The sequence below is a fragment of the Lactobacillus sp. PSON genome, assembly GCF_052615405.1.
The window spans coordinates 57,672-115,342 of record NZ_JBQXFW010000008.1 but is presented as its reverse complement, the minus strand read 5'-3'; the positions used below and the strand labels follow the sequence as shown (position 1 = coordinate 115,342).

Here is a 57,671-nt window from a genome sequence, read left to right as displayed (position 1 = left end):
AGATCAAAATGTAATTCTTGTAACAATGAATTAAGTTTATTAGAAGAAATTCCTCTATTTTCATACCTATTTCTTCGTGGACATTGTTCTAATTGTAAAACTCAAATTCCTGCAGAGCTATTTTTTATAGAATTAATTGGTGGATTTTCATTTTTAAGTTGTAATTTTTCAACAAGTAAGGGGCTATCTACTGCAATTTTAATTTTCTCAATTTTATTGTGCACTATATTCGATTATTATAAACAAGAATTTCCTACAGTTTGCATTATCCCAGCAATTATAGTCACAATATTTAATTTTTCTTTCCTTACAAAAATAGATTTCTTACAATCAATTCCTATACTTTCATTACTGTGCTATTACGTTTATAAAAACAAACTTGGCAATGGTGACTTAATTTTATACTTAATATTTTTATTTTATTTCAATGCTGAATTTGCTAATCAGATATTTTTACTTGCATGTGCACTTTGCATTCTCTATTACTTTTTGAATAAAAAAAGAACAGATAAAAATAAGTCTTTTGCACTTTTTCCTTATCTATTCATAAGTTTAATTATACTTTTATTGTAAACAAAAAATGCTCCCAAATAGGAGCATTTTTTTAATTAAGCATTAGGTTCTTTAGCTGCGTCTTCTTCCTTCATCTTCTTTTCAATATCAGCAATTGAGTAGACAGACTTAGGTTTTTTAGAATCAGCTTGTGGTTCCATGCTACGGTAAACAGGCATACCTGTACCAGCTGGAATAATCTTACCAATAATAACGTTTTCCTTAAGACCAAGGAGTGGATCGTTTTTACCTCTAATAGAAGCATCAGTAAGAACACGAGTAGTTTCTTGGAATGAAGCAGCAGACAAGAAACTATTAGTTTCAAGGGCAGCCTTAGTAATACCCAAAATAATACTTTGAGCAGTTGCTGGGATACCACCTGAAATGATAACTTCCTTGTTGCGGTCTCTAAATTGACCAATATCCATAACTTCACCTGGCAAGATATCAGTTTCACCTGGATCAAGTACACGTACTTTTTGAAGCATTTGACGAGTCAAAACTTCCACGTGTTTATCAGCGATATCTACACCCTGCATTCTATATGCTTTTTGTACTTCAGCCAAGATATACTTTTCAGTAGTTAAAGTATCAGTTACTTGAATCAATTCCTTAGGATCAACAGAACCAAGAGTCAACTTGTCACCACGATGAACTTCATCGCCTTCGCTAACTGCTACAGAAGCAGTATAAGGAACGCTATAGCTTCTAGTATCAATCTTACCCTTAACAGTAATTTCACGAGTATGTTCTGCTGGGTTTTCTTGAATTGAATCAATAATACCATCAACTTCAGAGATAGTTGAACGACCCTTAGGGTTACGTGCTTCAAACAATTCTTGAACACGAGGCAAACCTTGAGTAATATCTTCTGCACCGGCAACCCCACCGTTGTGGAAAGTTCTCAAAGTAAGCTGAGTACCGGGTTCACCAATTGATTGAGCAGCAACAGTACCTACTGCTTCACCGACTTCAACTTCTTCACCAGTAGCCAAGTTCATACCGTAACACTTACGGCAGACACCGTGTGGAGTATCACAAGTCAAAATTGAACGAATCTTAACATGAGTTACACCAGCATCAACAATCTTGTGAGCCATGTTTTCATCCATCATAACATCAGGACCAACGATAGCTTCACCAGTCTTAGGATCCTTAACAGTTTCAGCAGTAAAACGACCAACCAAACGATCAAAGAGTGGTTCAATCATTTCATCGCCTTCCATGATAGAGTGAACAGTAATACCACGATCAGTACCACAGTCATCTTCACGGATAATAACATCCTGAGCTACATCAACTAAACGACGAGTAAGGTAACCCGACTGAGCAGTCTTCAAGGCAGTATCGGTCATACCTTTACGAGCACCGTGAGTAGACATGAAAAGTTCTTGAACTGACAAACCTTCTTTAAAGTTTGAGGTAACAGGAATTTCGAACAAACCACCGTTAGGAGTAGCCATCAAACCACGCATACCAGCAAGCTGAGTAAAGTTTGAAATGTTACCACGAGCACCAGAGTCAGCCATGACGGTGATTGGGTTACGTGGATCGTAAATTTGAGCAATTTCATTTTGAACTTCATCTTTACATGCATTCCAAATACTAATTACTCGATCGTGACGTTCTTGTTCAGTGATAAGACCACGTCTAAATTGTTTAGAAACAACGTCGACTTGCTTGTGGGCCTTTTCTACCTTTTCATCCTTATCAGTGATTTCTGGAACATCGTTCATACCAATTGTAATACCTGAAATAGTAGAACTAGTGTAACCTAACTCTTTCAAGTCATCCAAGTATTCTGATGTTCTTTGAACCTTGTAATACTTATAGATTGTTGCAATAGAATCTGATAAGAAGTCTTTCTTAAATGGTGTTGCAATTAAATCAGGCGCAATATCATCAATCTTCTTATCAATGTTTTCGCCTTCTTCTAAGAAGTACTTAGCAGCAAGTGGATTATTTAAGTTTTCCTCAGTTGGTTCATTAATGTAGAAGTAATCATCTGGGAAAATTTGATTGAATACAACCTTACCATAAGTAGTAATGAAGATTCCATGTTCCTTACCTTCTGGCCAAGGTTTGTTTGGCATTGAATCAGCTGACATACCAATAATAGTATGGTAGTGAATGTCACCGTTAGCATAAGCTACAGCAGCTTCTGCAGGTGAACTGAAGATCATACCTTGACCTTCACGATCCTTTTCAGCTTGAGTCAACCAGTAGTTACCCAATACCACATCCTGTGAAGGAGTTACGATTGGCTTACCATCCTTAGGTGCCAAAATATGGTGAGCTGCAAGCATAAGTAAACGTGATTCTGCAACAGCCTCATCAGATAATGGAACGTGAATGGCCATCTGGTCACCATCAAAGTCGGCATTATAGGCTTCACATGCAAGTGGGTGAAGTCTGATTGATTTACCTGGTACTAAAACAGGTTCAAATGCTTGGATACTCAAACGGTGAAGAGTAGGTGCACGGTTCAAAAGAACTGGACGTTCTTTAATAACATCTTCAAGTACATCCCAAATATCATCATCTTCACGATCAATCTTACGTTTAGCATTCTTAATGTTAGATGCAATCTTACGCTTAACTAATTCATGCATAACAAATGGCTTGAATAATTCAAGTGCCATTGGACGTGGAACACCACATTGATAAAATTTCAATTTTGGTGAAACGTCAATAACTGAACGTCCTGAGTAGTCAACACGTTTACCAAGCAAGTTTTGACGGAAACGTCCTTGCTTACCCTTAAGCATATGAGAGAGTGACTTAAGTGGACGATTACCTGGTCCAACAACTGGACGACCACGACGACCATTGTCAATTAAAGCGTCAACTGCTTCTTGAAGCATACGCTTTTCATTTTGAACAATAATATTTGGTGCGTTCAAATCAAGCAATCTCTTCAAACGATTGTTACGGTTAATTACACGTCTATATAAATCGTTCAAATCAGAAGTAGCAAAACGTCCACCTTCAAGTTGAACCATTGGACGAAGGTCTGGTGGAATTACAGGAACTGCATCCATCACCATCCATTCTGGTTTATTACCAGAATTCTTAAATGCATCTAAAATATCTAATCTTCTAATTGCACGTGTACGTTTTTGACCAGTAGCAGTTTGAAGTTCTTTCTTCAAATCAGCTACTTCTTTAGCCAAATCTACTTTTCTAAGTAATTCGCGAATAGCTTCAGCACCCATTTTAGCTTCAAAACGGTCACCATATTTAGCTTTTTGTTCGCGATATTCTGCTTCGGTAAGTAATTGCTTAGGTTCTAAATCTGTATCACCTGGATCAATTACAATGTATGCAGCAAAGTAAATAACTTCTTCAAGAAGTCTTGGAGAAATATCCAAAACTAACCCCATACGTGATGGAATACCTTTAAAGTACCAAATATGAGTTACAGGAGCTGCAAGTTCAATATGACCCATACGTTCTCTTCTTACCTTAGCAGAAGTAACTTCAACCCCACAACGGTCACAAACGATACCACGGTATCTAACACCCTTGTACTTACCACAAGCACATGACCAATCTTTAGTTGGTCCAAAAATTCTTTCATCAAACAAGCCATCTTTTTCTGGCTTCAAAGTACGATAGTTGATGGTCTCAGGCTTTTTAACTTCACCATATGACCAGCTTCTGATCTTGTTAGGTGATGCAAGACCAATTTGCATACTTTCAAACTTATTTACGTCGATCAAAAGTTTAACCTCCTACTATTTAGAAACCTTTTTATCGGACTTATCTGCAGGTGCTTCTTCTGGCGTATCTGCAGACTTTTTATCATCGGACTTTGTAGTTTCTTCGGCTAACTTCTTCTTTTGTTGTTCTTCTGCCATACGTGACAAAGTATCAATGTTCAAATGTTCATTTGAATCGTTATCCATATCACGTAATTCAATTTCTTTATGATCCATATCAAGAACTCGAATGTCTAATCCAAGAGATTGAAGTTCCTTAACAAGAACACGGAAGGATTCTGGAACACCTGGCTTAGGAATCTTTTCGCCCTTAACAATAGCTTCATATGCCTTAACACGACCAACAACATCATCTGACTTGTAAGTCAAAATTTCTTGAAGAGTGTAAGCTGCACCATAAGCTTCAAGAGCCCAAACTTCCATTTCACCAAAACGCTGTCCACCAAACTGTGCTTTACCACCAAGTGGTTGTTGAGTAACAAGTGAGTAAGGTCCAATTGAACGTGCGTGAATCTTATCATCAACCATGTGAGTAAGCTTCAAGTAGTGCATGATACCTACAGATACACGGTTATGGAATGGTTCACCAGTACGTCCATCATAAATAACTGTCTTACCATCTTTATCAACACCAGCTTGACGTACAGTATCCCATACATCTTCTTCAGAAGCACCATCAAATACAGGAGTGGCAACATGAATACCTAAGTCATTAGCTGCACGACCTAAGTGAAGTTCAAGAAGCTGTCCAATGTTCATACGTGAAGGCACACCCATTGGGTTCAAACAAATATCTACTGGAGTACCATCCGGTAAGTATGGCATATCTTCTTCAGGAGCAACCATCGCAACAGTACCTTTGTTACCGTGACGACCAGACATCTTATCCCCAACTTGAATCTTTCTCTTTTGTGCAATGTAAACACGAACCATAGTATTTACACCTGGAGATAATTCATCACCAGCTTCACGAGTATACTTCTTAACATCTTGAACGATACCGCCACCACCGTGAGGTACGCGAAGTGAAGTATCACGAACTTCACGAGCTTTTTCACCGAAGATTGCATGAAGTAATCTTTCTTCTGCTGAAAGTTCAGTAACACCCTTTGGAGTTACTTTACCTACTAAAATATCACCATCGTGAACTTCAGCACCAATACGTACAATACCTTCTGCATCAAGATCCTTTAATGCATCTTCACCTACATTTGGAAGTTCACGAGTAATTTCTTCAGGTCCAAGTTTAGTATCACGAGCTTCTGATTCAAAGTCTTCAATACTAATTGAAGTATATACATCATCCTTAACAAGACGTTCTGAAAGCATGATGGCATCTTCGTAGTTGTACATGTTCCAAGTCATAAATGCAATAACTGGATTTTGACCAAGAGCCAATTCACCATGATCCATAGTAGGACCATTAGCAATAACATCACTTTCATCAACGTGATCACCTAATTTAACATTTGGTGTTTGGTTGTATGACTTAGAGTTGTTTGAACGACGGTATTTTTCAAGAACATACTTATCTAAAGTACCATCTTCACGTCTAATACGGATTTCATTTGCATCAACGTATTCAACTACACCAGCAGACTTAGCAATAATAGCTGCACCTGAATCGTGAGCAGCACGATATTCCATACCAGTACCAACAAGTGATGAGTGTGGATTAATTAAAGGAGCAGCCTGACGTTGCTGGTTAGCTCCCATCAAAGCACGGTTAGAGTCATCGTTTTCAAGGAATGGAATACATGCAGAAGCTACAGAAACAACTTGCTTAGGAATAACATCCATGTAGTCAATCTTATCTGGACTAACTTCGATGTTATCATCCTTATAACGAGCTAAAACTACATCATCCTTAAATGAACCATCGTCATTCAAACGTGCGTCGGCTCCGGCAACAACATAATTATCTTCAACATCTGCTGTCAAGTAATCGATCTTATCAGTTACTTTATGATCTTTCCAAGATACACGACGGTATGGAGTTTCAATAAAACCATACTTATTAATAATTGCGTATGAAGCCAAGGAGTTGATCAAACCGATGTTAGGACCTTCTGGAGTTTCGATAGGACATAGGCGTCCATAGTGAGTATAGTGAACGTCACGAACTTCATATCCTGCACGGTCACGAGTCAAACCACCAGGCCCTAAAGCTGACATACGACGCTTGTGAGTCAATTCACCAAGTGGGTTGTGTTGGTCCATAAATTGTGAAAGTTGTGAAGAACCAAAGAATTCCTTGATACTTGCAACAATTGGACGAATATTGATCAATTGTTGTGGAGTAACAGTTGATGGATCTTGAATGGACATTCTTTCACGAACAACACGTTCCATTCTTGCTAAACCAATTCTAAATTGGTTTTGAAGTAATTCACCAACACGACGAATTCTACGATTACCTAAGTGATCGATATCATCAGTTGAACCAATACCGTCTTGAAGAACAAAGAAGTAGTTAATTGATGCCAAAACATCAGCTGGTGTTAAATGCTTAACATCATCAGCGATGTGACCATTTGACATTAACTTAACAATACGTTCTGGATCTTTCTTTGAAAAGACCTTAATTTCTTGTACAGTAATTGGATCTGGTAATACACCTTCTTTAGAAGGTTCATAAGTTACCATCTTAAAATCATCGCGGTCTAAGTACTTTTCAAGAGTATCCATTACTTCATGAGTTACAATGGTACCCTTTTTAGCGATGATTTCACCAGTATCAGGATCCGCTAAAGTTTCAGCTAAAGTTTGTCCATATAGACGATTCTTAAGAGAAAGCTTCTTATTAATCTTGTAACGACCAACTGGAGCTAAATCGTAGCGACGTGGGTCAAAGAATCTTGCATACAAAAGTGAACGTGAAGAATCTGTAGTCTTTGGTTCACCTGGACGAAGTCTTTCATAGATATCTTTCAATGATTCAGCAACACGTGAATCTGCAGGATTCTTATGAACATCCTTATCCAAAGTAAATTGCAAACTATCACTTTGGCCAAACATTTCTAAAATGTCACTGTCTGAACCGATACCCATAGCTCTAATAAGAACGCTCAATGGAAGCTTACGAGTACGGTCTACACGAACGTAAGCAATATCCTTAGCATCAGTTTCATATTCAAGCCATGCACCACGGTTAGGAATAACAGTGGTACCAAAAATTTGACGGCCATTTTTATCATAATCGCCTGAGTAATATACACCAGGAGATCTTACTAATTGAGAAACAATAACTCTTTCAGCACCATTAATAATGAAAGAACCAGATTCAGTCATCAAAGGAAGATCGCCAAAAAAGACGTCTTGAGTTTTGATTTCACCAGTTTCTTGGTTAGTTAACTTTAAAGTTACATGCATTGGTGCTGCATAAGTTGCATCATGATCGCGGGCTTCATCGACAGTATACTTAGGTTCTTGAAGCTTATAACCAACATATTCTAATGATAACTTACCTGAGAAGTCACCAATTGGCATAATATCATCAAAAACTTCTTTGATACCTTCATCGAGAAACCACTTATATGATTCGGTTTGTACATCTGTCAAGTTAGGCAATTTAAGAACTTCTTTAATTCTTGAAAAGCTACGTCTTGTACGATGCTTACCGTAATTCACTACGTGTCCATTTAACAAGGAAAAACATCCTTTCTGTTAGAGAAAGCAAAATATTACATTTCTGTTACAAAATCAAAAAGCTGCAAATTTGGGCATAAAAAAGACAAAAACAACGATTGTCGTTTTTGTCATTATCATTTTGCTGGACAATATATCAGCAAAATCCTGAACTTCAGCCTTTTAAATCAGCAACTAATATACCGCATTTTGAGCTTTTTGTCAATATTAAAAACTTTCAATTACTTACTAGTAACTAATTCTTTCTTAGTTTTATTTACGATTTCAAATTTTAATTTTCCGTGGCTGGCTCCAACCTTTAAAGTTGTACCTGCATGAAGCTCACCACTTATCAAAAGAGAAGCGATTTTATCTTCAATATCACTTTGAATTGCACGTCTCAATGGACGAGCACCCATTTCTGGATCATAACCATCTTCGGCAATTTTATCAAGAGCTGCACGTGACAATTTCAGAGTAATCCCACGCTTAGCCAAACGCTCAACAAGCTTATGAGTAAGAAGAGTTACAATTTGACGAAGTTCTTCTTTATTAAGTTCATCAAAAATAATAGTCTCATCTATTCTATTTAAAAATTCTGGACGGAAGAATTGCTTAAGAGCTTGACGAACTTTGTCTTGACGCATCTTGACTTGACTTTCATTATCAGCAGCAAAACCAACCTGATTAGTATCAAAAATACTGCGTGAACCTAAGTTAGAAGTCATAATAATAATCGTATTTCTAAAATCAACTTTGCGTCCTTTTGAATCTGTCAAAAATCCATCATCAAGCACTTGCAAAAGTAAATTAAAGACATCTGGGTGTGCTTTTTCAACTTCATCAAGCAAAACGACTGAATAAGGATGACGACGAACTTGTTCAGAAAGCTGTCCGCCTTCTTCATAACCTACATAACCTGGAGCTGAACCAATTAATTTACTTGAAGCAATTTGGTCCATGTATTCTGACATATCTACTCTAATAAGGTTATCTTCTGAACCAAACATTGCACTAGCTACAGCTTTAGCAAGTTCAGTTTTACCCACGCCAGTTGGTCCTAAGAATAAGAATGAACCAATAGGACGATTTTCATCTTTGATTCCACTACGACTTCTTCTAATTGCACGAGAAACCGCTGAAACTGCCTTTGATTGACCAATCACACGATTATGTAAAGTCTTTTCAAGGTTTGCCAATTGCTTAGTTTCATTACGCTTCATCTGAGTTACAGGTACACCAGTCCAACTTGAAACAACCTTAGCAATATCTTCTGGCCCAACAATTGCGGTACGACTAACTTCTTCTTGAATTTTATCAGTCATATTTTCACGTTGAGCTTGTAAACTATTTTGTCTATCCTGCAATTTAGCGGCTTCAACAAAATTTTGAGTTGCGGCTGCTTCATTTTTTTGATCAATAATTTTTTTGATTTGTTCATTAATTTGATTCAAACCATCATTAGAGCCCAAATTATTATCAATCTTAACTGCTGCACTAGCCTCATCAACTAAGTCAATTGCCTTATCTGGTAAATAACGATTAGCAATGTAACGAGTTGATAAATCAATCGCATCTTTTAAAGCTGCTTCTGAAATTGTTACATGGTGGAATTTTTCATATTTTGGCTTTAACCCTTCCAAAATATGCATTGTATCTTCTTTAGTTGGTTCATCTAAGCGAACTTGTTGGAAACGACGAGCTAAAGCTTGATCTTTTTCAACATATTTTTGATATTCATCATATGTAGTTGCACCAATCATTTGAATATCACCACGTGCTAGAGACGGCTTTAAAATATTAGCAGCATCAATTGATCCTTCTGCACCACCTGCACCAATTAAAGTATGCATTTCATCGACAAAGAGAATAACTTTACCATCTTTAGTGATTTCTTTGACGATTTTTTTAACACGATCTTCAAACTCACCACGATACTTAGTTCCTGCAACTAAACTTCCCAAGTCAAGTGACATTACTCTTTTATTAAGTAAATCATCAGGAACATTTTTATTTACAATTTCGGTAGCAATTGCTTGAGCTACTGCTGTTTTACCAACACCAGGTTCACCAATTAAAACCGGATTATTTTTAGTTCTACGAGATAAAATTTGAATCACACGGTCAATTTCTTTATCTCGACCAATTACTGGATCAATTGCACCTTGCTTTGCACGTTCATTCAAGTTAACTGCAACATTATCAAGATTTGGCGTAGTGCTTTGCTTTTGCTTAGGTTGACTAGAATTAGATTGACTTGAAGATTGCCAGTTAGACATATCAGCAAAGTTTCTAGACTGATTCAAATTATCTTCAATATCTTGGCGCAATCTATCTTTATCAACATTTAAATTCTTCAAAATCATAGATGATAAAACTTGCTCACTAGCAATAAGTCCAAGCAAAATATGGCTTGTTTGAATCTCTGTATAACCACCATCACTAGCTGCTCTTTTAGCAAAGTCCAATGCTAAATTCAATCTTGGAGAAAATTCCATAAAACTATCATTAGCTGCAGAACCATAACCGGTATAACGTTCAATTTCTTCACGAACTGCAGTTGGAGTTAAGTTCCAAGAACGAAGGAGTTTACCTGCATCTCCATCAGACTCAATCACTAATGCCAACAACACATGCTCTGTACCTACTAAACGGTGATGGAAACTTTGAGCTTGTTCACGCGCAATTTCCATTACTTGATTAGCACTTTTACTGTAAGAATTTTCCATCTAAACACCACCCTTAAATAATCGTCAATAATTTTAATTGCTCCATAGATTAATGTAAAACATTTTGCACTAATGGTTAAAAATTATCTCTGCAATTTTTTCTAAATATTTTTGATCAGTTTTATCAAAATTTTCAAATTCAGTTGAATCAAAGTCATATACGCCCCATAGGACTTTATCTTTAAAAATTGGGACCACAATTTCAGAATTAGTTCTACTGTCACAAGCAATATGTCCTGAAAAATCATGGACATTTTTTACAATTTGCGTTTTTTGCACTTGAGCAGTAGTTCCGCAAACTCCTTTTCCAAGTGGAATATGAACACAAGCAGGCTGACCTTGAAATGGTCCCAGAAGCAACTCACCATTTTTTATGCGATAAACTCCCGCAAAATTTACATTTTTAAGCGAATTAAACAAAAGTGCCGAAACATTAGCAGTATTTGCAACCCAATCATCTTCCCCGGTTACTAATGCTTTAGCTTGTTGAGTCAACAACTCATAATTTTCTTTAGTTTCTGCTGCCATAATTACCTCCTTATGTTTTTGCCATCATAACATAAAGCTGTTCTTTATCCAACTTACTAATTTTTTGTAAGTTATATTTTAAAATAAAAATCACTACTATGCAATTTAAAAAAACAAAAAGAGGACAACTCGTCCTCCTTTCATTATCGGGACAACAAGATTTGAACTTGCGACCTCTACGTCCCGAACGTAGCGCTCTACCAAACTGAGCTATATCCCGAATACAAAAAAACTCGCCGGGTGGCGAGCTTTATCTTAGAGCGGAAGACGGGATTCGAACCCGCGACCCCCACCATGGCAAGGTGATGTTCTACCACTGAACTACTTCCGCGTTTCATCAACAAATATTATTATACATGAGTCGAAGTATTATGCAAGTGTTTTTTTAAATTATTTTTTCTCATTACATAATTTACAAGCTCAATTTTATTTCTAACTACAGTTTGCTTCTTAATAACCTTGTATCCCCTTTTTTTAAAAAATGGCTTTGCAGTAATTGAAGCGTGAGTTGTAATTTGTTTTGAAGGTATGCTCTCTAACTTATTACAGAGATTTGAAGCAATTCCTAGACCTTGAAAATCTTTATGAACAAATAAATGATCTAAATATCCACCAGTGCTAATATCACCAAAACCTACAATTTGATTATCCATTTCCGCAACTAAGCAACAATTGTTCATTAAAGATTGATTCCACTTATTTAAGTTTGCTTCTTTGGGTGCCCATGCAAACAATTGCTCTTTATTATAATCTAGAGCATTAATTGTGTGGACTGTATCATAAAACAATTCTATAACTTTTTGGCAATCACTTGATTGGTATTTTCTAATAAGCATTTTCATCCTTAAGCAACAAAAAAGCTCGTCCTACTGACGAGCTCTATCTTAGAGCGGAAGACGGGATTCGAACCCGCGACCCCGACCATGGCAAGGTCGTGTTCTACCACTGAACTACTTCCGCATTTCTCAACAGATATTATTATACATGAATCATGTAGAAATGCAAGAACTTTTTTAAAAAATATTTTTTATTTTTTATGAAAAAGCAGTTCATGAATTTCAAAGAATTCAGAACTGCACCAAACGTCGACGACGGGCTAAGTGACCAACTTTGCCTGATTTTATCTTAAATATTAAAAAGGAACATTCCTCTAATACAAACTACTTGTATTATATCATGAACGCCAATACAAAGATTAAGGTTAATTTCATCCCTAATGCATTGACAATATTTTCCCTAAAAAATTAATCAATAAAACAGTTACAGAAATAAAAAACTAATAATGGTCATCATTCTGTAATAATTTATTTTTTATACCTCTTAATTTTATCTTGATATTTAATTATTAAATCAGAATCATACTTTTTTTCTTCATTGTTTTGTTTTATTTCGTTCCATAGAATCGAAGCCACTTTCATTTTTGAACGAAACTGCTTAGAGTGTATATCACTTAAAAAGTCTCTAACAAAATGATTCCATTCATATGTTTTTTCTTCTGAGTTTTTGATTTGAGTTAAATCTAAATAAGCATCTATTAAATCTTGAATTGTAGCATTAGAGTCATTAAAAGTTTCAACTTCTCTTAATTTTACTGCCATATTTTTTCTAAAATAAAATTTCTCTACATTAAAGTAATGTTGAAAAAATTTTCTAGCTTCATTATTTAGAGCAAAACCTGTATTTAATAATTTTGTGTTTACACTCATTTGATACCATTTTAAAGTACCTTTCTTTTTCTGAGTCCTGAGTGGAGTTATTTTTTTAAGAGGAACTTTATTGAAATACTTTTCAATATATAAAAGCAATTCTGCTTTTGTACCATAAGTTGGCAGACTTTTTTCTCTACAAAATTTTTGCAAATCTTCTTTATACCAATAATTACTTTGCAAATTTTCTTTTGTTATATTAATCATCTTAATTACTACCAGTTCAATCTTAATTTAAAATATTTCTATAGGACAATCACAAATAAAAACAGCAATTAAATCTATATTATTCTCCCAGAATAACTACTTAATAATTTTACCACCAAAAAAGCTCCACACCCATATCTCTCAATATGAATGTAGAGCTCTATTTAATTTAGCCAAAAGCCAAATTACTTATTTTTCTTTTCTAAATCAGCTTGTACTTCTGCATCAATGTCTTCAACCTTTTCAGGACGCATTGTTGGGAAGAGAAGTACATCACGAATGGCTGGAGCGTCAGTTAAGAGCATTACCAAACGGTCAATACCGATTCCAAGTCCACCTGTTGGTGGCATACCGAATTCCATTGCACGAAGATAATCTTCATCAATCATATCAGCTTCATCGTTACCAGCTTCTCTTTCTGCCATTTGTGCTTCAAAACGACCACGTTGGTCATCTGGATCGTTCAATTCACTAAAGGCATTACCATATTCAGTACCCATAATGAAGATTTCGAAACGATCAGTAAATCTTGGATCATCTGCATTCTTCTTAGCAAGTGGAGAAACTTCAACTGGGTGACCATATACAAATGTTGGGTCAACAATTGACTTTTCACCAAATTCTTCAAAGAAGGCATTAATAATGTGACCAACCTTCCAGAATGGTTCAACATGGATTCCATGTTCTTCAGCAACCTTCTTAGCTTCTTCGAGTGTCATTGGCTTCCAGAAGTCTACACCAGTTTGTTCCTTGATAATATCAACCATGTGAACACGGCGGAATGGCTTACCAAGATCAATTTCAGTACCTTGGTAGTTAACCTTACCATCATCAGTTACAACCTTTGCAGCAGCCTTAATGATACCTTCTGCTTCATCCATTACATCATGGAAGTCCCAGTAAGCTGCATAAGTTTCAAGTTCAGTAAATTCAGGGTTGTGACGAGTGTCAACACCTTCATTACGGAATACACGACCAATTTCATAAACTCTTTCCATACCACCAACAATAAGACGCTTTAATGGAAGTTCCAAAGCAATTCTCATGTAAAGGTTAATATCCAAAGCATTGTGGTGAGTAATAAATGGACGAGCTTCAGCACCACCTGGAATATTGTGAAGTACTGGAGTTTCAACTTCTAAGAAGTCACGGTCATTCAAGTACTTACGGATTGCTTGAATAATTTGAGTACGGTGAACAAAACGCATGTAGCTTTCACGATTAGTGATAAGGTCCAAGTAACGTTGACGATAAATTTGTTCAACATCCTTTAAACCGTGGTACTTATCAGGAAGTGGACGAAGTGCCTTTGATAAGAAAGTTACGTGAGTTGCACGAATGGTTAACTCACCAGTATCAGTCTTCATAACTTCACCATCAATTCCTAAGAAGTCACCAATATCTGACTTCTTAAAAATCTTGTAGTTATCTTCGCCAACAATATCCTTACGTACGTAGATTTGAATCTTACCAGTACGGTCATAAAGATCAGCAAAACCAACCTTACCCTTACCACGCTTTGCAAGCATACGACCTGCAATCTTGGTCATAGGCATATCAGCATTTAATTCATCTTTATCTTCGTTACTGTACTTTTCATCTAAAGTGCGAGCTAAGTCTTGACGATCAAACTTTCTTACGCCAAAAGGTTCAATTCCATTTTCACGCATTTCGTCCATCTTAGTACGACGAGCGATTAATTGGTCATTCATTTCTTTTTTTGCCAATTGATTATTCCTCCATCTTTTACTTGTCCATTGCTTCACGTCTTGAAAGTTTTTCAGCTTGACGTTTTTCATATTCATCTACAAAATTATCAAGCAAATCATACACTTCTTGACGTGTCCAGACTTCATTTATTTTAGCACGAGTACGAGCTGAACGGGGAATTCCCTTTAAATAATATGCAGCTTGCTGGCGAAATTCCGGAACAGCAATCTTTTCACCCTTTAATTTTACCAGACCATCAAGCTGATGTTCAGCAGTTTCTACACGTTCACGTACAGTTTGAGGTCTTAATTTTTCTCCGGTTTCAAGATAATGAGTCATATCTTTCAAAATCCAAGGATTACCAAGTGCTGCTCTACCTACCATTACAGCAGTAGAACCAATTTCGTCTAGTGCCTTTTTGGCAAGTTCTGGAGTAGTTATGTCACCATTTGCTACAAATGGGACATCAAGCACTTGAGCAACATCATGTAGTGTCTCCCAATCAGCTTCACCTTGATACATTTGCTTACGAGTTCTACCATGCATTGCAATCATTGAAGCACCAGCTTCTTGAGCAGCTAAGGCATTTTCTACTGCAAAAATATGCTTTCTATCCCAGCCAATTCTCATCTTAACAGTAACTGGCTTTTCTACATTTTGGACAACTGCATGTACCATTTGATAAATTTTATTTGAATCAAGCAGCCACTTGCTTCCAGCATCGGTTTTCGTAACTTTTGGAACTGGACATCCCATATTAATGTCAATAATATCGGCATCAGTATTTTGATCAACATAACGAGCTGCCTCTAACAACGTTTCTTCAGTTCCACCAAAAATCTGAATACTTACCGGGTGCTCACGCGGATCCACTTCCATCATTCTAAGTGTTTTTTTATTTCTATAAATGATTCCATGATCAGAAATCATCTCACATACTACCAATCCTGCACCGAATTCCTTGCAGACCAATCTAAACGCAGAGTTAGAAACTCCAGCCATTGGTGCAACAACAACTCGATTAGGAATGGTGATATCGCGAATTTTCCAGCTATTATCCACCAAATCATCCTTTCAAATATCTCTATAATAACAAAAAAGCCCGTCATGGCAAACCATAAGGGACTTTTAAGAGAAAAATTAATCTTTTTGATTATCTTTCTTTGTCAAAATTTCTTTTAATTCATCTTCACTGTAATGGTATTTATCCCCACAGAAATTGCAAGTTAATTCTGCACCATGATCTTTATTAATCATGTCATTAAGTTGGGAAGTTTTCAAAGTAGCCAAAATTTCAGCATATTTTTCCTTTGAACAATCACAAGCATAATGAACATCCTGTTTTTCAAGAATCTTACAATCAGTTCCTAAAATTTTACGTGCTAAATCTTCTGGTGTCATCCCATCTAAAAACGCACTAGAAAGTTGTGGAAGAGCATTAATTCTTTTAACAGTTCTATCAATCAACTCATCACTAGCTCCAGGAAGAGCTTGAAGCATGAAGCCACCAGCTGCACCAATTGTATTATTAGGATTGACAAAAACAGAAAGCCCCACTGCCGATGGAATTTGTTCAGATTTAGTTAGATAGTAAGTAAAGTCTTCAGCGATTTCACCAGAGACAATTGGAACTTGACCCGTGTATGGTTCCTTTAGTCCTAAATCTTTAGTAACTTCAAACCAACCTTGTCCAACTGCTTTTTTAACATTAATATGACCATCACTTTTTGCAGGAAGAGCAATGTGAGGATTTTGAACATAGCCTTTTGCTGTATAGTCTGCTTTAGCAGTTACAATAGTTGCACCAACTGGTCCATTACCTAAAAGACGAACTGTTAATTCTTCTTCCCCAGTTAAACCAGCAGCAGCTAATAAAAGTCCTCCAATTAAGGTTCTGCCCAAAACAGCAGAAGAAGCAGACCATGTATCATGACGCTTTTGAGTTTCTGCTACCATGTCTTTAGCATTCACCGTTAATAGTCTTAAGTTTTTTGTTTTATCAATTGCTTTTACTAAATAATCGTTCATAAATTTCTCCTATAACTAAAAAATAGAGCCTACTTGGCCCTATTTGTTTAGTTGTTATCATCAGACTTAGAATCATCCTGTACGGGCTTATCTACTTTATTTTCTGAATCTTCAGACTTAGCTATTTCTTTTTCTGATGGAGTATTTAACTCTTTTTTAGATTCTTCATCAGTACTTTCTGAATCGTCTTTTTGCTCAGCCTTCAAAACTTCTCTTTTTTCAGCAGCAGCCTTTGCTTCTTCATATGTTGAAGCTTTGCTTTCACTAGGATATTCATCTTCATCTTTTTCTGGCATTTTACCAGTCTTAAATAAAGACATAATCTGCTTTTCGTTTAAAGTTTCATACTTAAGAAGTGCTTCCGCAATAATACGGTGCTTATCACGATTGCTTTCAACTATTTCAAGAGCTTTAGCATGAGCTTTATCTAAAATTTGCTTTACAGCTTCATCAATTTTAGCAGCAGTTGCTTCACTATAAGGCTTCATACCATAAGGATTAGATTCGCCTTCTTTTTCCAGCTCAACCATACCTAATGACTCAGTCATACCATAGTTTACAACCATGCTATGAGCAATTTGAGTTGCTTGTTCAAAGTCATTGGAAGCTCCCGTTGATTTGTCACCAATAGTTGCTTCTTCACCAGCACGACCACCCATTAAACCAACAATTTGTTCAAACAATTGGTTCTTAGTAAGGATGAATTGGTCATCTTTTGGAAGCATAATATTGTATCCACCAGCACGACCACGTGGAACGATAGTAACTTTACGTACAGTACGTGAATCACTTAATACTAAACCACAAATAGAGTGACCCGCTTCGTGGAAAGCAACACGACGACGTTCCTTTTCAGAAATCAAACGGTCTTTCTTAGCAGGACCAGCAATTACACGATCTTCAGCTTCATCAATATCAGATGCAGTAATTTCTGTACCATTTCTACGAGCAGCTACTAATGCCGCTTCATTCAAAACATTGGCAAGATCTGCACCTACAAAGCCTGGAGTTTGACGAGCAACTTCCTTTAAATCAACATCAGGAGCTAAAGGCTTATTACGTGCGTGAACTTTTAAGATAGCTTCACGACCGCGAACATCAGGACGACCTACTAAGACTTTACGGTCAAAACGACCTGGACGCATCAAAGCAGGGTCTAAAACATCAGAACGGTTAGTTGCGGCAATGACGATAACACCTTCATCACCTTCAAAACCATCCATTTCAACCAACAATTGGTTTAAAGTTTGTTCACGTTCATCATTTCCGCCGCCCATACCATTACCACGTCTACGACCAATGGCATCAATTTCATCAATAAAGATGATACTTGGAGCATTCTTCTTAGCATTGGAGAACAAGTCACGTACACGACTTGCACCAACACCGACGAACATTTCAACAAAGTCTGAACCTGAAATTGAATAAAATGGCACATTTGCTTCACCAGCTACGGCTCTTGCTAAAAGTGTCTTACCAGTACCAGGAGGACCCTCAAGCAATACCCCAGATGGAATTCTAGCACCTAACTTAGTATATTTTGCAGGATTTTTCAAAAATTCTACAACTTCAACTAATTCTTGTTTTTCTTCTTCTTCACCGGCTACGTCAGAGAAACGAACCTTATTCTTAGAAGGATCTTCTGGCTTAACGTGTGAACGACCAAAGTTCATAATTCCGCCGTTTCCACGTCCAGCACCACTTTGATTCATCATCATCCATAACATGACAATAAATAAAATAGTTGGCACAATCATAACAATTGTTGAAATCCAATTACCAGATTGTGATTCTCCTTGTGTAGTCATCCGAGCATTATTTTGTTGTGCCAAAGTTTGCACAGTACTTACACTAGAGTCATTTTGAAGCATCGTTGTTGAAAAACGCGTAACATCTTTGCTAGAACTTCCATTAAAGAAATCAAAGCTGTTACTTTGTTGACTCTTAGTCTTCTGTGCTTTCTTATAGCTACCTGAAACAGTATAAACTCCATTTGCAGGTTGAACACTAAAGTTTTTAACTTTGCCTTGGCGTAAATCTTTCACAAATTCAGAGTAGCTGATGTTTTCGCTACCTCCACTATTGTTATTTCCGCCGAGTGCCCAGTTGATTCCCCATAGGAGCAGAAGGAACACAACTATGTAGAACAGGCCATTTGATAATAGCCGATTCCGGTTATTCTTCATAAAAAACCTCCGCAAAGTTTCTAAATATATACGATTAAAAGTTTAACACAAAAAGTGCTTTTGCTCTAATTTTTTAGAGGAACTTATGCTTTTTTTAATTGATACAGATAATAATGGGACAGTTTAGCAGATTTTTCCTGACTTTGATAAGTTTTCTCTACAAAAATTGGTTCTTCATCTTGATAAATAGTTAAACAAAGTGACCTTAACGAATTAGGAATTGCTGCTTGAGCAAACTTCTTTTTACTTTTTACATGTTGACCATTTTGAAGGCGCAATTTTGCTCCTTTAGTCAAACTTCCTGCAGTAAAATTAGCTCGTCGTGCCCAAAAATCATCAACTAAAGTATAAGCGTTTTTCTTAGTTGTTGTTAACAAAAACAGCTCGTTGCGAAAAATAAATTTTTTATCTATTTCTACTTTTTGACTTGGAAATACTAAATTTTTAATTTTATTAGAAAAAAGATAATAATAACCTTGATACAGTTCTATTTCATAATTACCTAAATTTTCATTAACACGACGGTGATATTTTTTCCATATTACTTCTTGCCAAAACTTTGTTTTTTCTGCAACTGATAATTCTTCAATATCTGAAACTTTTACTCGATAAGCAACATCCAGAAAAGAATGAACTGAAATCCCAGCAAATCTTTCTGCAGCCAAGTTTGATAAAGATCTCATTTGATGACTAAACCGAACTGCATTTTCCACCAAATTATTATTTTCTTGTTTAAGCAAAGGAACTACATGATGTCGAAGCCTATTACGCAAGACCGCATCTTCATTATTGGTAGAGTCAACTATATAATCTATTTTCAATTTTTGATCATATGCAATCAATTCCTGCTTTTCAAAATTAAATAAAGGCCTTAATAAAGTTACTCCATTCATTTTTCCAATTTCTTGAAGACTGTTCATCTCACTGGGGTTTCCAGAACGAATAAATTTAAGCAAAATATTCTCAATTAAATCATCCCCATGATGAGCCGTAAGTAAATATGACGCTCGATTATTCTTTGCTACTTCTGTTAAAAATTTATATCGGGCATTTCTTGCAGCCGCTTCTGAACCAGCACCCATTACAGGAGTTTCCCATTTTTTTATTACCAGTTCAATATTTTCTCTTTGGCAAAACTCTTCTAATAAAATACTTTCATTTTCTGAATCACTTCGCAATTGATGATCAAAATGAGCCGCAATTAGTCGTATCTGATATTTAAGACGCAATTCGGCAAGCATTTTTAAAAGTGCCATTGAATCTGGCCCCGCACTTGCAGCTACTACTAAAGTTTGTTTATTGAGTTTAATGTGATTATTTTTAAAAAATTGTTCTATCTTCATTTCTCTAAGAAAAAAGATGACCAAATAGTCATCTCTTAATATTTTTCAAGTTCTGATTTTAAATGTTTAATTTCTTTACTGGCATCTTCGGCAGTCTTATTCATTACTTTTTCAAAATCTTGAATTTTAGTTTTTGAAAATTGATTACTAGGATCTATCAAATTTAAATCATTGACGCGACTTAGTGATAAACTTAATTTTCCTTTGTAAGTATGAATCACTACTACTCGAATTTCATCACCAATTTTATGCTGCATTTTTTCACGTGGCCAATTATTTTCAAAATCACTATGGTGAATTAATCCGCTACGTCTTCCAGGTAAAGTTAAGAATATCCCAAGATCAGTAATATTATTAATAATGCCAGTCACACGTTGTCCTACTTGATATTTCATTTACTATTTTGTCCTTCAGGTACATTGTAAATTTTTTCATTTGGTTTTGAATACATAAACTTATAACGAACCATCTTTGCAACATAATCCGGATCCTGCAAATCATCCCTCTTAGTTTTAAGCTGCTTATGTTCTAACTTAATTTTATCAAGAGACTTTCTAGAAATTCGTACTTCACTATCAATTCTTTGCTTTTGAGCAATTTTAATTGAAATTTGTACACCCAAAAATACAAAAATAATTGCAAAGATTGCAATTAATCTATTTCTTCTTAAACGATGGACTTCTTTTTGCCGTTTTTCTTGTTTTCGTCTTAATCGGGCATCTCGCTCTTCAGGACTTATTGAATTATAAATTCGTGGACCGTTATTCATTTTCTATATCCCCTATTTTTTGCTGTAATAACAACCCTCATTATACCAGCATCAAATAGCATAGTCATTAATCAATTAATTCATATAAATCACTAGCTTCAGCCTTTTTAGTTGTTTCCCGAATATTAAGAACCTTTGCTTTAACTATTCTTTGACCATATGTTATTTCAATTACGTCACCTAACTTGACATCATAACTTGATTTGACAATACGGTCATTAACCTTAATACGACCTTTTTCAGTCATTTCCTTAGCTACTGTTCTTCTCTTAACCAAACGTGATACTTTTAAAAACTTATCAATTCTCATCTTTTTTCTCCTATCTGTTGATAATATCGCTAGCTGCTTTTAAGAAAGTTGTCAATTCATTAACCAACATTCGATTATTCATTTTATCTGACTCTTCCAATAAAACAACTAAATTCTTTTTAGGTGTCAAACTAATTCTTGCCTTCATATTCACATGCTCAAGGGATTTAAAGATATTTGGTCCCTCTAATTCACGTGATGCTTCTTGATCAAACTCCACTTTAATCTTCTTATCAAGCTTTACCACCGTTAAAGCTTGTGCCATATCTGCTTCAACTTTCAAATTAGCTACTGCAAGTAGATTTTCTACTGGAAGTGGATAATCTCCAAAACGGTCAATTAACTCATCTTGAATATTATCAAGTTCACTCTCACTTGTAGCCTCTTTGATTTTTTTATAAAACTCAATTTTCTCTTCTTGATCCTGAATATATGTATCGGGAATATAAGATTCAAAACCAAGGTCAATTTCTGCATTAGTCTTCTTAACTATCGCTTTGCCTTTGCGTGTTTTAATTGCATCGCTAAGCATTTGTGAATATAAATCATATCCAACACTATCAATGAAGCCGTGTTGCTGAGCTCCAAGCATATTGCCAGCTCCACGAATTGATAAATCTCGCATTGCAATTTTAAAGCCTGACCCAAGTTCCGTAAAGTCGCGAATAGCGTCAAGACGCTTTTCTCCAACTTCAGTTAAAACCTTATTTGGTTGATATAAGAAGTAGGCATATGCCAAACGGGCACTTCGTCCAATTCGACCTCGTAATTGATAAAGCTGACTTAATCCATACTTATCAGCATCTTCAATAATCATCGTGTTAACATTCGGCATATCAATTCCTGTTTCAATAATTGTTGTTGTTACCAAAATATCAAACTCACGATTTAAAAAACGATACAGAATATCTTCAAGCTGATTTTGACTCATGCGTCCGTGAGCACTTGCGATTCTAGCATTTGGTAAAAGTGCTTGCAAGTTATGCACGACTTCATCAATATCACCAATTCTATTATGTAAATAAAAAACTTGGCCATCTCTTTGCATTTCACGCAAACATGCATCCCTTACTACACTAGGAATTTGCTCCATTACATAAGTCTGAATTGGATAACGATTCTGTGGAGGTGTTTCCATAACTGATAAGTCACGTACACCAACCATTGACATATGAAGTGTCCGCGGAATCGGAGTAGCGGTTAAAGTTAAAACATCAATATTTGCTTTTAATTGCTTTAGTCTTTCCTTATGCTTAACACCAAAGCGCTGTTCTTCATCAACTATCAAAAGACCTAAATCTTTAAACTCCACATCTTTTGACAAAATTCGGTGAGTTCCAACGACAATATCAATTTTGCCTTCTTTTAATTCTTCAATTATCCGTTTAGACTCAGCAGGCGTTTGAAAACGAGACAACATTGCAATATTTACTGGAAAATCTTTGAAACGGTCTTGCATATTTTCAAAATGCTGCTGGGCAAGAATTGTTGTTGGCACTAAAAAAGCTACTTGCTTATTATCTTGAACGGCTTTAAAAGCAGCCCTCATTGCCACTTCAGTCTTACCAAAACCAACATCTCCTACAACCAAGCGATCCATTGGCTTAGATTTTTCCATATCTTCTTTGATTTCCTTACTTGAGCGAAGTTGGTCAGGAGTTTCAACATATGGAAAAGCTTCTTCAAACTTCTGTTGCAAATCGTCATCAGGTGAAAATGCAAAGCCTTTTTCTGATTCACGTTTTGCATATAAATCAATCAAGTCATCAGCAATATCTTCTACCTTAGATTGAACTTTACGCTTAGTCTTAGCCCATTCACTACCACCAAGTTTATTAATATGCGGAGTTTTACCTTCAGAAGCCACATATTTTTGCACTAAGCTTAATTGATCAGCTGGTACAAATAATTGGTCACCTTTTTGATAAGTAATAGTGATATAGTCACGCTTTACACCATTATTTTCTAAAGTTTGAATCCCTTCAAAACGACCAATCCCATGATTAATATGAACTACATAGTCGCCCGGTTTTAATTCTGTATAATTACGTAATCTCTGAGCATTTTCAAGAGTTTTTATTCGACGTTTAGGCTTATTTTGCTTGTTAAATAATTCTCTTTCAGTTAAATAAATAAAGTTGGATTTTGGCAAATTAAAACCTTGACTAAAACCATCGACAGTAATTTGGGTTCTTTTTTCAAGTAAATCTTTTTTATCTACGACAGGAATCGTTAAGCCAAAATCTTCAAAATTTTCCTGCATTTGCTTAGCTCTTTTTTCATTATCAGCTTGCAAAACAACAGTTAAGCCTGATTTTTGATAAGATTCAATTTCTGTTTTAATCATTGGCATTTGGCTAAAGAATTGTTCAGGTTCTCTAGTTGCCCAATTAAATATTTGTCCTAAACGAATTCGTCCTAAACTTCTTTGAAATAATGAAAAATAAATCCGATGATGTTGGTCTTTTTTTAGGACATTTTTAAAGTTTGCTCGCAATTCCTGTCCCGGTAAAAAAGCTCCAGTTTTTAATTCATCATCAATAAAACTAGCGTTTTGCTCATCAACTGTTTTTACATTTTGTTCAATTAATGGCCAATCATTGAGCAGAATTTCACCATTTTTAGGTAAATATTCTAATAAGTTACTTGGTTTTTCAATTAAAAAGTCAACCAAAAAAGAATAATTACTTGGCAAGCCTCCTGCATTTAACTCATCTAAACTTTGGGTAAAATGATCTTTAACGCTTTTTTCTGAAGCTGGTGCATTAGCCATTTGCTCTTGAATTTTTGCAGAGGCTTTTTTTATTGCTTCTGTTGAAAAAACACGGTCTTGAGCAGCAGCTACTGTTACTTCATCAATCTCTTTTTTACTACGTTGAGTTGCTAAATCAAATTCTTTGATGGTATCAATTTCATCACCAAAGAATTCAATTCTAATTGGATTTTCTTGATCTAATGGATAAATATCCAAAATATCTCCACGAATTGCAAATTCTCCCGGTCTAGCAATCATGGCTTCTTTTTTATAGCCTGATTCTACTAGCCAAGAATTCAATTCTTTTAAGTTGTACTCCATTTCAGGAGCAAACTTCTTCTTAGCATTTTGAAATTCAACTGGATTTGATAACTTATATTGAAGTCCTTGAGGAGTCGTTACTACAATTCCCTTACCCGCTAAAAGCAAGTTAAGCGCAGAAATTCGGCTCGCCATTTCATCTGGAGACTGCACTGCCGACTGTGTAGCAATTGTTGCATCAACTGGAAAAATTTCAACCATTCCACTTGGCATAATTGCACTCAATTTAGCAAAAGTACTTTGAGCCTTATTTTCATTTTCTTCAATTACTAATAAAGACCCCTTAATACCATCTTGTATTTCTTTTAAAAGTAGACTAAAAGCACCGGCGCTTGCGCCAGTGACCATTGAGTTCTTTACTTTTTTAGTTTTTTGAATAAAATCTGTTAATTCTTGATCTTGTTTTAAAAAATCTGTTACCTGCATTTTAATTGTACTTGTTCATTAAATATTGACTATCATGACCATTAATAAAGTCATCAATAATTCCTTCACTGGTACTAAATGCGTCATCCATCAATTTTTGTTGGTCTTTGTCAAATGGAGTAAGCACCCATGATACAACACTAGTTTTTTCTGGATGACGAATACCAATTTTTAATCTATTAAACTTTTCTGTTCCTAAGTCACGAATAATACTCTTGATACCATTGTGACCACCAGATTTACCATTTGCACGAATACGGATTTTTCCAATTGGCATATCCATATCATCTTGAATAATTAAAACATCTTCTGGCTTAACTTTGAAAAAGTTTGCAACTTGCGCAACTGACTTACCAGAATCATTCATGAAGGTTTGTGGCTCAAGTAATATCACATCTTCACCGTTGATTTTTTGCTTAGTCCATTTTCCATCGAACTTATCTTTATCCAAAGTTAAATTATTCTTTTTTAAATAATTATCAAGTGCCATAAAACCAGTATTGTGCTTGGTTCTATCGTATTTTTTACCTGGATTTCCTAAACCTGCAATAATTTTCATTATATTATATACTCCTCTATTTTTTCTTTTTCTACTATAACACAAACTGGAAAAATCATTTATTTTTGCGCCTATTAAATGGCAATTGCTGACAAAAATGCGTTTTCCATGATATAATGCTTTTGTTAACATAATCACTAATTAAAAGGAGACTTTAAATATGTCAAGAGACGAAAGACCTCATAAGATTATTCTTGTTGGTGACGGTGCCGTAGGTTCTACTTACGCATTCTCACTTGTACAACAAGGTATTGCTCAAGAATTGGGTATTGTTGATATCGTTAAGGAAAGAACTGAAGGTGACGCTATCGACTTAGCTGACGCTACTCCTTGGATCGCACCTAAGAAGATCTACTCAGCAGAATACGCAGACGCAAAGGATGCTGACTTAGTTGTTATCTCAGCTGGTGCTCCACAAAAGCCAGGCGAAACTCGTCTTGACCTTGTAAACAAGAACTTGAAGATCTTATCTTCAATTGTTGAACCAATCGTTGAATCAGGCTTTGACGGTATCTTCTTGGTAGCTGCAAACCCTGTTGACATTTTGACTCACGCAACTTGGAGAATGTCAGGTTTCCCTAAGGACCGCGTAATCGGTTCAGGTACTTCACTTGACACTGGTCGTCTTCAAAAGGTTATCGCTCAAATGGAAAACGTTGACCCAGCTTCAGTTAATGCTTACATGCTTGGTGAACACGGTGATACTGAATTCCCAGTATGGAGCTACAACAATGTTGGTGGCGTTAAGGTTACTGACTGGATGAAGAAGAACGGCGTTAGCGAAGACAAGCTTGAAGAAATGCACAAGGAAGTTGCTAACATGGCTTACGACATCATTAACAAGAAGGGTGCTACATTCTACGGAATCGGTACTGCTTTGGCAATGATCACTAAGGCTATCTTGAACAACGAACACCGTGTTCTTCCACTTTCAGTTCCAATGGATGGTCAATACGGCTTGAACGACTTGCACATTGGTACTCCAGCTGTTGTTGGTCGTCAAGGTCTTGAACAAATCATCGAAATGCCATTGAGCGACGATGAAATGGAAAAGATGCACGCTTCAGCTGACCAATTGAAGAAGGTTATGGACAAGGCCTTCGAAGAAACTGGCGTTAAGGTTCGTCAATAATTTCCATATTTATATTAAAAAGCATCTTCAAATAAGAAGATGCTTTTTTCTTTTGTTTAAAATGCTAAGCTCCGACCCAATTATAACGTTGCAAAAATATTGGAGATTTAGAATCATTTTTCGTAACTTCATTATTATCCTTAGCTAATTTTAATTTGTAATTTGAATCCAAAGATAATAATAATTCACTAGAAATTCCCATCACCTTTTCAATTCTTAATGCAAGAACCTCTGTTAAATAGCGCTTTTTATTAAGAATATCAGAAATATTTTTTTGGCTTACTCCAATTCTATCTGCTAAATCTTGCTGAGTAATATCATAATATTCCATTACTTCTTTTAATAAATCTGAAGCAGAACTAGTGTGATATTCTTGAATTTTGTTTTCACGATGTAACATATAATCACCTCTTTGTATTAATTATAATACTCAATTGATGCTTTTTTCTTTTGTTTAAAATGCTAAAATAGAGTTGAGTTTTTAGTTAAGGTGTTTTAATTTATATTTAATTTTAAATATGCCTGTGCTATAATTATGTGCAAACTTTTATACATGAACATCCATTGGAGGACAAAATATGCTTATTAAATCATTGGTTCTTAAAAAGGACTACTTGACTACAGTCAATGAAAAAGCAACTTTAGAAGAAGCATTAAAGATTCTTGAAGATTCCGGCTTTAGATGTGTTCCTATTCTAGATGATACTGGTACAATCTTCCGCGGAAATATTTACAAGATGCACATCTACCGTCATAAATCCCAAGGTGGTGATATGACTTTACCTGTAACTTATTTACTTAAGAATGCAACCAAAACTATTAAAGTTAACTCACCATTCTTCAAAGTTTTCTTCAATATCAAAGACTTACCTTATATTTCTGTACTTGATGAAGATAACAGATTTTACGGTATTTTAACTCACGCAGCTCTTTTAAGAATGTTATCTGATGCTTGGAACATTAAGCATGGTTCATATGTCTTAACAGTTTTATCTGATAATACTCGCGGAAACTTAGTTAAAATGTCAAAAATCATCTCTAAATATTCCAACATGGCTAGTGTAATGACACTTGATGCTTCTGCTGGTGAACTGGGTGGTAATTTTGTTCGTCGAACCCTCTTTACGTTGCCAAGTGGTGTTTCTGAAACAACTATGAAAACAGTTGTCGAAAAATTACAAAAAAAGGGTTATGTAGTCTCTGAAATTGAAGACTTGCAAGCCGGAATGACAATTATGAGTGATGAAAACCCCGGCGTATTCATTAACGAACCAATTGAATAATTGTATTAAAATAGGACCTTCCAAATTTGGAAAGTCCTGTTTTTTCTTTATACTCAATTATTTCCAAACACTTTAGATTTATAATAATTAAAGAAAGTAGTTTTTCCAGTTATAATTGAAACACTGCCATCCATTCCATATTTTAATTGATTTTTTTGACTGTTTGTTACTTTAGCTAATGCAGTTACGCAATAATAATTTCCTTTATTTGAATTCATAGATGATACACTAATATCATTTATTATTCCAGACAGAATGACATCTTTTGGAACATTTCTCGTTACTTTAAATCTCATCTCTTGACCTACTTTAACAGAAGATATATCAGCTGCTGATATATATGTAATCAATTTAACGGAGTTTTGATTACTCAAATTAGGATAAATTTCTGCAACATTGACTCCAGGATTTATATACTTATTTTCTGCATATTGATTATTAATATGCAATACACCATCTCTAGAAGCTTTTACAATATATTCCTTATCTTGTATATGAATATTGGCAATATTACTTTTAAGTTCTTTTAATTGTTCCTGAGCCTTAATTATATCTTGGGAATTTTGTTGTAATTCCTTTGATTGTAAAATATCTATTTTTTGATTATTTTCCTCTATAGTATATTTATTTACTTTACTTAATTTTCCTTTACGCTTTTTAGATTCATTACGTAATTGCTCATTTTCAATTAAATATGTTTTTCGTTGAGCCAAATAATCATTTAAAGCATTTTTATATCCAAATTTATCCTTATATAAAAATACATTGGTATTTGATTGTATTCCCTTTCTTAAAAGTTTTAAATCAGATATTTGTTCAGTAAGTGATGCTTTTTCACTTTGATATAAGCCAAGTTTAGTTTTATTTTCTTTGCTACTATATCGTAATAAAATTTGATTTTTCTTTACCATTTTCCCTTCTTTTAAAGCACTATAAATTATTTTGCCATTTACACTAGCTTGAACATTTGCAATTCCTTCAGCAGGTTCAATTGTCCCTATTCCATCAATATCTATTTCTCGTTTTCCAATAAATGAAAATAAAACTATTGTAACTAACAAAATAAAAACTGGAATTATTATCATGGTAGAAAAATTATTAAATCGTGCGGAATAAAATTCACTACTTTCAAGATATTTTTTATTCATTTAAATACCTAACCTTCTACCAAATCATAATAAAAACCATGTCTCTTCATAAGTTCCTGATGTGTTCCTTGCTCAACAATTTTACCATCATTTAATACAACAATATTATTTGTTCTTCGAGCAATTGACAATCTATGAGCAATAAAAATAATGGTCATATCTTTTAAATTCATCAAATTATCAACTAATTTTCTTTCAGTTATAGCATCTAAACCACTAGTTGCTTCATCTAGAATCAAAACTTTTGCTGGAGACAATAAAGCTCTTGCAATTGTAATTCTTTGTCTTTGTCCTCCTGACAATATACTACCGGTCTCATCTAATTTAGTATCAAATTGCAGTGGCATTTTCTCAATATCTTTATCAATCACTGCAATATGGCAGGCCTTTATAATATCTTCTTTAGATATTCCATCACGATTTCCTAATTTTAAATTTTCTAAAATTGTACCTGAAAATACATATGGTTCTTGCGGAGTATAATTTACATATGTCCTTAAAGTATGTCGATTAATTTCTTTTAAAGAATTTGAATTTAATACTATTTCTCCTTTAGTTGGCTCAAAAAAACCTACTAGTAATTTCATCAATGTAGATTTTCCTGATCCGCTCATACCAACTATAGTTAATTTATTACCAAATTTAATATTTAAATTAATACCCTTTAATACTAATTGACCATATCCATATTGATACTCAATATTTTTAAAACTAATATTTCCAACCAATTGCTTAACATTATTTATAGGACGCTTTTTTTCAAATTCACTTTTTACTAAATAGACCTCATTTAATCGATTATTAGCTACGCGTGCACTTTGCAATTTAGTTTGTAAATTAATTACATTTTGCAAAGGATTAACAAAATACCCAAGCAGTGCATTATATGTCATAAGTTGACCTACTGACATTCTATTATGCATCACCAATATTGCACCAACTGTTAAAACTACTAATGTTAATGACAATTGAGTTATTAGTTTTAGCGCTTGTTGCAAAATATCGGCTTTTGAATACTTTAATCCTTTTCGTAAATAGTCAACAAATTCACTGTCAACTTTAAAATAACGTTCATCTTCACTATTTAAAGACTTGATAGTTTCAATTCCTCTAATATCTTCAATAATCGAAGAACTTAAAACTGCCCCACTTTCCATCTCTTTTTGATTCAATTTTTCAAATGAATTTACAAAAGACATAATTATTACCACATAGATTGGTAATGATACCATTGTTATCCAAAATAATGTAGCATTTTGAATTGCTAATATAATTCCCATAATTATGACAATTGCCAAATCTAAAAGCATAGAAACTACAACACTAGCTAATGCATCAATAATTTTACTAGCATCATTAAATCGGGAGGTAATTTCTCCTGTTCTTCTAGTAGCAAAAAAATCCATAGGAAGAGTAAAAATATGTCGAATATATCCTAATATAATTTCAATTGAAAATCTTTGCCCAAAAATTGTAAGTAAAAAGTTTTGAGCATAGGTAAATAAAGCTTGAAAAACATAAAATACAAATAGTCCTAATGCAATAATTATTAATGTATTATGCATATCATTAGGAATGTAGGTATCAATTACAGTTTGTAAGAAATATGATCCAACAATACTTATAATTGTAATCATAAGAGCTGCCAAAATAATATTAATAATCAACTTTCGTTGTTTAAATAATCTTGGTAAAAACGATAATAGCGTATGTTTAGATTGTTTAATAGGACTATAGTTAGGTCTAGGAACCATAAAAATAGCAATCCCACTCCACTGTTTAGCGAACTCACTTTTATTCATTTTAGTTACCTTAACTCGTGGATCAGGATCTGCTATTACTAGATAATTATTTTTCACTTTTAAGACTACATAATAGTGTAAAACACCATTTTTAACTACGTGTACAATACAAGGAAGTGGAATATTTTCACCATTAAACAAGCTCATATCTGCTTTGATTGCTTTAGTTTCAAAGTTTAATTTTTCTGCTGTTTTTACTAGTCCTAATGCAGTAGTTCCCTCTGTATTTGTATGAGCTAAATTACGAATATATGCAATTGAAACATCTGAATTATAGTGTTTCAAAATCATCGCAAGACAAGCAGCTCCACAATCACTTTCATCTATTTGAGGGATGTAGTCTTTATTTAACATAGTCTTCTCCTAAATTATAAAAATATTGATATACACATAATTATAGTTGTAGTCAAATTGTTTATACAATGCGATATAATGGGATACTTAATATCATTAGTCTTTTGATAAATATATCCAAAAAGTAATCCTGAAATAAAATTGCTTAAAAAGTATAAATTTAATGTAATATTATGGAAAGCTGCAAAAATAATAGAAGTTAAAACAATAGCCAACCACGGATTTAATTGCTTAAAAAAACCCTTTTGAATCACGCCTTGAAACAATAATTCTTCTAATGTTGGTCCAATAAAATTTACAGTTATAATTAACAAAAATGACATTTTAGATTTTAGTGTTTCAGAGTATATATTATTTGTAGAATTATCTGGTCTTAAGATTAATATCCCTGCTAAAAAAGATATAATTCCTATTATTACTGCCCAGAAAAAATAATTAACACAGATTTTACTTCTTAAATTCAATTTATTTCCTGCCCATTTACACAAATAATATTCCATTACTAGTGTAATAACAGTAAAAATAACAACTATAGAAATATGATGTATCAAATTTACTGATTTCATCGCTTCATTAAATTGAGCTTGACTATTAGTTTCAAAAGCAGGAGTTCCCTCCACGGACGGAACCTGAACAAATATTGCCGTTAATAACGCCATAAATACTAAACCCAACCATTTAAAAATTTCTTTTACTATTTTCATTCTTTCTCACTTCTTTAAATACTTAAGAACTATAATTCTAAATAAATATATTATTATGTGTTCAACTAAATACTTGAATATATATAATATTGTTACTATTAAATTGTTAATCCCATGTGATAAGACAGCCATCTTTATATCATTCGTTTTTTGATAAGTATATCCATATAATACGCCTGCTATAACTTTACTTAAAAATTTTAGATTCCAAGCAATATTATGACAAGCAGCAAATATAACTGCCGTTAAAATAATTGAAAACCATGGATTTAATTTTTTAAAAAATCCTTTTTGAATTGCACCTTGAAATAAGAGCTCTTCTAAAATAGGACCAATAATAATTGAACTAATAACTATTAAAAAGCCTAAATTAGTTTTTAATGTAGCAGTAAATATATTTGGATGTGTACTATTAGATGTGGTGGGAAGAATAGCTAAAAGACCTACTCCAAATGATAATATACCAGTTACTAATGCTACAAATGTATTTTTAACAGTTATGGGCTGTCGAAAATTTAATTTATTTCCTACCCATTTACACAAATACCATTCAATTATAAGTGTAATAAGTGTAAATATTATAGTCATCCAAATATTATGTGCTAAATTTACCTGTTTTAAAGCTTCATTAAATTAAGCTTGACTATTAAATTGATATGACGGCGTTTCTTCTACAGCTGGTACTTGCATAAAAGCAAAAACAAAAAAGGCTAAAATTACTAGTCCTATCCCCTTAACTATTTTTTGATATTATTCATCTAATTCCTCAAATAATTACATACAGTAAAAAGATGAAAGAAAAGCAAAAGCTATTCTTTCATCTTTTCTAATTAATCTCTATCTCTCCAAGAACGAGGATGACGTTTTCTACCTTCAAAACCATTCTTAAAGCCCCAGAGCCAATCTGTTGCGTTTCTCCAAAGATCACCTAAATCACTACCACCAACAACTTTTTTCAAGTCATCATTAGTAATAGACTGATATTTATTTAAGTTTTCATACTTCTTATCAATCATAGTACTTCACGCTTTCTATTAACTAATGGAATAAACCATCCCACCACTTAACAAAGTGGTTAACACCTCTACGAACGTCTCTTCCAGTTTCATAGCCCATATTATAGTCAGCATTGTCTCCACCATTAACTTTAGCTAATTCAGACTCTGAAACTGATGAAAACTTATCAAGATTCTTCATTTTTTTATCCTTTCAATAATCTAAAGCCCTTAAATTACCATTAGCTAATTGACTTTTATGGTGTTAACTAACAGAAGGAAGTCTAGCTCCTACACTGTTATTATAATACTACTCACTCACAAATGTTAATCGCTTCATTTACTATTATAAATACTAAAATAGGACCTTCCAAATTTGGAAAGTCCTATTTTTAGATCCAAGATATATTTGGCTTAGCAAGCGTTAAAACTTCTCGCAATAATTTATTTTCATCTTCTGCTTCTTTATTCTTAAGCACAGTATTAATTCCCATAGTTATAGATATTTTTTGATATACCACTGAATAATCATTTGGAAGCAAGGTTTTTATAAAAACTTGAATTTTCTCTAATTCATCTTTTATGGCTGAATTTAATTTAAATTTTCCAACATACAAATTTGCCACAAATCTATTCACAAGATTTAAATAAACTCCAATTATATACTTATTTTGGTGATTACTTGTATATTCTCGACTAGCCTTAACTACTTTCAAAAATTCTTCTTCATTTAACAAACCGCCAAAAGTTATTGCTTGTCTCATTGAATGAATATTTATCGGATTATTCAAAATCTTTTTCTTCTTTTGCTTCAAAAGAAGAGCATCTTCCGCATCTAATTTACCTATTATTTCTTTGTGATATATATATATATAATTGTGGCAAGATAATGCGCGGTACTGATTTTTATCTTTTGCTCTTTTAATTGCTTATATAAATTCTCAAAATTTTGGGAAGTGATATTTTTTTGAATATTATTCATATACTTGCTGTCGAAGATTCCATCATTTAGAACTTCAAGCATATTAAGAGGAAGATAGTTTTTATTAATTATCTTAAAAAACACATCCGCATCTACTTGATGAACTCCCCGTTCAATCTTCGAATAATATGATTCACTTATAATGCCTTTACATACTTCTTGTTGAGAAAGACCAGCTATTTCTCGTGAAGTTTTTAAAATTTGATTTGCATTCATTTTACTCTTTTATATATCCAAAATAAGGGTTGTCTTCTATTTTCTCTGATTCATCTGCAGGAATTAAGCCAATTAATTTCTCTACTTGGGATATTTTCTTATAAGTTTCGCTATCTTGATTAATCAAAGCATTAATCTTCTTGGCCTTAATTCCAAATCCAAATAATGAGCCAATATCTGTTTTCATAATTATATCATCGATCAATTTTAATGGTTGTTCAAAATAAGCCTTTGGAGAATGATGTTTTAAAAGTATTTCACAGTAGATAATTAAAGCTTCAACATATACTTCTAAAAAAGTAAGTGATCTCTTTTGAGCCTTTTGATAGTTTTTCCAGACTTTCATTAAATAAAAATTACTCTCATCAATATTTAGAAACGGTAAAAGCATTTTTAATTGATTCAAACTACTCAAGTTCCACATTTCAATTGAACGCAAAGTCATAATTTGCTTATTGATATATGACCTCATGTCATTACCTACATTGTCAATATCAACTTGCTGCAATGAAAAAGATGCCAAATTTACAGCATTTAATAATTGCTCATCTGAAAAATTATTTTCGATTTCATTCTTAAGTTCATTCAACGCTTCTAAGTCTTTAGAAAGATAAGCTAGATTAATTTTTAGATGTAATTGTCCCTCTTCCCCGTTGGTGTTATACAAGAGTTCATATAGGAAGGTTTTAACATCTATTATTGAAGAATTTCTACCTAAAATCTCATACAGTGTATCAATATCTATTTGATGGATATCTCGTTCAGCCTTAGAATATGCGGAAATAGATAGCACTCCTTCACACATTTCAGCTTGAGATAATCCTGCTTCTTTTCTGATGCTTTTTAAAATTTCTCCAATGGTTTTGTTCATCATTTCCTCCAGTTAGACTTAGAGTTTATTAATATAATTAATTATAAATTAATCCTCCTCATTTAACCAATCCTCAATATCTTGTGTTGTATGCGCAACTTTAGCTGGAATATTTTTTTGAACTGATTCTGCTAATTTTCTAGAGGCTTGAAATTTTTCACATTTCATATAAATCACCTCTTACTACAATTATGCTCCTAAATTAATCAACTATCATCTTTTTAGTAGTATAAGTTGGAAATGAAAGCATTCCAATGAGAAGCACTGAATTACTTAAATTTATAAATATCATCTTAATCTATCGCCAATCATTCAGCATTACTGTAATTTGTATCATTTATTAAATTAAAGTTACTAGTGATTTATTTTATTACTTTGGATGCAGTAATACTAATGGAAATGAATTAATCTTCATTGTTATTAGGATGCATATAAACAATCCATTTTGACATTTTCTTTGTGTCAGTAGTTGAATCTTTGCCACCTTCCCAACTATATTTAAACTTTGATCTAGTTGGTCCAAATGGCTGACCAGGTGTATTTAACTTACCAGTCTTTTCATTTTCATTAGCTACTAAAAATCCAGTAAAATATTTGTCATGGATATATTTAGAATTAGCAGTACCATTAACACCATACTTATTATAATTTAATTCAATACCTAATTTACCAGTTGGACTTTGATGACCGCCTTTACCGTTTTTTAAATTAGGAGCTAAACCATAAGTTTTTATCAAACCAGGCTGATTTTTAAATCAGTAGCCTTAGCATGCACATGTTGTGATTGACTTGCTAATGGTGCGACCATTAAAAGTGCAGTTGCACAAAACATCCATTTTTGAAAATGTTTTTTATTTTTCACATGAATTACAACCTTTCTATAATATCAAATTTGATAGGATTGTAATTAGTATACTTACATTATTTGAAAATGATTTTTGAAATAAAAAAAAGACTATTAAAGAAATTAATCTTAAACAGTCTTTTAAAGTATGAGTTTACTTATCAATTTAATGTTATATATTCGATAGTTTACGGAAAAATACTAATATTTTATTAAGTTTACTTTTTTCGTATTTTTTGTAACTTTATATTAATTATTACAAAATAGTAGCATTGTCCCAAAAGTAATTACTACCACTCCATGGATGAGCATAAATCCAATCAACACGATTTAAGTCAGATTTTGTAACTTTATAAGAATAATATCCTGTTGACAAATCATCATTTGAAACTTCATCTTTTTCATGAATTGGATTAGCACCTTGTCCAAGACCGATAATCTCACCTAAAGTTTCAGTGGCATTACCAAGTTGCTGTTTTTGACTTAATCCTCTCGTACCAGATGTTACAGTAATATAGTGATTCCATGAATGTTTTTTAGCATCTGAATCAGAAGGAATCCATTTTCCAGCTTTAGATGCATTTAAATTAGCTGAACTACTATTTAATAAATCAACTAATTTGAGTGCTTGATGATTTCCAGCTAAAGCTTTTTTATAAAAAGATTTCCATTTCTTATAATTAGTAATATGACCATATACATAATTGTTATACCATGGCTGTTTACGAGTAGCAGGAAAATCTTTATGCATTCGTTTAAGATTTTTCATTGAGCCAGCAGCTAAATATTGTTTATTAACAGTTGCATAATTGCCTTTAACACCACCATCTTTTAATACAACTACATTAGCATATTTAGATGAATTAAAATCAGCATGTTTAGCAGAACTTACAAACTTAAATTTAAAAACAGGTGTCCAAGCTTTAGCCGCTTTTTGATAAATCTTCTTTAGTTTCTTATCTTTAACGTATAGATTAACACTTCTATGTTTAAAGTTACGGAAATAATTACCACCGATAGAATTATCACCATACGCATTATCTGTATCAGCAGATTCACCTGGAAAATATTTAGACGCGGTGTAAGTAGCCGCATTTGCACTTTGTGCTGTCATTGTTAGCGGTGCGGCAGTTGCAAACGTTAACATAGTTGCTACCGCTGTTTTCTTTAACATTTTAGTAATCTTTTTATTGTTCATTTTCTTTGATTCCTTTCAATTGAATAGACTGAATTTGTATCAAGTTTGTTTTGCTTTACCTCGTTTTTATAAGTAGATCTGTTTTCAATCAATTTAACTATCCAAATTTTCTGTTTAACTCCCACTTGAATAAGATTCAGCTACTACCTATTTGCTCATGTTTATACTAAATGCCTAATTATATCTTGTCGTTGAATTACTACTTATTTGCACAAATATTTTTGATACACTTGTATTTTCATTTTTCATCTAATTATCGTTTCTAAGTTTGGTATGTAATGAGACTGGTTCAAATGGCTGACCGTGGATTTTACCATTTCGTACTAAAAAGCCTGACAATAAATGGTCATGCACGTAATTAGCATTAGCAGTACCTTGTACGTTACCATATTTTTTGTCATGATAATTCAATACAATACCCATTTCGCCTGCTGAACCACGATAACCACCTTTTTTATGCATTTTAGGATCAGCATAAGGTGCAACACCATAAGTATTTATCATACCTGGTTGATCAATACCAGTGGTAAATTTACTAGCATGAACATTTTGTGATTGATTTGCTAATGGTGCAACTATTAAAAGTGCGGCTGCACTTAGCATCCATTTTTGAAATAAAAAGAAGACTATTCAAGAAATTAATCTTAAATAGTCTTTTAAAACGCTTTTACGATTTCACGTATTAGTTATCTTCCTTAATCATGGTATATATATTAACTGTTTAATATCATTTTTGTAATCATTGATACTAGTATGCAATCTTTGAATTTTATCAAATCTAAATTCGTTAGCAAGGTAATTAGTTCGTTTCTCTAAAAAACATGACTCAGTTATATCTAAAAATCTAGATTCATCTGAATTAATATTGGAACTTGTATTTGGTTTATAATCTAATTCATATGAAAGACTGTCCATAACCATATTAAAGAAATCTGGGTTATACTCATCATCAAATGCTTTAATTTTATTTATATTAGTCATTTTAAAGAAATGCGAATATTTTTCTTTAGGATAATGTACGGCAAGACCAACATTGATAGATTCCATTCTAATTATATTTGGCATATATTTTAATACAGTATAATATAGTGTGTTATGCATGATTATTATTTAATAGTAACTTATCCACCAATAAGAGCGTTATCCCAGAACACATTACTGCCATTCCATGGATGTGCATAAATCCAATTAACATGGTCTAAATCAGATTGGGTCACTTTATAAGTGTAATACGCAGTTGAATTATCATCATTTAGAATTTCATCATTATCGTGCATTGGATTAACATCTCCTCCAACACCGATAATACGACCTAAAGTTTCAGTTGCATTACCAAGTTGTTGTGTTTGGCTTAACCCTCTAGTACCAGATGTTACAGTGATATAATGATTCCATGAATGTTTTTTAGCATCAGAAGTAGAAGGAATCCACATTCCAACTTGAGTAGCATTACCATGTTGCGGCATTAACGCACCAGGCTTTCCGGCAATAAGCTTCTTATTGTTAACTTTCCATTTTTTATAATTGGTGATTTTACCATCTACATACGCACCATACCAGCCATGTTTACGCATAGAAGGAAAGTCTTTATTCATCTGCTTAAGATTTTTCATTGAACCTGCGAAGAATTGAAATTTATTAACACTAACAAAATTTCCTTTACGACCACCATCTTTTTTCACAATAACATTAGCATATTTAGAAGAATTGAAATCAGCATGTTTAGCAGAATTTACAAACTTAAATTTAAAAACTGGTGTCCAAGCTTTAGCAGCTTTTTGATAAATTTTCTTTAATTTCTTATCTTTAACGTATAGATTAGCACTTCTATGTTTAAAGTTACGGAAATAAGAACCATTACTATCCTCATAAGAATTATCTGTGTCAGCAGATTCACCTGGAAAATACTTGGATGCGGTGTAAGTAGCCGCATTTACACTTTGTGCCGTCATTGTTAATGGCGCTGCAGTTGCAAAAGTTAACATAGTTACCACCGCTGTTTTCTTTAACATTTTAGTAATCTTTTTATTGTTCATTTTTTTAATTCCTTTCAATTGAATAAATTTAACTTGGTCTGAAAGACATCAAGCTTAGTTTGTGGTTTGCCTTGTTCTTATAAGTGAAGTAATTTAGTTATCCAAGTTTCAGATAAATAAAAACAAATAATTAAAAACTTTAACCTATTAAAGTGAAGAATTGATACCCTTATGCTTTATAAATTCAATATATTTAAAAATTTTATTATTTATTATTCTTATTTTCTTTATTAGTATCCTTCTTATCTCTCTTATCTTCCTCCTTATCTCTCTTATCTTCTTCATTAGTATCTTTCTTCTTATTGCTTTTCTGTTCTTTATTAGTATCCCCTTTATTATTTTCTAAATTTTCAGTTTCTTTATTTACATGATATTTTTCACTTGTCTCGCAATCACCTTTGCCACGAATTACTATTTGAACTTTATCTGAATTTATATATATTCTTTTATAATCCTTTTTAAATTCTTTTGATTCTTCTTTTTCCTTATAAATTGGCCAGTAACTAAACCATAAAATAATAATACATACAAAAATTAGTCCCCAAACACTAGTTAACACTGGATCATTAGATTTCAATATAAAAGGTATAGTTATTGTAGTAGAAATAATTTTTATAAAATTAGCATACGCATCTTTGATTTTCAAAGATTTCCCACTAATAATAAAACTTATAATAATTGTTCCTGCTAATATACTTCCTAATATTACACAAGTCATTACTGTACTCATATCTATTCTCATCCTCCATATGTTTACAATTTGATTCGACTAATCCATCATCTCTCAACCCATGAATCTTGTCGCTAGGACACAACACATCTGCACAATTTTTTAGCATTTTAATTTTTTCTTATTATCATTTCTAATCACATCAAAAAAGACCATTTAAGAAATTAATCTTAAATAGTCTGCCAACCATTATTTGATTAATAAATATTTTTTTATACTACTATGTTGTTAAATAACACTTTAGTACCTGAAAATATTTTTTACACGGCTGTATATAACAAGAGGAACTATTAGAAAGTATTTTTTTACAATTAGAGCAATTTAACTAGTATTAAAAATAAAGTTATTTTCTAATCATCTTCATCCCAATATCCCCATACTATAAAAAATAAACTAAATAAAGTAGAAATTACAGCCGTACTGGAAAAACTACCAGTCAAATCCATTAAACAAGGAATTATTATAATTTCACCTAAATCTCTAACTAATGTACGTATACGCATATCCTTTTTTATAAGTTTATTGTTATTGCTTTGATATGTACCTATTATTGCAAATGCTCCCGCAACAATTAATGGAATTAAAAGATACACCATTTTAAAGTTAATATATTTATTATTAATAGTAGGCATATTATTAATAATAGATATATTAAAACGTTTTCCCATCTTCTCTACTAACACAATTAATACAAAAATACTTACAAGTGCCAAAGCTATAGATAAAATTATTATCACTATATTAGTTAGGCACTTCTTTTTATTATTTTCCTTCTTATAAAAAAATAAAATCTGATAATAATTTTCCTTGTCAGGACCACAAATATAATCTTCATAATATATATAAAAAGTGCCTGTAAACATAATAGCCAAACTACAAATTGAAAATTTATTATCCAGTTTATCTACTAAAAAAGCAATTAAAATAGATATATTGATTGCTTTCATTATTCTCCGTATCCTTTGAAAAACATACGGTTTTCTTGAAAGATTTAGAAGAACAATTACAAAAACGCAAATTATTTGACTTATACAAAATATATTAATCATTGGTTTTATCACAACGCCCTTATTATTTTTTACATATCATCATCCCTCAACCCATCAATCTTGTCGCTAAAACCAAACACATCTGCACAAATTTTTAATACTTTAATTTTTCATCTTTCCCCACATCAAAAAAGAGCAGGTCACCCTGCTCTACATTTCTAAATAATTCAAATATCCACATTCCGTAATCAAATTCTTTACGAACTCAGCGTATTCATCTTGTCCATTTCTCTTATAGGCAAAATACTGTCCAACTAACTTCTGTAAGAACACATCCCCAAAGTTAGGCACACTATTTAGCACTTGTACGGCATGATCAAATTCAACACCATCTTCATCTTCCCGACTACAAATCTTCAAATAGCTTGCACAAATACTTGCCATTAACTCATGTGTCCGTCTATCTAAATTTGCAGCCTTCTTATATCTACTAAAGATGACCTCCATCAAGGATTCTAATTCATCAAACTCATACAAATTCATACACACCAAGAGTAACCACAAGATATTCTTATTCAAATCTTTCATCTCAAGGAAGACACGTTTCATTTTACGCTTAAACGCTGGTTTGAATTTATCATCCTTATCTTCTAGCTTAGCAATTAACATTTCAATTGCTAAGTTCTCATGCTGATTATTTAGTTCTTTACTATTCTTTAATTGTTTTAACTTCGCTATATCACGCTCAAAGTAAGCATTTATCACCTGATCTTGACGCTGTTCATGTATATTAACTTGTTCTCCATCCTCCAAGAATTTTACTATAGATACATCATGAAGCCTTAATAAGTTTAGCACTTCATCTGCTCTAACAGAGTTTTTTTCATTTTCAAGTCGTGAATAGCGTTCCCTTTTCATTACTTCGGCTATCATATTGCTTTGCGTTAGACCTAATTCTTTCCGCAACTGCTTAAATTTCTTACCTATTCTCATTTGCTTGTCCTCAGGAACTTAGAATATTTTATTGATTTTAACAAACACGTAATTTTGTTAGAACGTGAATTTTTATCAATTAAGTCAGAGTAATAAATCGCCAAGACCTTATACAACATCAAGGTTGGCTTAGTAGGTAATTGTTTAATAATCTTGATGATTTTTTTAGCTTCAGCAAAATTTCCTTCATTATATAAACGAGCAGTATAAGCAGCTAGCACCTCAGCAAAAAGTTCAATTGTTAAATTGTCCCAAGTTTCTCGCTCTAAGACAGAAGCTATTAAACTTGCTACTTCTTCTTGGTCAAAGAGTGGCATCGTAATTAGTAGCTCCCATAAAGTATCACGATTCCACTCACCAATATGCAATAATTTATTACGCTTACTATATATCTTATTTTGTAGGCGTTTAGGCAGGGTATTTACCCCTCCAGAAATTTCTGCTTTAACTAGATTCAATTGTAGAGTTTGTAATTCATTAGCTTTAATTTCATCAAGTTTCAATAAGTTATCAATTTTAGCTTTATCTCTAGTTAAGCACGCCATTTGAATTCGATTTTTAAGGCGATATTGCTTCACTGCCTTTTTATCAAAGTCACTAAAGAATTCATAGATTGAGATACCATTTCGATTAAGGATTTCAAGTAAGTCTTTAATACTAATTCTGCGGTCGTCTCGTTCAATTATGCCATAGTATGTCGGGTCCAAAACGTCGGCACTCATTTCACGTTGAGTTAAGCCATATGTTAGTCTAATTTTTTTCAGTTCTTTTCCAATTGTTGTCATAATTTACTTTCCAATACATATTCCCCTATTACATTTGGAAATTATTATACAAACAATTCCACACAAAAAATTAAAATCTGCCAATATGCAATATTTTTTAGCCAATTTCTATTCATTCATCAATTGATTAAATTCTCTTGTTAAATTTCCCAGAGAAATTTGCATCTTAATCTTCTCAACTTCTTGTGAATTTTTTTCTTGTTTTGCCAATAGATAACGTCCCACTATTTTTTGAAGAAAAATATCCTCACTTGGCTTTAGCTCTAATAACACTTTTAAGGCTTTATCTTGTAAAGCTTTATTTCTTTGGCATCCCTTATTTAACAAAAATGCTATCAATATATCCGCAAATAACTTCTTAGTTGAATTGGTCATTTCCGCATTTTCTAAATTAAGGATCACCATCTTAATAATCGATGAAAAGTTTTCTTCTTGATATAACCTTAAAGCTATTAATAAACACCATAAAAAGTTATCATTCCAATTTTGAAAATTGAACAGAAGTTTCTTGATTTTACTATTCTTCTCAATTCTTTCTCCCTGCAAATCCTTAATCATCGCAGTAGTTAAAATACTCAATAATCTACTATTTATTTCTTTATTCTCATAGACTTTCTTTAAGTTAACTAAATCTCTATTAAAAAAATAATATAGCGCATTATCTTCATATTGCTTTATTGTGCTCGTTACTGTCGAATATTCATTCAAAAAACTGGTTATCGATATATTATTAATTCTTAGAATTTTTTCTAAGTCATCTGCAAAAATTACTGTTTTATTTTTCTCGATTCTTGATATAGATGATGAACTTAGGACATTTCGACCTATTTCTGCTTGAGATAGCCCCATAGTTGTTCTCATCTTATGAAGTTTTTGATAAATTTCCATTAGTTAATTCCATCTTAAATCTATAATTTAGGTAAATCTTTTAATAAAGATTCTTCACAACCACTAAGTTTTATTAGCTCTCTTATTTGTTCAACTTTTAAACTATCTTTTTCAATTAATCCCTGATAGTATTGAGCAACTAGTTTATAGACTGCAAGTAGTGGGTATGGTGGGAATGTTTCAATCAATTTAATTACTTTTTTAGTTTCATCAATTAATCCCTTTTGATAAAAAGTTCTAAGAAAAATAAAAGCTATTTTAGCTAATTCTCTTATTTCTGAAGCTTTATTTTCCAGCATTTCACCTTGACTCAACTTCACAGTTAAAATTTCAAATTGATTAGAATTAATAGAGCTATTAACTATATCTGATTCTTGATTACTGATGTCCTCATTGAAGAAATCTTTCAAATGAATACCGTTTTTATTAAGAAGTGCTAATAAATCTACAATTTTTATTTTTCTAGTACCTCTTTCTACCCTTGAATAAAAAGATTCACTTACTATCCCTTGGCTCATCTCTTTTTGTGTTAACCCTAAAAATAGCCTTAACTTCTTTAAACATTCTCCAACTAACATCTACTTCATCCTTTCTGTACCTTTTATGATATTGACTTATCAAAAAAAGTTCAGAAAATCTTCTATATCGACAATTTTTTTGCATATTGGCAATTTTTAAGGGCAAAAAAATACAATGAACCTCAAAAGTATCTAACTTTTGAAGTCCATTGTATTTCAGAATTTTTAATCTTTATAATATACTCTTGGCAAGCGATCACTTAATAAACATGCTACTTCATAATGAATCGTATCTACATAATCAGCTGCTGCCTTGATATTGTTTGGCTCATTTGGATTATCAGAAATTAATGTCACTTCTGTTCCAATTGGCATTTCTTTTGGCAATAGCACCATAAATTGATCCATGCAAATGCGGCCTACAATTGGACAATATTCATCGCCCACCTTTATCTTGAAGCCTTGGAATTTACGAATCCAACCATCTGCATAACCAATTGGTACAGTTCCAATAATCTTATCCCCATCTGCCACATAAGTTGAACCATATCCAACACCATCGCCTTCATGAATTGTCTTAACATGGGTCAATTCACTAACTAAAGAAAGCGCTGGACGAAGGGGGATGCTAGATTTCAAATCTTTAGTAGTTGGAGTAGATGAAGGATTTAATCCATAAATTCCAATTCCAAATCTAACAATATCACTTACTACTTGTTTATCAAAAAGACTTGCGGCAGTATTATCAACATGAATCCATTTAGGCTTAATAGTAAGCAAACTCTTCATATGTTTAAACTTCTTAACTTGATGTTTAAAATAGCTATCATCTGCACTATCAGCTGAAGCAAAATGAGCAAACATCCCTTCCACAAAGAAAAATTCATTATCTTCAAGAAAATGATTGGCTTCAATAAATTCTTCATCTTCATTAAAGCCAATTCTACCCATTCCAGAATCAATTCCCAAGTGAACTTTAAGAGTTAAATGCTCACGCTTAAGCTCTTCTTGGGCATCTTTAAGCCATTCTAAATTGGGTACAGTTAATGAAATATCATTTACACTAGCAAGGGGAGCATATTCAGGACTAGTTACACCCATTACTAAGATTGGCTTCACAATTCCTGCTCTTCTAAGTTCTAATGCTTCATCTAAGATTGCTACACAAAAGCCTTCTGTACCTGCTTCAATAGCAGTTTTAGCCACTTCTACAGCACCATGACCATAACCATTTGCCTTAACTACAGCAAATAATTTTTGACCTGGCTTTAGATGCTTTTTTTCTTGTTCAATATTTTCTTTAATTGCGCCTAAGTTAACACGAACTGCGGCTGGACGATGAATTCCTGGTATCATTTATCAATGTCCTCCAAAACTACAAATGTAATAATTTCATGGTTATCATGTGTGATACTTGGAAAGATATTTCCAGAATACTTAGTTGAAGTCATCACTGGATGACCTAATTCATCCCAGAGCGTTTCAACATCTTGAAAACCGACCTCTTTTCCAAGACCGGTTCCCATTGCTTTAGAAAATGATTCCTTCAGTGAAAAACGTCCGCCAAGATATTCAACTTTTCTTTTACCCTTCATTTTTTGATATTGAGCAAATTCTTTTTCAGTTAAAACTTTCTTGGCGAAACTGTCGCCTTTTTCGACGATTTTTTTGACACGTTCTACTTCGATTGAATCAACGCCTACACCTTTAATCATATTTTCACCTCACACATTTTTTAATTATAATACAAAAAATGAGTTGCAACTATTACAACTCATTTTTGATTAATCTTTTTTATTTTTGATTACAAATTCATGACCGTTTGCGCGACCCTTGCGAGTTTGATTACCTTTGTGGTTGTTGCGGTAGCTACCATGACGGCGATGATTACCGTGGAAAGAACTGCGACGATTTCCTCCGCGACCTCTTCCATGACCACGTCCTCGTCTACCATTACCTTTGTATGGAAGTGGTTTTTCTGGAGTAATCTTAACTTTGATTTCTGTTGAGTCTTTTGAAAGGTTCTTTAAGAACGCTGCAACTAAGTCAAGTTCTGAGTAATTTTGAAGAAGTTCATTAGCTTCTTTTTCATATTTAGCTAAATCACCTTTCAAAAGTTCTTCAATTTGAGACTTAGCTTGCTTAAGTTGACCTTCCAAAGCTTGGTCATCTGTTGGTGGACGAAGAGGTGACATCTTCTTCTTGGTCAATTGTTCAATTGTTCTCATGTAACCAATTTCGTTTGGAGTTACAAAAGTTACTGACATACCATTTTGCCCAGCACGACCGGTACGACCAATACGGTGAACATATGAATCTGGATCTTGTGGAATATCATAGTTGTAAACGTGCGTTACTCCTGAAATATCAAGTCCACGCGCAGCTACGTCAGTTGCAACTAAGATATCAAGTTTACCTTCACGGAAACGCTTAAGCACGCTCATTCTACGAGCTTGTGACAAATCTCCATGAATTCCTGCAGCATTATAGCCACGCGCTTGAAGTCCACGAGTTAATTCATCAACTCTACGCTTAGTTCTACCAAAAACAACTGCTAAATCTGGATTTTGAACATCAATCAAACGGCACATGATGTCAAATTTTTCAGCTTCTTTTGCTCTAACAAAGTACTGATCTATTAAATCTGCAGTTAGTTCTTTGGCCTTGATTTTTACAATTTCTGGATCATGCATAAACTTTTCGCCAATACGCAAAATCTGCTTTGGCATTGTAGCACTAAAAAGCAGTGTTTGACTACGATTATTTGCATAAGTCAAAATGCTTTCAATATCTTGGATAAAGCCCATATCAAGCATTTCATCAGCTTCATCTAAGACAATAGTTTTAACATCATCAAGCTTAATAGTTTTTCTCTTTAAGTGGTCTAAAAGACGTCCTGGTGTTCCTACAAGAATTGCTGGTACATGATTTTTAAGTGAACGGATTTGACGACCAATGTCAGCTCCTCCGTAAACTACTTGTACGCGAGCTTTTTCATCGCGTCCTAAGCGGAAAAGTTCTTCTTGCGTTTGAATAGCTAATTCACGAGTTGGTTCAATAATAACTGCTTGAATTGCTTTTTCTTTTTTATCGATATTTTGTAAAATTGGCAAACCAAATGCGGCTGTCTTACCAGTCCCAGTTTGTGCTTGACCAATTACATCCTTGCCTTGCAAGGCAAGCGGAATAGTTTGCTCCTGAATTGGTGTGGCTTCTTCAAAGCCTGAACGTTTAATTGCCTTTAACAGCGCATCATTTAATCCTAATTCCGAAAATTTCACTAAATTCTCCTATCTCAGCCGGTCTACTACTTTTTCAAGGTGCATTCCATGTGAACCTTTTAATACTACAATATCGTCCGGCTTAATATCATCTTTAAGATCAGAAATCATCTTTTGCATCTGATCTTCTCTATAATAGTGCAAAGTTTGTGGTGTGTATTTATCTTTTAAAGCATCTGCTAAATTTTTCATCTCTGTTCCATAAAGGTAAACTTCATGGATTACCTTTGGATCAAGCGCATCGCTTAAATCTCTATGAAGATCTGCACTTTCATCTCCGAGTTCAAGCATATCAGCTAAAACAGCAATTCTGCGACTATCATTTGCTACTTCGATTTGACCAAAGCTGCTAAGAACAGCACGCACAGCGGTTGGGTTAGAGTTATAGATATCACTCATAATGTCTTCCCCAACATCGCCTTTTTCCCATTCCATTCTATTAGCAGTCGGAGTAAAGTTTGAAAGTGAGGAAGCAATTTCTTCATCGCTTTCACCAAAATGGCGTCCTACACTAATAGCTGCCATTGCATTTGAAACATTGTGCTTACCAATCATTGGAATAGAAAACTTTTGCTCAGAATCATTAACTGTAAATGTAGCATGATGCTTATAGCTCTTAAAGCTAGTTGCATATACAGTATCATCTTCTTTAAAGCCAAAAGTAGACTTAGCCTGATTCAACTTTTTAGCGCGCGCACGAAGAAGTGGTTCATCTCCATTAAAGATAAATTCACCATCTTCACGTAAAAAGTCAGTAATTTCCATTTTAGCATCAGCAATCTTATCGCGATTACCAAAAAATTCAATGTGAGCTTCACCAATCATAGTAATTACTGTCACATCAGGATGAGTCAATTCACTTAAATGATGTAATTGACCTGGGCGATCCATACCCATTTCAAGAACTAAAATTTCAGTATTTGGCTTCATCTCTAAGATTGTCATTGGCACACCAATTTCATTATTAAAATTGGCTTGTGTCTTATGCACATTAAATCGTTTAGATAATACTGCTGACGTCATATCCTTAGTAGTTGTCTTACCATTTGAACCAGTAATGCCAACTACAGTTGGATTAACTTTACGCAAATAATAGCGTGCTAATTCTTGCATTGCGGTTAACGGATCATCTACTTCAAGAAGGGCAATACCTTCTGGTTTATTAGGGTGACCTTTTTTCCATAAACTTGCACTAGCGCCATTACTAATTGCGCCTGCTACAAAGTCATGTCCATCACGATCTCCTTCAAGCGGAACAAAAAGTCCGCCTTCAGCGATTTTTCTGGAGTCAAAAGCAACAGAAGTAATAATTGTGTCTTCGTCGCCTTCACAAGTTGTGTTTAAAGCTTTGGCTATTTCTGCCAGTTGCATCTTCATTTGATTTTTACTCCCATAAAACATAATTTACACACGAAATAATTATACGTTCTTTTAGGCATTATGCCAAATTATTTTAAAACTAAAAAGAAGCAGCCCCCAATGGGACTGCTTCCACCAGATAAAAGGCTTTACTTCTTCAAACCGTACTTCTTGTTGAACTTTTCGATTCGACCATCTGCTTGAGCAAACTTTTGCTTACCAGTGTAGAATGGGTGTGAATCTGAAGAAATTTCAACACGAACTAATGGGTAAGTTTCGCCTTCGTAATCTACAGTTTCGTCTGATGTCATAGTTGAACCAGCTAAAAACTTAGCGCCAGTAGCTGAGTCCATAAATACAACTTTTTGAAATTCTGGATGAATACCTTGTTTCATAATTATTTACTCCTTTTGCCATGGTCATCTAATAGACCATAGATTAATCGATTAACGTAAACAAGGATACCATCTTCAAGCGATTTTTTCAATAGTTATTTATAATTAGTACTTATTCTTCAATTGCTTTTTCGTTGATTTTTTTAGCATAAGGATCAATATCCTTCATACTTGAATTAATGCCCCAGTAATAAAAGAAAAGCGAAGCAATAATAATTATTACAAAATCAAGTGGATATTTAATAATGTTTTGTCCCCCAAAACCATCACTCCCTAGATAAGATATGACAGCCATAAATACTAAGTAAATAATTATCCACCAAGAATGTTTTAGCTGCAATTTTAAATCTGAATTTTGATACTTTATTTCATAATAAATATAGACTGGAAGTCCTAATGCAATTACAAATATAACTTCAATAGTAGTTGGCCACATTGACCAATAAATAGCTAAACTTGTTAATACAAAAGCAAATGGAGCTAAGTATTTCATGTAATTAGGATTAAAAGGACGATTAAGATTAGGTTTAATTTTTCTAAGTGCCATTACAGTAACTGGTCCTGTTAAATAAGCAATTAATGTTGAAGCGGCGATTACTGTTGCTAAGAGGTTCCAATTTCTAAATACACTTACTAGTAAAATTGCTAAAATCAAATCAGCAATCATAGCAGCTCGAGGAATTAGATACTTACGATTAAGTCGACCTAACCAATTAGGAAGGTGCTTAGTATGAGTCATGGCAGCTAATGCTCTAGAAGCAGTTGCTACAAAAGCAACCCCAGTACCAAATGGTGAAACAAAAGCATCAAGATAAAGCAAAATTACAAGCCAATTAATCCCTAAGATTATTGCAATATCTGCAAATGGAGAAGTAAAATCAATTCCATGCCAGCCAACTTTAGCTAAAGTTGAAGGTTCAATCGCTCCAATAAAAGTAACTTGAAGCATTACATAAATTGCTGTTGTTATTAACATCGAAATCAAAACTCCACGAACAATATTCTTACGCGGATTTTTGAGTTCGCCTCCCATATTAATAACTGTCTGAAAGGCATCATATGACATAATAATTCCTGATACCGAGGTTGCTTCAAAAATTGACCGACTACCATACGGCATGAATTCATGGATATTAGTTCCAAAGTTTGACGCATGAAATCCACTGCACATTAAAATCACAACTGTCAAAGTCGGAAGTAAAATCTTAAAAATAGAGATTAAATTAGTAAATCTCGTCATGATTTTAACTGACCAATAATTAATCAAAGTAAAAATCACCATAAATAAAAATACTACCAAAAGACCTTGAGTAGTGATATCACCATTTTTCATAAAATGGCGCGTCCAATTAGCCCAACTCCATGGCCAACTTGACATATATTGAACTGCAGCTACGGCTTCCATAGGAACAAGTGTTACTAAAGAGATCCAATTGGCCCATGCTGCAATAAAGCCAAGTAGTGGACCATGACTATATTGAGCATAACGACTCATTCCCCCACTTTCAGGAAACATTGACCCCAATTCAATATAAGTAATCGCAATCGAAATAATAATTATTGCACCCAAAATCCACGAAATAATAGCTGCTGGACCAGCAATTTTAGAAGCAGAACCTGCACCAAATAGCCATCCAGAACCAATTAAGGAATTTAAGGCAAGCATTACGGCCGAAAAGAGGCCGATTTTGTGTCTTTTTAATTTTTCCATTTTTAATTCCTATCTATTCTTTTTAAGAATATATTTTAACTAAAAAATGCAGAACACTCAACGACTTTAAGTGTTCTGCATTAAAAAATATTTAACTTTTAGTTAATTGGATATTTTGCAGTTAAATCTTTAACAGCTTTTCTAACTTCTGCAATTACTTCTTGATTATCACTATTATTTAAAATCTTACTAATTAAATCTGCTACTTGACGAGCATCTTCTTCGTCAAAGCCGCGACTAGTAATAGCAGGCGTCCCAATTCTAAGACCGCTTGTAATAAATGGAGAACGCTTATCATTTGGAATAGATTCTTTGTTAGTTGTAATATTTACAGAATCAAGCAAGTTTTGTGCGTCCTTACCAGTCAATCCAGTATCGGTAATATCAATAATCATTAAATGATTATCAGTTCCTCCTGATACAACTCGAATATTAGTACTATTATTAAACTCATCAGCCATTGCCTTAGCGTTTTTCACTACTTGCTTAATATAAGTCGTAAATTCTGGTTGTAAATCTTCATAAAAGGCTTGCGCTTTTCCAGCAATTACATGTTCTAAAGGTCCACCTTGAGTGCCTGGGAAAAGAGCTGAATTGATTTTTTTACCTAATTCCAAATTATTAGATAAAATCATTCCTCCACGAGGACCTCTAAGAGTCTTATGAGTTGTCGTCGTTACAACATCCGCAATTGGTACAGGACTTGGATGAACACCTGTTGCAACTAATCCTGCGATATGAGCCATATCTACCATTAAGTAAGCTCCAACTTCATCAGCAATTGCTCTAAAAGCATCCCAATCAATAATACGACTATAAGCAGAAGCCCCTGCAATAATCAATTGAGGTTGAACTTCTTGAGCTACTTTGCGAATCGCTTCATAATCAAGTTCTTCTGTTTCAGGATTCAGATCATAACTGTAAGAATTAAAAATTTTCCCAGAAAAGTTAACTTTAGAACCATGAGTTAAATGGCCTCCAGCATCCATTCCCATTCCTAAAATTTTATCACCAGGTTTTAAAAGCGCATTATAAACTGCCATATTAGCTTGCGAGCCAGAGTGAGGCTGAACGTTGGCGTATTTTGCATTGAAAAGTTTTTTGGCATAATCAATTGCTAATTGCTCAACTTCATCAATATATTGACAGCCACCATAATAACGCTTACCAGGGTACCCTTCAGCGTATTTATTGGTAAGAACAGAACCTTGAGCTTCACGAACTGCATCTGAAACAATATTTTCTGAAGCAATCAATTCAATAGTATTTTCCTGACGATTTTCTTCTTTTTTAATTGCATCCCATAAAGCTGGGGACTTTGGTGCATATTTCAAATAATCACACTTTCTGTTATTAGTATCAATGATTATTTAAATTATACTACAAAATCAATTACTCAATATTGAATGCGATTTTAATCTTATACATAAGTAAGCTGTTTCACTTGATAATTTTTTATAAAAAAGCTATAAAGAAAGTGTAGTTATATCTTCTGTGAAAAATCTTCTGCTTAATGAAGAAAATTAGTTGAAAGGAGTCAAATATGACTGAAGAAACAAGTAGTTTTGCCCCTCTAAAAGGAATTAAAGTTATTGATTGGACTCAAGTACAGTCTGGACCTTCATGTACTCAAATTCTTGCATGGCTCGGTGCAGATGTTATCAAAATTGAACGTACAAATACTGGTGACCCAACCAGAAATGAATTGTTAGATATTAAAGATTCATGGAGTTTATACTATTTACAATTAAATGCAAATAAAAAGTCTCTTACTTTAGACATCAAGGCTCCTGAAGGTAAAAAGATTATGTATGACCTTTTGAAGAAAGCTGATGTCTTTGTTGAAAACATCAAACCCGGTGCTGCCACAAAAGCTGGTTATGGCTGGGACAAGGTTCACGAACTTAATCCTCGCTTAATTATGGCTTCTCTTAAAGGCTTTAACCAAGGCTCACGTTTTGCTAATGTTAAAGCTTTTGAACCAGTTGCTCAGTCTGCTGGTGGTGCTGCTACTGCTACTGGTTGGAACGAAGGTAAATTTAATGTTCCAACTCAATCAGCAGCTGCTCTTGGTGACTCAAACTCAGGAATGCACTTAACTATTGCTATTTTAGCAGCGTTAATGCAACGTGAACGTACTGGTGAAGGTACTTACGTATATCAATCAATGCAAGATGCTGTCTTAAATCTTTGCCGTATTAAATTACGTGACCAAATTATGCTCGATAACTTAGGTGCTCTTCCTCACTATGCAGTCTATCCTAACTTCAAATGGGGTAAAGCTATTCCTCGTTCAGAAAACACAGAAGGCGGTCAAGTTATCGGTTGGACTTATAAAGCTAAAGGCTGGGAAACTGATCCTAATGCCTATGTCTACATCGTTATTCAAAATAGTAATAAGAGCTGGGAAACTATCGCTAATACCATGGGACACCCCGAATGGGCTACTGATCCTCGCTTTAGCGATTGGCAACATAGACAACTTCATAAGCAAGAACTTTATCCATTAATTGAATCTTACACTAAAAATTATGATAAGTTTGAATTAACTAAGAAATTAGGTGAAGAAGGTATTCCTGTCGGACCTGTTCTAGACTGGAAGGAACTTGAAGACGATCCTGACTTAAATAGTGATGGAACTATTGTAACAATTGATCAAGGCGGTAATCGTGGTAAGTTTAAGACTATTGGTCTTCCATTTACTATGGCAAATTACAAGCCAACTTATAAACGTGCACCTGACCTTGGTGAAAATAATAAAGAAATCTTGACTTCACTTGGATATGATGCTGATCAAATCGAAGACTTAGTTAAAAAGGGTGTAATTTCAAAAGTTGAAAAACCACATAACCCTGCAGTTCATGTTATTAAGGGTGAAGAATAAGTTAATTATTAGCTAAAAAAGCTCAAGACTTTTGAAGCAGTCTTGAGCTTTTTCATTTGTTAACAACATAATCAAAATAATTCTATTAAAAATAAGTTAAATTACTATACTTTATCACTCTAAGCTATTATAATAATTGTTTATAGAAATAGAGAGAGGTGGAAGTTTTATGATGAAAGAAAATTATGTAATTGACCATAACATGTATCTTATGAATCACAAGAACGGCGATGTTCTTAAAGTGACAGTGAATAAAAAAGATCATTCATTGAAAAACTTACAACTCTATCGCCAAGACGGTTTTGGTAATTATTATTACGATAAGCACTCTAAGCTTAAAAAGTGTAATAATTTAGATACCAAACAAGATGTGATCAAAGCAAGTAAAGAAATTGGCGGTCACAATACCCATCATATTGATAAATGGCACCATGAAGTAACTCCAATTTATAATAGCCAACATCAAATTACAGGTTTTAAGCCAAAGATTCCTATTGCTCATCATACTCAAGTAAAAAATGCCAAGCGCTATTTACATCACATCAATCATAAACATGCGGGCTTTTTATTTACTAAGAATAATTCTTTATGGAAGAAGCCATTTAATTCTTTAAGGGATGCTATCTATACTGATAGAAATAAAGAAATGGTAATTGCCCACAAGGTTCATAAGTTATCTAAATAATGAAAAACAGCTCGAGCTTTCAAAAATAGAAGCTTGAGCTGTTTTTGTTTATTAACTCTCTTACTTTATTTTAGTTCCCTGTGAAATAATTCTTGATGTGAACCCAATCTTACTAATCGAAAAGTGTATTTTTTAGAATTTTTTGTATAAATTACTAATAAGTCAACTTTCCCATCTAATAAATGGAATTCTAAATATCCTGCATAATTTAAATTCGAATTATCTAATAAATGCGGATTATATTCTTCTGGAACATTACCCGTTTCCATCATTACTGCTACAACTGCATCTATCTCATTCCATAATTCTGGAATTACCTTACTCCAACGATCAGCATCTCTAATGAAAGTATCTTCAGGGAAAACTTTATACATTACTCTAATTCCTTTGCACGTTTTTTAATATATTCAATCATTTTTTTAGAATTAGTGAAACTTGGTGTGTCATCTGGAATAATTTCTTCATCCTTAGCTTGAGCTAATAAAATTGCATCTAAAGTTTCTTGAGTTGGTTTTTCTGATGGTGTTTTTATTTCAAAAGGAATTTTTCCTTGGATATCCAATTGTCTAGCTGCTAAAGTGAAATATGCATTTAAAGATAATCCTGTATCTTTTAATTTCTTTTCAATTCTTCCTTTTAACTCACTGTCTAGCCTTAAAGTAGTAGTACTCATCGCCATAAATATCAGCTCCTTTGCAATCAAATTATAGCATATTGATGGTATATTAGAATAATAAAGTAGCTCAAAAGTTTCAAAATAGAAACTCTTGAGCTATTTTATTAATTATTCATTTTCCGTAAACAAATATCCACCCCAGCGAACAGGTTCTTCTAAAGTTGGCAAAACCAAGAAGTATAACAATACAAGCCAGCCAAATGGTACACAGATAATCCAATACCACCAACCTGTGTGATTACTATCATGCAATCTTCTTACAGTGAAGCCAAGCAAGCCTAAAAGAACCCAAATCATTAAAAGTGCAATAATAACTTGTACAAATTTTGTCGTTGCAGTTGATTCAAGAAAAACTTGCCAAGTGTTCTCTGAATATTCAATTGTGCTATCAGAAGCAAAGGATAATCCTGAGCATCCCGCTAAAATCACAGTAATGATAATTGTATCTAAGTATGCTAACCAAAATCCTTTTCTCGTACTTCTTGCACTCCACTTAAACGGTGCAGTGAACAATAAGCCCACTACTTGCCAAAAAGTTGGTTCTGGAACATCTGACTTTGGTTCATGGTATTCTTGTTCATAATAAGGTTTGTTTTCCATTGTTTAACCTTCTTCTAAATCTTAATACTATCCTTAGTTTAGTCTTCCCAATATATTTTTCAACACCAAAAAACTCTCAAGCTTGAAACTTGAGAGTTTTATTACTCATAGTGACTCCACGCTGAATATATCGTTACTATTTTTTCTTTTTCATTAACTTTATAAACAACACGATGCTGAATATTTATTCTACGTGAATAGTATCCTTTGATTGGTGGAATTAATTTTTCAAATCCTTGACTAGACTCAAAAGGATTATTTTTTAGTTGCTCAATAACTTCTAAAAAACTACCTTCTAAATATGAGCCCTTTATTTTTTTAAGATCTTTTTTAGCACCCTTTTTTAATTTGATTTGGTACATTACAATTCATTCCACACTTCATCAAAATTTAAATCTTCGTCATTCTTTCTCTCACGAATCTGTTTATCAACTCCATGGTTTACAAGAAAAAGTGTCTCTTGAATCGCATCCCAATCATCTTGACCAATCATTACTGCGCCTTTTTCATTAGATTTAGTTGGCTTAATTACTACAGGTTTTTTATCCTTATTCAATGATTTAATGATTTTAAAAAAATTTCTTCTCGCTTCAGTAGGTGTTACAATTTGATCCATATTAATCACTCCTGTACGTTATCATGTACATCAAGTGTATCATATTTTTATTTTTTCAACACCAAAAAACTCCCAAGCTTGAAACTTGAGAGTTTTTATCATTATTCCCTTATAATAAGATACGTTCCTTATCAGAAAAATTATTGATACCTTTTCTTAATGCCTTAGGGATGTCATAAACGCTTAAGAAGTCATAAATAAATTCATCCCTATTATCGTTATTTATTATGTCAGATATTTTATCTTCAATTTCAATAATAGCCCTTTATTATTCCTCCAATCGTTCAATACTTTATGATCATGGATATATCAGCATAACTCAATGATTGTTTTTATTTTTTTACAAAGAAACAGCCTTCAATTTTCAAATCAAAGTCTAATCTTTAATTACTGTATATTTGCAGCTTTCCATAAATCATAGACATTATCCCAATCACTAGAGAACATAATCCTGCTAATAATTGTATATGCTAATCCATACCAGACATCAAGCAAATGGGTAGCGTCCTCTGTCAATATTTCACCATCATGAGATATTCTGGATCTCAAATCATACGCTGATTTTATTGCTTTATCATTTTCCTTTAGTTGCTTTTCTTCCACTCCCTTATAACATAGCAAATTAACAATTGACACAAATTGCTTCTCAATAGAGACTGGTAAATTATCTTTCCATAAATTATCTTTTTTCAGTTTAGATTCTAGTCTATCAGGATCTTGTTCAATCATAGTTTCAAGTGAAATCATAATTTGCAAAAATTGTTTAGTTTGATTTGAATTAACGATTCCATCTCCAATCCAATCAATTGCTCTTGCACATTGCTTCTGCAACGGTGATAAGTCACTGGCTTCATTAATAATAGCAGGTATCAGTTTCAACCATCGCTTATCAAAATTCATATCTGCATTACTTCTCTGATCTGGATTAATAGCAGATGATGAACTCCAACCACCTTTTAAAGTACCAGGAGTTTGTTTAGTGGCGAAATGCTCAGACTTATACATAAATTGATAAAATCCATCTTCTTCAACAACATGTTTATTTAATTCTAAAACTTGACTAGGTTTGTGGTTAAATCCATTCAAAAAATTAATAAGATTATTTACCCTCGTCGCAACATCTAATGCGTGATAATATCCTTTATCACTTCTTCCTGTTGCATTAACAGATACTCCTAATAGAATATCATCCTTCTGAATAATATTTTTAATTTTTGGTGATTCTTCTGCTTTTTGATTTAAAAATTCAGGAATATCATCTAATATCTCTTTACCACTAATAATGACAATATTAGAACCCAAATTTATCTTTTGCTCATAATCAAAATCTATTAATCTAAAAAAGTAAATTATTTTATCAGCTTCTTTAAGCTGCTCAACAAATTCATTAATCATCTCTAAATTGTATATCTTATTTTCAAGGACAATATTCGCAATGAATTTATCAAGCTTATCTTCAATTTGGTTAATATCATATTCAACATTTTCTGCATCAAACACTTTCTGAACCATTTCTAA

55 protein-coding genes, 3 tRNA genes and 1 pseudogene (2 of these 59 cut by a window edge) are annotated in these 57,671 nt (G+C 33.4%); 5 read left to right on the top strand and 54 right to left on the bottom strand.

The features are described from left to right. Nucleotides 1-573: the 3' portion of a prepilin peptidase gene (locus ACTHPI_RS08030; protein WP_445353640.1), read on the top strand. 105 nt of this gene lie to the left of the window's left edge; 573 of the gene's 678 nt are visible here — the last part of the coding sequence; the start codon falls outside the window, past its left edge; it ends in the stop codon at nucleotides 571-573. A 35-nt stretch (nucleotides 574-608) separates the two neighbouring features. On the opposite strand, the gene rpoC is transcribed toward ACTHPI_RS08030, so the two are convergent. The 19 genes from rpoC to pth form a co-directional block, all read right to left on the bottom strand. After that, nucleotides 609-4,274 (bottom strand): DNA-directed RNA polymerase subunit beta', encoded by a 3,666-nt coding sequence (gene rpoC / locus ACTHPI_RS08025; protein WP_445353639.1) that lies wholly within the window; start codon nucleotides 4,272-4,274, stop codon nucleotides 609-611. 15 nt (nucleotides 4,275-4,289) lie between these two features. Then, nucleotides 4,290-7,922, bottom strand: a complete 3,633-nt coding sequence (gene rpoB / locus ACTHPI_RS08020; protein ID WP_445353638.1) for a DNA-directed RNA polymerase subunit beta — start codon at nucleotides 7,920-7,922, stop codon at nucleotides 4,290-4,292. 221 nt (nucleotides 7,923-8,143) lie between these two features. Next, on the bottom strand, nucleotides 8,144-10,630 hold the full coding sequence (locus tag ACTHPI_RS08015; RefSeq protein WP_445353637.1) for an ATP-dependent Clp protease ATP-binding subunit: 2,487 nt from the start codon (nucleotides 10,628-10,630) through the stop codon (nucleotides 8,144-8,146). A 69-nt stretch (nucleotides 10,631-10,699) separates the two neighbouring features. Beyond that, the gene (locus ACTHPI_RS08010) at nucleotides 10,700-11,158 is read right to left on the bottom strand and encodes a GAF domain-containing protein (protein ID WP_445353636.1); all 459 of its coding nucleotides are present in this window, start codon (nucleotides 11,156-11,158) and stop codon (nucleotides 10,700-10,702) included. Between the two features lie 146 nt (nucleotides 11,159-11,304). Beyond that, nucleotides 11,305-11,378 (bottom strand) — tRNA-Pro (locus ACTHPI_RS08005). Between the two features lie 39 nt (nucleotides 11,379-11,417). After that, nucleotides 11,418-11,489 (bottom strand) — tRNA-Gly (locus tag ACTHPI_RS08000). A gap of 19 nt (nucleotides 11,490-11,508) precedes the next feature. After that, nucleotides 11,509-11,994 (bottom strand): GNAT family N-acetyltransferase, encoded by a 486-nt coding sequence (locus tag ACTHPI_RS07995; protein ID WP_445353635.1) that lies wholly within the window; start codon nucleotides 11,992-11,994, stop codon nucleotides 11,509-11,511. A gap of 52 nt (nucleotides 11,995-12,046) precedes the next feature. After that, nucleotides 12,047-12,118, bottom strand: a tRNA-Gly gene (locus ACTHPI_RS07990). A gap of 344 nt (nucleotides 12,119-12,462) precedes the next feature. Then, nucleotides 12,463-13,071 carry an SAP domain-containing protein gene (locus ACTHPI_RS07985; protein WP_445353634.1) on the bottom strand — a complete coding sequence of 203 codons (609 nt, stop codon included), beginning with the start codon at nucleotides 13,069-13,071 and terminating at the stop codon, nucleotides 12,463-12,465. A 185-nt stretch (nucleotides 13,072-13,256) separates the two neighbouring features. Continuing rightward, complete coding sequence (lysS, locus tag ACTHPI_RS07980) at nucleotides 13,257-14,798, bottom strand: lysine--tRNA ligase (RefSeq protein ID WP_445353633.1); 1,542 nt, start codon at nucleotides 14,796-14,798, stop codon at nucleotides 13,257-13,259. A gap of 19 nt (nucleotides 14,799-14,817) precedes the next feature. Beyond that, nucleotides 14,818-15,843 carry a tRNA dihydrouridine synthase DusB gene (dusB, locus tag ACTHPI_RS07975; protein ID WP_445353632.1) on the bottom strand — a complete coding sequence of 342 codons (1,026 nt, stop codon included), beginning with the start codon at nucleotides 15,841-15,843 and terminating at the stop codon, nucleotides 14,818-14,820. A 78-nt stretch (nucleotides 15,844-15,921) separates the two neighbouring features. Beyond that, nucleotides 15,922-16,809 carry an Hsp33 family molecular chaperone HslO gene (hslO, locus tag ACTHPI_RS07970; protein ID WP_445353631.1) on the bottom strand — a complete coding sequence of 296 codons (888 nt, stop codon included), beginning with the start codon at nucleotides 16,807-16,809 and terminating at the stop codon, nucleotides 15,922-15,924. A gap of 47 nt (nucleotides 16,810-16,856) precedes the next feature. Continuing rightward, nucleotides 16,857-18,995, bottom strand: coding sequence for an ATP-dependent zinc metalloprotease FtsH (ftsH, locus tag ACTHPI_RS07965; RefSeq protein ID WP_445353630.1), 2,139 nt, complete (start codon nucleotides 18,993-18,995; stop codon nucleotides 16,857-16,859). 83 nt (nucleotides 18,996-19,078) lie between these two features. Further along, nucleotides 19,079-20,338, bottom strand: coding sequence for a tRNA lysidine(34) synthetase TilS (gene tilS / locus ACTHPI_RS07960; RefSeq protein WP_445353629.1), 1,260 nt, complete (start codon nucleotides 20,336-20,338; stop codon nucleotides 19,079-19,081). A gap of 35 nt (nucleotides 20,339-20,373) precedes the next feature. Further along, a complete protein-coding gene (locus ACTHPI_RS07955; protein ID WP_445353628.1) occupies nucleotides 20,374-20,733 on the bottom strand; it encodes a S1 RNA-binding domain-containing protein in 360 nt (119 codons plus the stop codon). Then, nucleotides 20,730-21,107, bottom strand: coding sequence for an FtsB family cell division protein (locus tag ACTHPI_RS07950; protein WP_445353627.1), 378 nt, complete (start codon nucleotides 21,105-21,107; stop codon nucleotides 20,730-20,732). Before ACTHPI_RS07950 ends, ACTHPI_RS07955 begins: the two co-directional genes overlap by 4 nt. A gap of 67 nt (nucleotides 21,108-21,174) precedes the next feature. Continuing rightward, the gene (locus tag ACTHPI_RS07945) at nucleotides 21,175-21,417 is read right to left on the bottom strand and encodes an RNA-binding S4 domain-containing protein (protein WP_144354772.1); all 243 of its coding nucleotides are present in this window, start codon (nucleotides 21,415-21,417) and stop codon (nucleotides 21,175-21,177) included. Nucleotides 21,418-21,427: 10 nt separating this feature from the next. Beyond that, nucleotides 21,428-24,919: a transcription-repair coupling factor gene (gene mfd / locus ACTHPI_RS07940; protein ID WP_445353626.1), complete on the bottom strand. Its 3,492-nt coding sequence runs from the start codon at nucleotides 24,917-24,919 to the stop codon at nucleotides 21,428-21,430. Between the two features lies 1 nt (nucleotide 24,920). Then, nucleotides 24,921-25,478: an aminoacyl-tRNA hydrolase gene (gene pth / locus ACTHPI_RS07935; protein ID WP_445353625.1), complete on the bottom strand. Its 558-nt coding sequence runs from the start codon at nucleotides 25,476-25,478 to the stop codon at nucleotides 24,921-24,923. 160 nt (nucleotides 25,479-25,638) lie between these two features. On the opposite strand from pth, the gene ACTHPI_RS07930 reads away from it, so the two are divergent. Beyond that, entirely contained in the window at nucleotides 25,639-26,610 is a 972-nt protein-coding gene (locus ACTHPI_RS07930) for an L-lactate dehydrogenase (RefSeq protein WP_144354769.1), read from the top strand. Between the two features lie 64 nt (nucleotides 26,611-26,674). Here the strand turns inward: ACTHPI_RS07930 and ACTHPI_RS07925 are convergent, their stop codons facing one another. Continuing rightward, nucleotides 26,675-27,010 carry a HigA family addiction module antitoxin gene (locus ACTHPI_RS07925; RefSeq protein WP_445353624.1) on the bottom strand — a complete coding sequence of 112 codons (336 nt, stop codon included), beginning with the start codon at nucleotides 27,008-27,010 and terminating at the stop codon, nucleotides 26,675-26,677. A 178-nt stretch (nucleotides 27,011-27,188) separates the two neighbouring features. On the opposite strand from ACTHPI_RS07925, the gene cbpA reads away from it, so the two are divergent. Continuing rightward, complete coding sequence (gene cbpA / locus ACTHPI_RS07920) at nucleotides 27,189-27,893, top strand: cyclic di-AMP binding protein CbpA (RefSeq protein ID WP_144354768.1); 705 nt, start codon at nucleotides 27,189-27,191, stop codon at nucleotides 27,891-27,893. 53 nt (nucleotides 27,894-27,946) lie between these two features. On the opposite strand, the gene ACTHPI_RS07915 is transcribed toward cbpA, so the two are convergent. The 27 genes from ACTHPI_RS07915 to glyA all read right to left on the bottom strand — a co-directional run bounded on the left by ACTHPI_RS07915 (nucleotide 27,947) and on the right by glyA (nucleotide 52,026). Beyond that, nucleotides 27,947-29,041, bottom strand: coding sequence for an HlyD family efflux transporter periplasmic adaptor subunit (locus ACTHPI_RS07915; RefSeq protein ID WP_445353623.1), 1,095 nt, complete (start codon nucleotides 29,039-29,041; stop codon nucleotides 27,947-27,949). Nucleotides 29,042-29,049: 8 nt separating this feature from the next. After that, entirely contained in the window at nucleotides 29,050-31,197 is a 2,148-nt protein-coding gene (locus ACTHPI_RS07910) for a peptide cleavage/export ABC transporter (protein ID WP_445353622.1), read from the bottom strand. A gap of 14 nt (nucleotides 31,198-31,211) precedes the next feature. Continuing rightward, the gene (locus ACTHPI_RS07905; RefSeq protein WP_445353621.1) at nucleotides 31,212-31,901 is read right to left on the bottom strand and encodes a lysostaphin resistance A-like protein; all 690 of its coding nucleotides are present in this window, start codon (nucleotides 31,899-31,901) and stop codon (nucleotides 31,212-31,214) included. Nucleotides 31,902-31,907: 6 nt separating this feature from the next. Then, on the bottom strand, nucleotides 31,908-32,444 hold the full coding sequence (locus tag ACTHPI_RS07900) for a lysostaphin resistance A-like protein (RefSeq protein WP_445353620.1): 537 nt from the start codon (nucleotides 32,442-32,444) through the stop codon (nucleotides 31,908-31,910). A 287-nt stretch (nucleotides 32,445-32,731) separates the two neighbouring features. Further along, nucleotides 32,732-32,917, bottom strand: coding sequence for a ComC/BlpC family leader-containing pheromone/bacteriocin (locus tag ACTHPI_RS07895; protein WP_445353619.1), 186 nt, complete (start codon nucleotides 32,915-32,917; stop codon nucleotides 32,732-32,734). Between the two features lie 22 nt (nucleotides 32,918-32,939). Further along, nucleotides 32,940-33,098 carry a hypothetical protein gene (locus tag ACTHPI_RS07890; RefSeq protein ID WP_445353618.1) on the bottom strand — a complete coding sequence of 53 codons (159 nt, stop codon included), beginning with the start codon at nucleotides 33,096-33,098 and terminating at the stop codon, nucleotides 32,940-32,942. Nucleotides 33,099-33,288: 190 nt separating this feature from the next. Continuing rightward, entirely contained in the window at nucleotides 33,289-33,711 is a 423-nt protein-coding gene (locus ACTHPI_RS07885) for a hypothetical protein (protein ID WP_445353617.1), read from the bottom strand. A gap of 32 nt (nucleotides 33,712-33,743) precedes the next feature. Further along, nucleotides 33,744-34,094, bottom strand: a complete 351-nt coding sequence (locus tag ACTHPI_RS07880) for a helix-turn-helix domain-containing protein (RefSeq protein ID WP_445353616.1) — start codon at nucleotides 34,092-34,094, stop codon at nucleotides 33,744-33,746. Between the two features lies 1 nt (nucleotide 34,095). Beyond that, a complete protein-coding gene (locus ACTHPI_RS07875) occupies nucleotides 34,096-34,965 on the bottom strand; it encodes a helix-turn-helix domain-containing protein (RefSeq protein WP_445353615.1) in 870 nt (289 codons plus the stop codon). A 404-nt stretch (nucleotides 34,966-35,369) separates the two neighbouring features. After that, nucleotides 35,370-35,702 carry a hypothetical protein gene (locus ACTHPI_RS07870; protein ID WP_445353614.1) on the bottom strand — a complete coding sequence of 111 codons (333 nt, stop codon included), beginning with the start codon at nucleotides 35,700-35,702 and terminating at the stop codon, nucleotides 35,370-35,372. Nucleotides 35,703-36,065: 363 nt separating this feature from the next. Then, on the bottom strand, nucleotides 36,066-37,007 hold the full coding sequence (locus ACTHPI_RS07865) for a hypothetical protein (protein ID WP_445353613.1): 942 nt from the start codon (nucleotides 37,005-37,007) through the stop codon (nucleotides 36,066-36,068). Between the two features lie 249 nt (nucleotides 37,008-37,256). Beyond that, nucleotides 37,257-37,610, bottom strand: coding sequence for a hypothetical protein (locus tag ACTHPI_RS07860; protein ID WP_445353612.1), 354 nt, complete (start codon nucleotides 37,608-37,610; stop codon nucleotides 37,257-37,259). 96 nt (nucleotides 37,611-37,706) lie between these two features. Next, a complete protein-coding gene (locus ACTHPI_RS07855; RefSeq protein ID WP_445353611.1) occupies nucleotides 37,707-38,108 on the bottom strand; it encodes a DUF3037 domain-containing protein in 402 nt (133 codons plus the stop codon). Nucleotides 38,109-38,128: 20 nt separating this feature from the next. Then, entirely contained in the window at nucleotides 38,129-39,043 is a 915-nt protein-coding gene (locus ACTHPI_RS07850) for a hypothetical protein (RefSeq protein WP_445353610.1), read from the bottom strand. A gap of 205 nt (nucleotides 39,044-39,248) precedes the next feature. Then, on the bottom strand, nucleotides 39,249-39,773 hold the full coding sequence (locus ACTHPI_RS07845; protein ID WP_445353609.1) for a hypothetical protein: 525 nt from the start codon (nucleotides 39,771-39,773) through the stop codon (nucleotides 39,249-39,251). A 350-nt stretch (nucleotides 39,774-40,123) separates the two neighbouring features. After that, entirely contained in the window at nucleotides 40,124-40,720 is a 597-nt protein-coding gene (locus tag ACTHPI_RS07840; protein ID WP_445353608.1) for a hypothetical protein, read from the bottom strand. 252 nt (nucleotides 40,721-40,972) lie between these two features. Next, nucleotides 40,973-41,755, bottom strand: a complete 783-nt coding sequence (locus tag ACTHPI_RS07835) for a helix-turn-helix domain-containing protein (protein ID WP_445353607.1) — start codon at nucleotides 41,753-41,755, stop codon at nucleotides 40,973-40,975. Continuing rightward, nucleotides 41,752-42,540 (bottom strand): helix-turn-helix domain-containing protein, encoded by a 789-nt coding sequence (locus tag ACTHPI_RS07830; RefSeq protein WP_445353606.1) that lies wholly within the window; start codon nucleotides 42,538-42,540, stop codon nucleotides 41,752-41,754. The genes ACTHPI_RS07835 and ACTHPI_RS07830 overlap by 4 nt, the downstream gene beginning before the upstream one ends. 108 nt (nucleotides 42,541-42,648) lie before the next feature. Next, on the bottom strand, nucleotides 42,649-43,428 hold the full coding sequence (locus tag ACTHPI_RS07825) for a helix-turn-helix domain-containing protein (RefSeq protein WP_445353605.1): 780 nt from the start codon (nucleotides 43,426-43,428) through the stop codon (nucleotides 42,649-42,651). A 20-nt stretch (nucleotides 43,429-43,448) separates the two neighbouring features. Beyond that, nucleotides 43,449-44,006 (bottom strand): helix-turn-helix domain-containing protein, encoded by a 558-nt coding sequence (locus tag ACTHPI_RS07820; RefSeq protein ID WP_445353604.1) that lies wholly within the window; start codon nucleotides 44,004-44,006, stop codon nucleotides 43,449-43,451. A gap of 165 nt (nucleotides 44,007-44,171) precedes the next feature. Beyond that, nucleotides 44,172-45,302, bottom strand: coding sequence for an alanine racemase (gene alr / locus ACTHPI_RS07815; RefSeq protein WP_445353603.1), 1,131 nt, complete (start codon nucleotides 45,300-45,302; stop codon nucleotides 44,172-44,174). Beyond that, nucleotides 45,299-45,661: a holo-ACP synthase gene (acpS, locus tag ACTHPI_RS07810; RefSeq protein WP_144354764.1), complete on the bottom strand. Its 363-nt coding sequence runs from the start codon at nucleotides 45,659-45,661 to the stop codon at nucleotides 45,299-45,301. Before acpS ends, alr begins: the two co-directional genes overlap by 4 nt. 69 nt (nucleotides 45,662-45,730) lie before the next feature. Next, nucleotides 45,731-47,227, bottom strand: coding sequence for a DEAD/DEAH box helicase (locus tag ACTHPI_RS07805; protein WP_445353602.1), 1,497 nt, complete (start codon nucleotides 47,225-47,227; stop codon nucleotides 45,731-45,733). Nucleotides 47,228-47,236: 9 nt separating this feature from the next. After that, nucleotides 47,237-48,604 (bottom strand): UDP-N-acetylmuramoyl-tripeptide--D-alanyl-D-alanine ligase, encoded by a 1,368-nt coding sequence (locus ACTHPI_RS07800; RefSeq protein ID WP_445353601.1) that lies wholly within the window; start codon nucleotides 48,602-48,604, stop codon nucleotides 47,237-47,239. 131 nt (nucleotides 48,605-48,735) lie between these two features. Continuing rightward, on the bottom strand, nucleotides 48,736-48,981 hold the full coding sequence (locus ACTHPI_RS07795) for a type B 50S ribosomal protein L31 (RefSeq protein WP_445353600.1): 246 nt from the start codon (nucleotides 48,979-48,981) through the stop codon (nucleotides 48,736-48,738). 112 nt (nucleotides 48,982-49,093) lie between these two features. Further along, on the bottom strand, nucleotides 49,094-50,692 hold the full coding sequence (locus tag ACTHPI_RS07790) for an APC family permease (protein ID WP_445353599.1): 1,599 nt from the start codon (nucleotides 50,690-50,692) through the stop codon (nucleotides 49,094-49,096). Nucleotides 50,693-50,790: 98 nt separating this feature from the next. Continuing rightward, entirely contained in the window at nucleotides 50,791-52,026 is a 1,236-nt protein-coding gene (gene glyA, locus ACTHPI_RS07785) for a serine hydroxymethyltransferase (RefSeq protein WP_445353598.1), read from the bottom strand. A 209-nt stretch (nucleotides 52,027-52,235) separates the two neighbouring features. Here glyA and frc point away from each other — a divergent pair, with 209 nt between their 5' ends. Both frc and ACTHPI_RS07775 read left to right on the top strand, forming a co-directional pair. After that, the gene (frc, locus tag ACTHPI_RS07780; protein WP_445353597.1) at nucleotides 52,236-53,576 is read left to right on the top strand and encodes a formyl-CoA transferase; all 1,341 of its coding nucleotides are present in this window, start codon (nucleotides 52,236-52,238) and stop codon (nucleotides 53,574-53,576) included. Nucleotides 53,577-53,748: 172 nt separating this feature from the next. Then, nucleotides 53,749-54,261: a hypothetical protein gene (locus ACTHPI_RS07775; RefSeq protein WP_144356002.1), complete on the top strand. Its 513-nt coding sequence runs from the start codon at nucleotides 53,749-53,751 to the stop codon at nucleotides 54,259-54,261. Nucleotides 54,262-54,326: 65 nt separating this feature from the next. On the opposite strand, the gene ACTHPI_RS07770 is transcribed toward ACTHPI_RS07775, so the two are convergent. From ACTHPI_RS07770 to ACTHPI_RS07740, 7 genes and pseudogenes are all read right to left on the bottom strand, one after another. Continuing rightward, nucleotides 54,327-54,635, bottom strand: coding sequence for a type II toxin-antitoxin system RelE/ParE family toxin (locus tag ACTHPI_RS07770; RefSeq protein WP_445353596.1), 309 nt, complete (start codon nucleotides 54,633-54,635; stop codon nucleotides 54,327-54,329). Next, nucleotides 54,635-54,940 carry a type II toxin-antitoxin system RelB/DinJ family antitoxin gene (locus ACTHPI_RS07765; protein WP_445353595.1) on the bottom strand — a complete coding sequence of 102 codons (306 nt, stop codon included), beginning with the start codon at nucleotides 54,938-54,940 and terminating at the stop codon, nucleotides 54,635-54,637. The genes ACTHPI_RS07770 and ACTHPI_RS07765 overlap by 1 nt, the downstream gene beginning before the upstream one ends. A gap of 105 nt (nucleotides 54,941-55,045) precedes the next feature. After that, nucleotides 55,046-55,537 carry a DUF805 domain-containing protein gene (locus ACTHPI_RS07760; RefSeq protein WP_445353594.1) on the bottom strand — a complete coding sequence of 164 codons (492 nt, stop codon included), beginning with the start codon at nucleotides 55,535-55,537 and terminating at the stop codon, nucleotides 55,046-55,048. Nucleotides 55,538-55,638: 101 nt separating this feature from the next. Beyond that, on the bottom strand, nucleotides 55,639-55,899 hold the full coding sequence (locus ACTHPI_RS07755) for a Txe/YoeB family addiction module toxin (RefSeq protein WP_445353593.1): 261 nt from the start codon (nucleotides 55,897-55,899) through the stop codon (nucleotides 55,639-55,641). Continuing rightward, nucleotides 55,899-56,153, bottom strand: a complete 255-nt coding sequence (locus ACTHPI_RS07750; protein ID WP_144354753.1) for a type II toxin-antitoxin system Phd/YefM family antitoxin — start codon at nucleotides 56,151-56,153, stop codon at nucleotides 55,899-55,901. The genes ACTHPI_RS07755 and ACTHPI_RS07750 overlap by 1 nt, the downstream gene beginning before the upstream one ends. Nucleotides 56,154-56,286: 133 nt before the next feature. After that, nucleotides 56,287-56,412: pseudogene (locus ACTHPI_RS07745) on the bottom strand (type IIL restriction-modification enzyme MmeI); the annotation flags it as partial. 128 nt (nucleotides 56,413-56,540) lie between these two features. Next, nucleotides 56,541-57,671, bottom strand: partial view of a hypothetical protein gene (locus ACTHPI_RS07740; RefSeq protein WP_445353592.1) — the 3' portion only. Its footprint extends 213 nt past the window's final position; only the last 1,131 of its 1,344 coding nucleotides appear in the window; the start codon falls outside the window, past its right edge; it ends in the stop codon at nucleotides 56,541-56,543.

What these genes read in the sequence shown, in the direction of transcription:
- ACTHPI_RS07880 (WP_445353616.1), bottom strand. Translation starts at nt 34,094, where the DNA reads ATGAATGCAAATCAAATTTTAAAAACTTCACGAGAAATAGCTGGTCTT.
- hslO (WP_445353631.1), bottom strand. Translation starts at nt 16,809, where the DNA reads ATGAACGATTATTTAGTAAAAGCAATTGATAAAACAAAAAACTTAAGA.
- ACTHPI_RS07890 (WP_445353618.1), bottom strand. Translation starts at nt 33,098, where the DNA reads ATGAAGAATCTTGATAAGTTTTCATCAGTTTCAGAGTCTGAATTAGCT.
- ACTHPI_RS07790 (WP_445353599.1), bottom strand. Translation starts at nt 50,692, where the DNA reads ATGGAAAAATTAAAAAGACACAAAATCGGCCTCTTTTCGGCCGTAATG.
- ACTHPI_RS07985 (WP_445353634.1), bottom strand. Translation starts at nt 13,071, where the DNA reads ATGATTAATATAACAAAAGAAAATTTGCAAAGTAATTATTGGTATAAA.
- ACTHPI_RS07860 (WP_445353612.1), bottom strand. Translation starts at nt 37,610, where the DNA reads ATGCTAAGTGCAGCCGCACTTTTAATAGTTGCACCATTAGCAAATCAA.
- ACTHPI_RS07760 (WP_445353594.1), bottom strand. Translation starts at nt 55,537, where the DNA reads ATGGAAAACAAACCTTATTATGAACAAGAATACCATGAACCAAAGTCA.
- ACTHPI_RS07910 (WP_445353622.1), bottom strand. Translation starts at nt 31,197, where the DNA reads ATGTTAAATAAAGACTACATCCCTCAAATAGATGAAAGTGATTGTGGA.
- alr (WP_445353603.1), bottom strand. Translation starts at nt 45,302, where the DNA reads ATGATACCAGGAATTCATCGTCCAGCCGCAGTTCGTGTTAACTTAGGC.
- ACTHPI_RS07840 (WP_445353608.1), bottom strand. Translation starts at nt 40,720, where the DNA reads ATGAAAGCAATCAATATATCTATTTTAATTGCTTTTTTAGTAGATAAA.
- pth (WP_445353625.1), bottom strand. Translation starts at nt 25,478, where the DNA reads ATGAAAATTATTGCAGGTTTAGGAAATCCAGGTAAAAAATACGATAGA.
- tilS (WP_445353629.1), bottom strand. Translation starts at nt 20,338, where the DNA reads ATGAAGATAGAACAATTTTTTAAAAATAATCACATTAAACTCAATAAA.
- cbpA (WP_144354768.1), top strand. Translation starts at nt 27,189, where the DNA reads ATGCTTATTAAATCATTGGTTCTTAAAAAGGACTACTTGACTACAGTC.
- ACTHPI_RS07875 (WP_445353615.1), bottom strand. Translation starts at nt 34,965, where the DNA reads ATGAACAAAACCATTGGAGAAATTTTAAAAAGCATCAGAAAAGAAGCA.
- ACTHPI_RS07945 (WP_144354772.1), bottom strand. Translation starts at nt 21,417, where the DNA reads ATGAGAATTGATAAGTTTTTAAAAGTATCACGTTTGGTTAAGAGAAGA.
- ACTHPI_RS07995 (WP_445353635.1), bottom strand. Translation starts at nt 11,994, where the DNA reads ATGCTTATTAGAAAATACCAATCAAGTGATTGCCAAAAAGTTATAGAA.
- ACTHPI_RS07750 (WP_144354753.1), bottom strand. Translation starts at nt 56,153, where the DNA reads ATGGATCAAATTGTAACACCTACTGAAGCGAGAAGAAATTTTTTTAAA.
- frc (WP_445353597.1), top strand. Translation starts at nt 52,236, where the DNA reads ATGACTGAAGAAACAAGTAGTTTTGCCCCTCTAAAAGGAATTAAAGTT.
- ACTHPI_RS07825 (WP_445353605.1), bottom strand. Translation starts at nt 43,428, where the DNA reads ATGGAAATTTATCAAAAACTTCATAAGATGAGAACAACTATGGGGCTA.
- ACTHPI_RS07770 (WP_445353596.1), bottom strand. Translation starts at nt 54,635, where the DNA reads ATGTATAAAGTTTTCCCTGAAGATACTTTCATTAGAGATGCTGATCGT.
- ACTHPI_RS07895 (WP_445353619.1), bottom strand. Translation starts at nt 32,917, where the DNA reads ATGATTGATAAGAAGTATGAAAACTTAAATAAATATCAGTCTATTACT.
- ACTHPI_RS07915 (WP_445353623.1), bottom strand. Translation starts at nt 29,041, where the DNA reads ATGAATAAAAAATATCTTGAAAGTAGTGAATTTTATTCCGCACGATTT.
- ACTHPI_RS07820 (WP_445353604.1), bottom strand. Translation starts at nt 44,006, where the DNA reads ATGTTAGTTGGAGAATGTTTAAAGAAGTTAAGGCTATTTTTAGGGTTA.
- ACTHPI_RS07800 (WP_445353601.1), bottom strand. Translation starts at nt 48,604, where the DNA reads ATGAAGATGCAACTGGCAGAAATAGCCAAAGCTTTAAACACAACTTGT.
- ACTHPI_RS07830 (WP_445353606.1), bottom strand. Translation starts at nt 42,540, where the DNA reads ATGACAACAATTGGAAAAGAACTGAAAAAAATTAGACTAACATATGGC.
- ACTHPI_RS07925 (WP_445353624.1), bottom strand. Translation starts at nt 27,010, where the DNA reads ATGTTACATCGTGAAAACAAAATTCAAGAATATCACACTAGTTCTGCT.
- ACTHPI_RS07855 (WP_445353611.1), bottom strand. Translation starts at nt 38,108, where the DNA reads ATGCATAACACACTATATTATACTGTATTAAAATATATGCCAAATATA.
- ACTHPI_RS07835 (WP_445353607.1), bottom strand. Translation starts at nt 41,755, where the DNA reads ATGAGAATAGGTAAGAAATTTAAGCAGTTGCGGAAAGAATTAGGTCTA.
- ACTHPI_RS07775 (WP_144356002.1), top strand. Translation starts at nt 53,749, where the DNA reads ATGAAAGAAAATTATGTAATTGACCATAACATGTATCTTATGAATCAC.
- acpS (WP_144354764.1), bottom strand. Translation starts at nt 45,661, where the DNA reads ATGATTAAAGGTGTAGGCGTTGATTCAATCGAAGTAGAACGTGTCAAA.
- ACTHPI_RS07795 (WP_445353600.1), bottom strand. Translation starts at nt 48,981, where the DNA reads ATGAAACAAGGTATTCATCCAGAATTTCAAAAAGTTGTATTTATGGAC.
- ftsH (WP_445353630.1), bottom strand. Translation starts at nt 18,995, where the DNA reads ATGAAGAATAACCGGAATCGGCTATTATCAAATGGCCTGTTCTACATA.
- ACTHPI_RS07765 (WP_445353595.1), bottom strand. Translation starts at nt 54,940, where the DNA reads ATGGCGATGAGTACTACTACTTTAAGGCTAGACAGTGAGTTAAAAGGA.
- ACTHPI_RS07850 (WP_445353610.1), bottom strand. Translation starts at nt 39,043, where the DNA reads ATGAACAATAAAAAGATTACTAAAATGTTAAAGAAAACAGCGGTGGTA.
- ACTHPI_RS07755 (WP_445353593.1), bottom strand. Translation starts at nt 55,899, where the DNA reads ATGTACCAAATCAAATTAAAAAAGGGTGCTAAAAAAGATCTTAAAAAA.
- ACTHPI_RS08015 (WP_445353637.1), bottom strand. Translation starts at nt 10,630, where the DNA reads ATGGAAAATTCTTACAGTAAAAGTGCTAATCAAGTAATGGAAATTGCG.
- ACTHPI_RS08010 (WP_445353636.1), bottom strand. Translation starts at nt 11,158, where the DNA reads ATGGCAGCAGAAACTAAAGAAAATTATGAGTTGTTGACTCAACAAGCT.
- ACTHPI_RS07950 (WP_445353627.1), bottom strand. Translation starts at nt 21,107, where the DNA reads ATGAATAACGGTCCACGAATTTATAATTCAATAAGTCCTGAAGAGCGA.
- ACTHPI_RS07905 (WP_445353621.1), bottom strand. Translation starts at nt 31,901, where the DNA reads ATGAAAATAGTAAAAGAAATTTTTAAATGGTTGGGTTTAGTATTTATG.
- ACTHPI_RS07865 (WP_445353613.1), bottom strand. Translation starts at nt 37,007, where the DNA reads ATGAACAATAAAAAGATTACTAAAATGTTAAAGAAAACAGCGGTAGCA.
- ACTHPI_RS07955 (WP_445353628.1), bottom strand. Translation starts at nt 20,733, where the DNA reads ATGAAATATCAAGTAGGACAACGTGTGACTGGCATTATTAATAATATT.
- mfd (WP_445353626.1), bottom strand. Translation starts at nt 24,919, where the DNA reads ATGCAGGTAACAGATTTTTTAAAACAAGATCAAGAATTAACAGATTTT.
- ACTHPI_RS07845 (WP_445353609.1), bottom strand. Translation starts at nt 39,773, where the DNA reads ATGAGTACAGTAATGACTTGTGTAATATTAGGAAGTATATTAGCAGGA.
- ACTHPI_RS07930 (WP_144354769.1), top strand. Translation starts at nt 25,639, where the DNA reads ATGTCAAGAGACGAAAGACCTCATAAGATTATTCTTGTTGGTGACGGT.